The following is a 57,671-nucleotide window of genomic DNA, read 5'->3' as shown; positions in this document are numbered from 1 at the left end:
AACTGCTCAGGACTTATGCACGTTCTGTAGATAAAGGCACGATATCTCCGTTATCTGGATTCGAGAATTATCAGAAGATTTATGATGAAATCAATGAAAAAGTTGTTGGTATAAAGACTTCTGAGGGAACAGCAGTAACCAGACAGAGTAAACATTTCATGGACAGAGTAATCGGAACCATGAAAGATCCAAAAACGGGAAGATCACGATCAGGAGTTACCGTGGAAGGAATACGGGATGCGCTGGAGAATCCGGCGAAAGTATTTCCTACGAGAACGGATCCTGATTCAAGAAAAAGCCAGAAATATATTGGCAGACATGGAACAGTCTCATTAGATCCTGAGACGGGGATTCTGATTCAATGCAATCCAACAGATGCAGACTATGTAAGGAGAATAGCAAATGGAAATGCGAAGATTTGAACTAAAAAAAGAGCAGATCGAATTTCTTAAAGAAATGTATCCTGACAATGAGCTGGTTCAGAGAGTACTGAATTGTGAAAATAATGGAGTATTTGAAGTAGATGTGGATACCAAAATTGATTTTATGCTTTTTGTGGAAGATGAGTCGGTATATTGGATGGACGCAAATTATGAGCCATCAGCGAAAACATATATGCTTGAATCAATAAGGGATGATATTTATTATCAGACCAACTGATACCACCAGTCAGAAATGGCCGGTGGTCTTTTTATACCCATTTTTAAGAAAGAGAGGATCAGAAATGAAGTTTGAAGAAGCATTAAAGGCAATGAAAGCAGGAAGTAAAGCAAAATTACCGTCCTGGGGAGGATATTGGTATTGGAGTCCAGAGAAAGAAACAATCATCATGCACACAAAAGATGGACAGGAACTGGATATCCGGGAAACCCAGAGCGTTGTATATACGCTTCAGAATATTCTTTCTGATGAATGGATCATTGCAGATGAAGTAAACTGTCCGCAGTTGGGCGGAGAAGCAACATTTTCTTTCGGGGAAGCTATCAAGTACCTGAAAAGAGGGTCCAAAGTAGCTCGTAAAGGATGGAATGGTAAAAAACAGTACATTCAGCTTGCGACTGGGATTTCTTATAAGGCAGCAGATGGCGAAGTTGTAAACTGTGAGCACAATGCTATTGGCAACATGGCAGTGGCTTTTGTAGGAACATCTGGTGTGCAGATGGGATGGCTTGCATCTCAGGCAGATATGCTTGCGGAAGACTGGATTTTTGCGGAGGAGTAGAGAATGAAAAACGAAGAATTTTTAAGGCTTTGTAAGGCGAAAGTAGCTGAATATACAAACTCCCATATGGATAAGACCGATGGAAAGCAGATCACAGTACAGGATGTGTACGTGGTATGGAGTTGTAAGACATTACAGAACAGTAAAGCACTTCTGAGCACGACTGTGCCGGATGGAATGTATTATGAGCTGACATATAACGGAGATAAGCACGAGTTATACCTTGATGCTTATAAGAAGTTTCAGAACATGTGCTTTAAACTGTAATTGCGCCGGCGCAACGGAGGGGAGGTGAAGAGAATGAAAGTAAAATGCATCAAAAGATACAGCGACATCTGCTTGAAAGAAATCGTCGAGAAGGGAACTGTTCTGGAAGTAACAGAAAACAGAGGGGAACATCTGATCGGTGAGGGTGTTGCAGAGGCAGTAAGAGAAGCAGAGGCAGTAAGAGAAGCAAAGGCAGCAGCCAAAGGGAAGGAATAGGTGATCCAATTATCTCCCGGTGAGACGCAGGGTGAAGCGTCTTATTTTTTATGCCTTTTTCCGCCAGGCGTTAAAGAAGCGGATTCCACAAACTGAATGGCCCGGGCGTGGGAACGAATAGGCTGGGCAGAAAGGAAAAGACATGAGAAACAAAGTGTTCAAAGCAATGTGTAAAGTTCCGATGAACCTGCAGTTATTCGCAGAAGGCGGAGACGGTGCTGGGGCCGGTGAGGGCAATGGCGGCGGATCTGGCGAAGGTACAGGCGGTGAGGGTGGAGATAATCCTCCATCTTTTGATGACTTCCTGAAAACAGGCAGTAATCAGGCAGAATTTGACAGACGTGTCCAGAAGGCAGTCAATACGGCAGTGACAAACGCACAGGAGAAGTGGCAGGCACTGACGGATGATAAGCTTTCCGAAGCTGATAAGCTGGCCAAGATGACCAAGGAAGAAAAAGCGCAGTACATGCAGAATAAAAAAGAAAAGGAACTTTCCGACAGGGAGGCAGCAGTAACCAGAAGTGAGCTCATGGCAGAAGCAAAGAACAACCTGTCAGACGAAGGACTTCCGGTAGAGCTTGCAGAAGTACTGAATTATACAGATGCAGATGCCTGCAAGAAATCCATGGAAACCGTCAAAAAAGCGTTCCAGACTGCAGTTGAGAAAGCAGTCGATGAGAAGCTGAAAGGCGGCAAGCCTCCGAAAAAAGCACCAGAAACAAACACACAGGAAGCCCTTGAAAAGCAGGTATACAATGCGATGATGGGTATTTTTTAAAGGAGAGTGAATAAACAATGGCAATCAATACTTTAGCAACAGCAACCTTATTTATGACACAGCTTGATAAGATCGCTGTTCAGGAAGCAACCACCGGCTGGATGGATGCCAATGCCGGCCAGGTGATCTATAACGGTGGATCTGAAGTAAAGATCCCGAAAATGAGCGTTCAGGGAATGGGCGACTATGACCGTGAGGCTGGATACCAGCGCGGCTCCGTTACCCTGGAGTACGAGACCAGAAAAATGACACAGGACCGTGGCCGTCTCTTCCAGCTGGATCCGATGGATATCAACGAGGCAAACTTTATCCCGACTGCCGGTGCAGTTATGGGAGAGTTCCAGAGGACACAGGTAGTTCCGGAGATCGATGCGTACCGTATCAGCAAGCTGGCCACAGAAACACTTACTGCAGATAAAGCAGGAATGATCGGAGAATCTTATGTACCGGGAACTGCTTCTACATCTGCTCTGCGTAAGCTGAAAGAAGGGATCAAAGCGGTAAGAGAAAACTATAACGGAGCTCTTATCTGCCAGGCAACACCGGACTTTATTATGGAGCTGGAACTGGAACTTGCGGGCAAGATCACTGCAGTGACCTTCTCTAAAGGCGGAATTCAGACACAGGTTCCTTCTGTAGATGGTGTACCGCTGGTTTCCACACCTTCCAACCGTATGTACACAGCTATCAAGATCAATAACGGTAAAGATAGTGGCCAGGAAAAAGGCGGATATGAAAAAGGAACATCTGCAAAGAACCTGAACTTCTTCATCTGCCCGGTAACCACGCCGATCGCTGTCACAAAACAGGACATCATGCGTATCTTCGACCCGACAACAAACCAGAGACTGAACGCATGGCAGATGGATTACCGCCGTTTCCATGATATGTGGATTCTGGATAATAAACTGGATTCCATCTATCTGAGCATCCAGGAGGCGAAAGCATGAGGCTGATCCGTAAAAATGTAGAAAGAGAAGCGGAAGGATCTGCAGCAGAAAAGCTGATCAGTGATGGCTTCACACCGATGAAAAAAGCCACACCAGACACAGTACCGGAAGAGAAAATCGGTAAGGATATCGAGGATATGACAGTTGAAGAACTGAAAACCCTTGCAAAGGAGAAAGGACTGACCGGTGTCTCCTCCCTGGCAAAAGCGGACCTTCTGGCAATCCTGAAAGGGTGATACGATGGCATCAGCAGAAGATATCAAAAAGCTGAAGATCCTGACCGGAGAAAAGAATGAGGAACTTCTGTCTGTCCTTCTGGATGAAGCTGAAGCTTTCGTGCTGTCCTACACCAATCGCAAACAGTTAAGGACCGGGCTGGAAAAGGCAGTCCGGGATCTTGCTGTGATCGCTTTGAACCGGATGGGAACAGAGGGGGAAAAGTCCAGAAGTGAGGGTGGAGAGAGTTATACTTTTGAGGATGCGCCGAAACAGATCTACGACACGCTGAACCGGTATCGTCTGGCCAGAGTAGGAGGAAAGATTTATGAGGCTGAGAAGAAGCAGACTTGAGGAATTTTTCCATAAAAAAATGACGGTAAAGAAAGATAAGGAAGGCAGTACCAGCGAGGAATATGGTGCTGCCTCTTCTGTTACCGGAGAGAGCTGGCCGGCATCCGGAAAAGTACAGGCTGAGCAGTACGGCCAGAGATTGAATTATATCCGGAATATCCGGATACAGGGAAGCTATAAGATCCAGACGGATGAAAAAGGCCGGCTGCATTATATCCTGGAAGATGGAACGGATATAGAGGAGCGGGACGGGATTTGTCTATATGTGGCAGCAGATCAGCTTCCAGACTATCGGATCATATCCATCAAACCATATCGTTTCCTTACCATGGAGGCGGAAAAGATATGAGTGTAAATGGATTTGATGAAGTGGAGAAAGCTTTGCAGGAGGTGTCCGAGTTGGACACCCGGCAGGCAGTGGGAGAAGCGATCCAGTTTGTACGGTCAGCAGCAGTTGAGAATTGCCATGCAGATACCGGAGAACTCCGGCAGAGCATTTTTGCCGAAACCACAGAGGAAGAAAACACTGTCACAGGGATCTGCTGGACAGACAAAGCTTATGCTCCATACATAGAGTTCGGAACCGGACCGAAAGGCCAGGAGAAACATGCCGGCATCTCTCCGGAAGTAACTCCGGTTTATACTCAACAGCCATGGTGGATCCATGAAAGCCAGATAGACAGAAGAGTGGCTGAAAAGTACCGTTGGCCATATATGGACACGCCGGATGGAAGATTCTATAGATGCAGCGGAAATCCGGCCTATCCGTTCCTGTATCCGGCTATGAAGGATAACGAAGAACAGATCTTAAAGGTGCTGGGCGGAAGCCTTGCGTCAGATTTGGAGGATATATGAAGAATGTAAAAGATCAGGTGTACGCGGCACTGTGCACGGTGTCCGAAAATGTTTCAGATGCTTATCCCCGTTCCTGGGCGGAGGGCTCAACGCTCCAGTATACCGAAGAGCAGAACGATGTATACGAAGCCAGCTCCGATGCTGAAGGAATGAGAGAGGATAAAGCCCTTGTAAGATACCGGATCGATATCTGGAACAATCACAGCACTTCAGAAGCAGCTCTGCAGGTAGATGAAGCGATGAAAGTGACAGGCCTGAAACGGATCGCATGTGCAGATGTGCCGGATCCGTCAGGGATGAAGCATAAACAGATGCGCTACGAAGGGATCATTGATATGGATTCTGACAGCGTGTATTGGAGATAAGGAGGAATAGCGATGTTAGCAAATGGAGCAACATTAGGTTACAGAAAACACACAGCTGGAGAAAACTCTGCAGCTTACACAGATCTTCCAGGACTGAAAGAGATCCCGGAAGTCGGAGTGGAACTGGATAAGGAGGAAAACACCTGCCTTACAGATCCGCACAAGATGTACGAGGAAGGCATTGGAGACCTTCCGGATATGAAGTACAAATGGAAGTACGACAACAGTAAAGCCGGAAGCCCGTACAGGCTTATGAGAGATGCAGCAGACAAAAAAGAGATCTGGGATTTCCAGGAAAAAACAAAAGATGGAACAGTTACCGAGTTTACTGCACAGTTTTCCGTAAAACGTACAGGCGGTGGAGTAAATGGTGTGATCGAGTTTGAGGTGACCATGGCCGTACAGTCTGAGATCAAACAGACAGATCCGGCGTAAGGAGGAATAAAAGATGATGAATTTTGAAGGTATTCAGGATCTGGGCGGAGCTTCTGCCCAGAATGAGACACAGGCTCCAGAGGAAAAAGTAGTCAATCTGGAGGAACAGAAGAAAAAGAGACAGCCCTTTGCTTATTGGAATGTAGGCGGCAGGAGCTTCAAGATGAAACTGAAAGCTTCCGGGATCGGACGCCTGGAAAATAAGTACAGACAGAATCTCATGAATATGATCGATGATATTCCGCCGCTTTCCGTGATGCTGACGATCATCCAGGAAGCAATGTCACCGTGGGAGCATGGGATTGATTATCAGGATGTGCAGAAGCTGTATGACGCATGGATCGATGAAGGGAACAGTCAGCTGGAACTCTATCAGAAGATTTTGATCCCGCTCATGGTGGTATCGGGTTTTTTACCGGAGAAAACAGCGGCATCCCTTCTGGAGGAAATCGAGAACGCTTGATGTCAGAACAGCTCTCAGAGCTGTATCCGGTAGCTCTTGAGATGGGGATCCCGGCGGAAACATTCTGGAACCTTTCTGTAAATGAGATATTTGATACTTTGGCAAATATAAGAAGGCGGTTGCTCAGAGAAGAAAAGCAGCGGATTATGGATAATTTTATCCAGGCCCAGGCCATAGCAGTAGATATCTCAGCGTTATTTGCCAAAGATGGCAAGATAGCTCATCCCTGGGATTATTATCCGGAATTGTTTGAAAAAGAACAGAAGGCATACGAAGAAGCAGAGGAAGCCCGCCAGTGGGAAGAGTACATGGAAAAAAGAAGGGCGTACAACGCCGAATGGAACTATAGACATAATCATTAATTTGTTGAGAAAAAGAGAGGAGGTGAGACCATGGGAGACACACTTCATAAGATGCAGGTGATAATTGAAGCTACAACAAAACCATTGAAAAAAGGGATGGAAAACAGCCGGCGGGAAGTAAAGAAAAGCGTTGAAGAAATCCAGAAGGAAACTGAGAAAATAAAGAATCCGTTCAAGGGGATGGAAAGCAAGGCACTACAGCCGGTAAGGAATACTCTGAATAAGATCAGGGAAATGCTCAGCAGGAATCCTGTGAAAAATTTCCAGATCAAGGCAGGCATCAAAGTTCCAACGGAAGAGTATGCAGAATTGCAGAAAAATTTATCAAAAGCACAGCAATCATTGGAAAAACTACAAGAAAAACAGCACAAATTTGAAAACACGGGTAAATCTAAAGAGAACCAGCAATGGAAAAGCCTTGTAGTTGATATTACTCGAGCTGAAAAAAAACTCAGTGAATACAAAGATGTTGCAGCCAAAATGGAAACGTCAGGAACTGCTTTTAAACAAACCCCTACAGACGAATATCGTGAAATCAGAAATTCTGTAAAAACCTTGAATGAGGAAATAGAAAAGTATGAGAAAAAAGGTGAAAAACTTGAGGCGATGGGCGTAAAAAAAGAAAGTAAGCAATGGAGAAGTCTCATATACGATATTGACCAAGCTCGTACGCAGTTGTATGAGTATGAAGAAACGTTGGAATTGTTAGAAAAATCAGGAAAATCAACTCAGACAGTGCCAACAGAAGATTATCAAAAATTACAAAACGATATTTTAAAAGTAAATAAAGAACTTGATGCTTATCACGAAAAAGAAAATAAGCTCCAAGCTTTGGGCGTATCAAAAGAAAACCAGGAATGGAAAAGCCTTACATATGATATTGATCAAGCAAAGATAGCTGTAGAAGAGTATAAAACAAAAGCAAGACAGATGGAATCCTCAAATACAGATGTAAAGCGGCCGGTATCTCTTCCGAAACAGGCATTGAACTTTGTCAAAGGAATAGGAACAACTGTTTCGAAGGGCTGGGGAGGCTTTACAAAGCTTCTGGGAGGTGTTGGAAACGTTGCATCTTCCTTCACCGGTGTGATCCGGAAATGCTCCGGTGCTTATGCTGCACTGATCCAGAAGTTCACATCCGGAATCCCGTTTCTTAACAGGACAAAATCTTCGTTCAATGGTCTGGGAACATCCGGACGAGGCTTGACAGGTATACTGAAGACGATCGGAATGACTGCAAAATTTATGTTTGCAAGTTTTGTGATCCGTGGAGCTGTAGATGGTGCAAAGCAGGGATTTCAGAACCTTGCACAGTACAGTGGAGAAACAAACAGAAGTCTTTCTCTGCTGATGTCTTCTCTGACACAGCTCAAAAATTCACTGGCCACAGCCTTTGCACCAATCCTGAATGTTGTAGCACCAATTCTGAACAGTTTCATTCAGACGGTTATCAACGTGGTAAATTCCATAGGCCAGCTGATGGGAGCCCTCACAGGCAAAACCACCATGGTCACGGCCAAGAAAGTCAATCAGGATTATGCTGCAAGTCTTAACAGTACCTCAACGGGTCTGAAGAATAATGCAAAGAACGCAGATACGGCATCAAAAGCAGCAAAACAATATCAGCGCACTCTTCTGGGATTCGACCAGATCAACAAGCTGAACGATGATTCAGACGGCTCCGGATCAGGAGGAACAGGAAGTGGAACGGATACATCACCGCTTGGTGGCGTTAATGATATGTTCCAGACAACGGCCATCAAGAGCCGTTTCAAAGATCTCGCAAAACTGATCAAAGATTCCTGGAAGTCCGGTGATTTTACAGAACTTGGCGCCATGGTCGGCAATAAGCTCAACGAAGCACTGGAACGTATTCCGTGGGGTAAAATCCAGAATACCTGTAACAAGATTGCAAAAAGCATTGCCACTTTTCTGAATGGCTTTATTGAAGCTGCGGATTGGAAATTAGTTGGTAATACATTCTCTAAGGGACTGAACACAGCCTTTGGATTTGTAGATACCTTTGCAAAGAATTTCCACTGGAACAGTCTTGGGAAAGCTATCGGAGATGGGATCAATGGTGCTCTTGAAGGCCTTGACTGGAATCTGATCAAAGGAACCGTACATGATACCGTCTTTGGTCTGGTAAGCACACTGAATACAGCGATTGCGACAACCAATTGGAGTGTAGTTGGAAAAACAGTTGGAGAGTGCTTTAACACACGACTGGAAGCACTTTATACCACAGTTCATAACTTTAACTGGAGAGGCTTGGGCACTGCACTGGCTGATCTTGTAACCAACACGGTCAAAACCATTGATACTGGAAAAATAGGACAGACCTTATCCGATGGGATAAAAGGCTTTTTTGATTTTGCAATCTCAGCGATCGAACACATGGATTGGTGGTCCATGGGGGACACCATCTATAACAAAGCAAAAGATCTGATGGTAAACATTGACTGGAGCGGAATTGCTGACAGAGTTTTTGAAACACTTGGAGCTGCATTTGGAGGTTTTGCCGCATTTATTGGCGGTATCTTTAAAAATGCAGTTGCAGATGCAAGGAAGTATATTATAAAGCATTTCACAGAAGCTGGAAAATTCACCTGGGAAGGCTTTAAAAATGGTGTTGTGCAGTCATTTAAAGATATAGGAACCTGGATCAAGGCACACATTTTTAAACCATTCATAAACGGATTCAAAAAAGCTTTCGGAATCCATTCACCATCAACAGTCATGCGTACGCAGGGCGGATATGTTATATCTGGCCTGTTCAATGGTATGAAAGCAGGATTGCCAGCTGTACTGTCTTGGATTGCTAAACTCCCAGGGCAGACAAAAGAGAGACTTGGAAATGCCAAAACATGGCTACGTGGGAAAGGAAATGCTGCGATCACCGGTCTGAAAAATGGCTGGGAAGCTGTAAGGGAATCAACATTCCTGAGCAGAGTAAAGAAAATCGGTTCTCAATCTTTCAACGCTATCGGAGATATCAAAAGCAAAGTAACGCCGAAAGGCAGGGATATCATAAGCGGAATGAGAACCGGCCTGAATAATAACTGGAGCTCTCTGTCTGGAATATTAAGTAATATACCAGGCAAGGTGGCAAACGCAATTCCAAGCTTATACACAGTTGGCCAGAATGTTATTCAGACTTTTGCAAATGGATTTTCAAGCATCCATATCCCTATGCCACATATCGGCTGGGATTGGGAAGGTGGATCTATAAAAATCGGTAACTTCAAATTTTCATTGCCACGTTTCAATCTGAGCTGGTACGCAAATGGCGGATTCCCTGGTATGGGAGAAATGTTCGTGGCAAGAGAGTCCGGACCGGAGCTTGTCGGAAGAATGGGAAACCGTTCTGCTGTGGCAAACAATAATCAGATCATTGCCGGAATCCGGGCAGGTGTATTTGAAGCAGTTGTGAATGCTTTTGAAAGCATGCAGGGCAGAAATGATCGTGGACAGGAACTCCACATCTATCTGGAAGGCGATGCAAAGAAATTGTTTAAGGTGATCCGCCAGGAAGGAAACAACTATCAGAAACAGACCGGAAATCCGGTATTTGGATAAGGAGGCGGTAAAGTGACAGATGATATCATTATTGACGGAGTTACGATGCCGACTCCGGCCCTCGGGGGATTGACCATTAAAAAAGAAAAAGTGTGGTCAAATAATACAGGGCGTGCTGCAAACGCAGAAATGATTGGTGATGTGATTGCTATCAAGTATACACTTGAGTGTACATGGACGATGCTTAGTAGGGCTGATGTCGCAAAAATTGATGCGGCAATAAGTCCTGCTTTTTTTAGTGTAACATTTACAGATCCTGGAACAAACACAAGAACAACGAAAAAATTCTATTCAAATACACCATCTTATCCCGTATACAGTTATGTTAATGGCGTGAAAACATATAAAGGAGTAGGAGCAACACTAATTCAGAAATAGGAGGAAACAAACATGTTAAAAGGTACAAAATCAATGAATCTCAGTTACAGCTCCATCATCGATGGAAGAAGTGTGGTATACATGTCTGCACAGGTTCCGGAAACCGGAAAGAGCAACTGCACAAAGACCATTCAGGACCAGGAGATGTATGAGGCGAACAAAGCAGAATGCAGAAAAGATATGGCTGCATTTGACGAGCTCCTGTGGAAACTGGAAGATCAGGGGACGGTAGACACTGCAAAAGATACTGATACGGAGGAACAGGGAGCATGAAGATGAAGAACAGTGAGATTGTAGCATTCCTTAACACCTGTGCAGGCTTAAGAGAGAAACACCTGCCTGTCCGTCTGGCGTATGCGATTAAGAAAAACATGGTAGCAGTTCAGGAAGCGGCGACTGCATACATGGAGGAAAGAGAAGAACTTATTGCCAGATATGCGAAAAAGGACAAAAAGGGAGAATATCTTGTCAAGGATAGCTGCTATGTGTTCGAAAACAAAGATGAGTTTGAGAAGGATATGAGTGAACTTTTAGCGATTGAAACTGCAGTGAAAATCCACACGGTATCAATTGATGTAGTCGAAAAATGTGATGACGATCAAAAGTACGATCCACTGACTATGGAAGAACTGGACGTCATTGAGTTTATGATTACAGAATAAGGAGGCGGTCCTGTGTATTGGTCAACAACTGCATTTGGAACCTTGGTACAGCAGGATTCCAGAACATTTAAATGTTTACTTACCTATGGAGAAACATCCATCACAACCGTACGAAGTATCAAATTCACCGGAGGTTCTGAAGGAGACGACGATTTTTCTCTGGGTTCTACCATGTCACAGTACATAGAAGTGACAATTCCTGGCAAAGGACTGGTAGTTGAAGGAACAGAAATACTCCTTCAGATTGGTATGGACGTGAACGGAAAAACAGAATATATCCCCATGGGATATTTTACAGCAGGAAAGCCCCAAAAAGCGGATGATCAGATCACGTTCACGGCTTACGACCGTATGATGAACACAGAGCGGACGTTTTCCATGAATGGCACAACCACAAATACAGTGGCAGTACTAAAGCAGATTGCGGATATCACAGGTGTTCCTGTAGTGACATCCGGATTAACTGCGATATCCATAAAAGTGCCGAAAGGATATAGCTGCAGGGAAGTCCTTTCTTATGTGGCGCAGCTTCATGGCGCGTTTGCTGTTTGTAACCGTAGAGGTCAGATCGAGCTGCATACCTATGTGGATTCAGATTATAAGGTAAAGACGAGCCGGTACTGGGGAAAATTTGAACATAATGATTATGCTTTTGATGTTTCAAAATTTGTATGTTTTACGGGACAAGATAAAAATGGAAAAAGCATATCAATCTTTTCAGGATCCGGAGCGAGATCCGTGTCTTTTTCCAATCCGTTCATGACACAAACAGTCCTCAATAATATCCTGGCATCTTTCAAAAATTTCTCCTATATGCCAGGTACATTGAAAATGATGGGAGATCCCCGACTGGATCCTTGGGATATCCTGACCGTAGCAGATCTGTCTGGAAACACATATAAGGTTCCTATCATGAAACTGGATTGGGAATACGATGGCGGTCTTACATATTCAGTTGAAGCTGTCGGCCTGTCAGAAGAAGAAACCAATGCAGATTATAAAGGCCCACAGACAAAAGAAATGGAACGGTATTACGCACAGTTGGTAATGATTGACAGAGCGATGATTAACAAACTGGATGTGGAGACTGCAAAAATCACGTATGCATCTATTAAGGAACTGGATGTAGTTAAAGAAAATGCTGAGGAAATTAATGCTAAAAAAGCAAATATCGATCTCGCAAATGTAAATAACGCTTGGATTGAAAAAGGCGTCCTAAAGGACGGGTCCATTGGCTCAGCAGCAATCCATGAAGGCGCTGTAACGAACGCTAAGATTGCTGATGCGACGATTGAAGCAGCGAAGATCAAGTCTATCAATGCAGATTCTATTGTAGCCGGTACGATTAAGACAGAGCGCCTTATCATCACCGGTCCGGATGGTCAGGACTCTATTGTCAAAGCAATCAACATCGCAAATGGCGTATCTGAAGCAGAAGTGAATGGTCAGAAGATCCAGGCTGCTTCTATAGATGTTGTTGACCTATCTGCATTCCAGGCTAAGATTGCTCAGTTTGATATGAGTCAAAATGCCATCTATAGTGGCAAGCTGGCTATTAATGATCCAACGAGCGGTGTGTACATTTCCACCACCGGTTTTGGGCTTGGTGACGGAGCTCTTACAAGTAAGAAAGAATCTCCAATTCAGATGTATGCCGATGGTATATTTAAACTTAAAGGCAAAAATTCATCGTTGGAGTTTAATCCAGTGACGGATATATTGGACATCAATGTCAGCAATTTCCGGATTGGTTCAAAAGAAGCAGCCACAGTAGATAATACAGTCAAATCAACACTCGAACAGTTTTATTTATCCACATCCCCAACATCATTAGTTGGTGGTTCATGGAGTAATAATCCGCCCACATGGATAGAGGGTAAGTATATTTGGAGACGAAATTTCGTAACCTATGGAGATGATCGTACCGAATTCACGCCTTCTGAAAACGGAGTATGTATAACCGGTAATACCGGAGCCCAGGGCGCTCGTGGTCCACAAGGTGCCGCCGGACCCAAAGGTGAAACTGGACCGCAGGGACCGAAAGGTGCTACTGGACCTCAGGGACCACAGGGCATCCAAGGAGTGAAAGGCGCTGATGGTAAAACATATTATACATGGGTCAAATATGCTGATTCACCTACTTCTGGTATGTCCGATAATCCAAGCGGCAAGAAGTATATTGGTTTTGCGTATAATAAAACAACAGGAACTGAAAGCACGTCTTACTCAGACTATTCTTGGTCGCTGATCAAGGGTGAAAAAGGGGAAACCGGAAATACCGGAGCTCAGGGTGCTGCCGGTAACGGTATCAAGTCGATAACTTATTATTATGCCAGGACAACATCTCAGACAGCGCCTAGCGCAGGAAACATCACATCGACCACGATGCCCACCCTTGATGCTACGAATAAGTATTTATGGCAGAAAGAAGTAATCAACTATACGAATAACACGAATCAAACGACAGTGTTATTACTGGCTGTATATGGAAACACGGGCGCTCAGGGACCGAAAGGTGACAAAGGAGCTACCGGACCTCAGGGACCAACTGGGCCTAAAGGAGAGACAGGTGCTCAAGGACCACAGGGAAACCCTGGTTCTACTGGTCCTCAGGGCGTGAGCGTTACCGCCATTAAAGATCAGTGGTATAAATCAACATCAAATACTGCTCAGACCGGTGGTTCATGGTCCGATACTCAGCCCAACTGGGAGTCCGGAAAATATATCTGGACAAGATCACACATCACATTCAGCAATGGAAACACAACCACAACAAATCCCGTCTTGGCAAACGCAATCAATAACGCAAACGCCAACGCAAGTAATGCCGTATCTACAGCAAATACTGCAAACAGTACAGCAAACACAGCAAAATCAACCGCGTCCAATGCAGCGTCCACGGCAAATGCTGCCAAAAATACTGCTGATAGTGCGAATAATAAAATTGACAATCTGAAAGTTGGCGGAAGAAATCTTTGGAAAAAAACAAAAGAATATGATACTCTAAATGATACATTCTGGGTTGATAATAACAACGGCTACCAAGTTTATACGAATGTCCCTCATACTATAGTGAACGGATTTGGCGTTCAACGAATAGCTAATGCATGGGTCGATGCTAGCCAAAGAGTTACTATTAAACCCAACACGTATTATACGCTGTCTGCTTACATAAAATGGGAAGATTCCACGAAAACAAGCAACCTTAGATTTTATGATAATGCTTCTCCACAGTCAGGTAGCATACTAAACTCTCAAGTAGGCACTACCGATTACAAAAGAGTTTCAGTAACGTTCAATAGCGGAAATGCTACGATATCCACATGTCGATTTGAATGCGATACGGATACGGCCTTTTTAATATACGGATTGAAACTTGAAGAAGGTAACATTGCTACGGATTGGTCTCCAGCTCCAGAAGATGCTGAGAGTATGATTGGTAATATAAAAATCGGTGGAAGAAACTTAATTCCCGTAGGGATGATCAAAAACTGTAATGGATTATCAACATTTTCTTATGATAAAACATCAAACACCTGGACTTGTGTGGCTCCGATTGGTTCCAATTCATGGGGTCGAGGAATTTATTTCGATACTGGCGTGAAGAAAATCTACATTCCACGAGGATACACATATATAATCAGTCTGGAAGTAAATCCTGAAGTTGCCTGCATTTGGAACGCTGATATAAATAACGGTTTCGACGGAATGCCGAGTGGGACCGGTAATGACAATGATAGTGTGTCCTTGCGTAAATCTTCAGATCATTCGTTGGTAGCCAATAAATGGCAAAGAGTATGGTTCTCGTACACGCCCAGAACAGATGTTTCATATGATATATTTGACGCTTCATCGAACTGGGGTATCATTACTACAGACGCAAAATCTCCGATTAAATTCAAGATCCGAAATGTGAAAGGCGAGTTCGGAACCGTTCCGACAGACTGGACGCCTGCACCTGAAGACGTGGATAATAAAATCGACACGGCCCAGAAATCAGCAGATAATGCCAATTCTTCAGTAAATGCTTTAAATAAGATTGCGACAAAGAGTTATTCTTTTGGCGGGGCAAACGGCAAAGCGCAATGGGTTCGACTTGGAACACTCACATCCGCTGGCGATGCTTCAGTTGTCGTTATTACTCTTCAGACCGGAAACGGTTTCAACGGAATGGAAAGTCAAAATTCTCAAGCCGAGATCATCATAAAAGATGGGTGGCAGGACAAAGCAAGTACGACGGCGGCATTTGGAGCAAGCGTTACACGACAGAACACTAAAGACCTTCTGGTTAGTGTACGAGCAACTGCGTCAAATGTGTGTGAAGTCTGGACATATCTTCCATGGCTATACTGGAGTGGAAATTACACCATATCTGGTGTTTACAGCGGATGGAATCCAAATTTTACAAAACAAGACACAAAGCCAACGAATGGTGTTGAGCAGTCACTGGCATATCGAACTACGGCAGAAGATGCTTACACGTTAGCCTCTGGTCTGAAAAAAGACGTGGATATAAGTTCTGAATTTGTGAAAACATACAACGATTGGGCGTTTAAATGGAAAACAGCCACAATGGTTGACGGTGCCGAAGTTGGAACTTATCAGAAATATATCACTCTTGAAAGTGGCAATATTTTACTTGGTCATTCCAATTCCAAAAACAAATTGAAAATCACCAACGATTCCATCCAGTTCAAAGGCACCAGCGACACCGCCATAAAACCAGATTCCGACGCAACTGCCTGGATCACAGGAAAGGTATTCCATATCAATTCCGGAGAGATCGAGAGCAGCTTGAAGTTTGGAAATATTTTGATGAAACCGACTAAAAATGGAATTCAAATCGGAAATAAGGCTGAATTTGGCGAACGAGTACGAATAGGATATCCATTAAGCAGTAATATGCAATATACTTATTCAGATTGCCCGCTTGTGGTTGGAAGTAATACAAATACTATTGGGGATTATCCCTGGTTCGCAGTTGATGATGGCTATGCATTTGTTAGAAACGGAATAATAACGCCAGGGGATTTTATTATTAAATTCGGCGAATATACACTGGATCGTCCCAACGGCGGTAAGTTTAGCGGTACGTTAAGACCATATTACCGCGCTGACGACGTAATAAATATGGAGTTTTATGTAAATGGATATGTTACATCAAATAAACAGGAAGTCATATTTCTTATTCCATTATCCCGACCAATTATGTCCACCCTAGTTTCGATATCAAGCATAAATGGGCTCACGATTCGGCAAAATGGAAAATATATATATGGCTCGACTGCTTCAAAACCTATAAAACCGTCATCGTATACAGCTACAGTTATAGGAGGGCGTAACGGATTGAATGTTAGAGCTAAAATAGTAATGGGTAGTAATGAAGGTTTTACTGACAATGAAATTTCAAAAATTGTAAATAATGATACTTGCGCTATCACAGCCAGTATAAAGATAAGCTTCGATTAAAAAAGGAGAATCAAAATGGCGTTAAAAAAGAAAGTAATCCAGGACGATGGTGTAACTACTGAATATCATCGCATCCTGTATGTATCCAATACTGTAAACAGTCATTGCTCTATTTCCGTGATTTCTCTGATTTCAGAAAAAATCAGGAAGAAACAACTTGCTGGAGAGATTCAACAACCTTATCAGAAAATTGTCACCTATGAAACTGAGAAATTTAGCGATCTGAGTATCAAGGAAGCATATGAATATCTCAAAACCCTTCCGGAGTTCGAAGGAGCGGAAGATGTTTTCGAAGATAAGAATAACAGTGTTTGATTGAAAGGATAGAAAAGATTTATTTATGAAAATCAGAGCAGAGCCGCAAGGCTCTTATTTTTATACTTAAAATTGCGCCGGCGCAACCGGAGAAAGCGTGAATGATTGAAAGAAATATTTATGCAGACCTATACTATTGTCCTGCCCATAATCTTAGGGTATATCATCTGGCTTTTGAAGAACCAGAAGAAGGACCGGGATGCAAACAGTAAGGGAACTATGCTGCTTCTCCGTGTACAGTTGATCGAATATCACACAAAGTACATGAAAGAGGGCAGTATCCCTTCCTATGCGTATGAAAATTTTGACGAAATGTATCAGGCATACCATGAGCTAGGTGGGAATAGTATGGTGACAAAAATGAAACAGGAAATTGATGAATTGCATTTAAAAAAGAAGGAGAATGGACATGAACATTAATGAGATCATGCAGATTGTAACCTATGCCATGGCACTGATCGGTGGCCTGGCCTTTATTGTATCGATTATTGTGCAGGTGATCAAAGATCTTCCGGGGCTGAAAAAGATTCCCACCAGCGTGGTGGCTCTTGCGGCATCACTGGTCCTCTGCCCAGTAACACTGACAGGGTTATGTACATACTACAAGGTGGTGATTACCTGGTATTATGTATTTGCTTCTTTTATCGCTGCATTTATTGTATATCTGGTAGCAACCGGAGGATGGGAAAAAGTAAAAGGCATCTGGGACAGAACAAAATACAAGGATTCAGAGGGCGAGTGATCGTCCTCTTTTTTTAAATCTGAAAGGAGAAAATCATGAAAGAAATGGAGATTTTCAGGAACGCAGAGATTGGTTCCGTGCGTGTTGTAATGGTGAATAAAAAACCGTATTTTGTTGCCAGAGATGTAGCAGAGATCCTTGGATATAACAATCCGAGAGATGCAATAAGTAAACATGTGGATGAGGAGGATAAGGATGTAGCAAAATGCGACACCCCTGGAGGAGCACAGGATTTAACAGTAATTAATGAATCCGGTCTTTACAGCCTGATCCTTTCCAGCAAACTTCCGTCTGCAAAACGTTTCAAAAAGTGGGTTACATCAGAAGTACTGCCATCTATCCATAAACACGGCCTGTATGCAACTGACAACGTGATCGATAACATCCTGAACAATCCGGATTTTGGTATTGAACTACTGACAAAGTTAAAGGAAGAACGTGCTGCCAGGGTAGAAGCAGAGAGAAAGAACGCTATCCTCATGCACGTAAACAAAACCTACACAGTGACAGAGATCGCCAAGGAATTGGGATTAAGATCTGCAACACAGTTGAACAGGATTCTGGCAGAAAAGAAGATCCAGTACCAGGTAAATGGAACCTGGGTGATGTATTCCAGGTACAGTAATCTGGGATACGAGGAGATTAAACAGGAAGTACTGGATTCCGGAAGAGTGATCTATCACAGACGCATCACACAGATGGGCAGAGAATTTATCCTGAGTTTGTTCCGGAAAGCTGCCTGAGAGGAGAGAAGATATGCTAAAGATCATTGGAAAATCACAGGCCGGTATTGAACAGATGCGGGCTTATATCAGAAAAATAAATCCAAAGGTGTCCGATTCGGTCATCAAGATGATTCCATTATACATCACAGAAGGGGCAGCGGAAGGTGTCCGTGGTGACATTGCTTTTGCCCAGTCCTGTCTGGAAACCGGAAACTTCGCGTTCAGCGGATCGGCAGTAACACTCAGCCAGAACAATTTCTGCGGCCTTGGTGTGACCAAAACCGGTATGAGAGGCAACAGCTTCAAAACCCCGGCAGAGGGCATCCGGGCCCAGATACAGCACCTGCAGGCCTATGCTTCCACGAACCGGTTGAAGAACCGATGTGTGGATCCGCGCTATACATACGTCAACAGAGGCTGTGCAGAGTATGTCGAGCACCTTGGCATCCAGGAAAACCCCAAAGGACAGGGCTGGGCAGCTGGTCGGAATTATGGCCAGAAAATCATCAGCATTTTGAATAGCATATTATCTATCAAGACATCAAAAACAGAAAAGGAGAGTAATACCATGAATATCAACACAAGCCTTATTAGTAACAATAACAGCTATGCAGGTCAGAAACCGGCATATATCGTAATTCACAACACGGATAACTATGCCAAGGGTGCAAATGCGAAAGCGCATGCAAAAGCACAGCATGATGGCAACTTTAAGGGATATTCCGCACATGTATATGTGGATGATACAGAAGCGTATCAGGCGCTTCCGTACAACCGTGGAGCATGGCACGTGGGCGTCAACTACGGCGGTCGGCTGTTCGGTACTGTCAACAACAGAAATTCAGTAGGAATCGAGATGTGCGTCCAGGCGGGCTATAACTATGAGAAAGCTTTCCAGAATACAGTCCAGGTGTGCAAACAGCTTATGAAACAGCTGGGAATCCCGGCTGACAGAGTTGTGCAGCATTATGATGTATGCGCAAAGAACTGCCCGTCAGCGATCCGTGCAAAAGGTGACTGGAACCGGTTCAAGCAGCTGATCGGAGCTAAGACCGCCACACCGACGGTAGATAAGTACTATCGCACAAGAAAGTCCTGGGCTGATAGCAAGAGCCAGATCGGAGCATACAAGAGCCTTGAGAATGCAAAGAAAGAGTGGAAACAGGGATACACCATCTATGACTGGAACGGAAAAGCAGTGTATCCGGTACAGACTTCAAAAAAGGCAGTAGTTCTGACGGGAAAGTTTGAGACCCAGCTTCCAATCATCAGGAAAGGGAATTCCGGCGTTGCAGTTTCTGTGCTGCAGTCTGTACTTGGTGTTACTGTGGATGGCCATTTCGGAGACGATACAGAAGCATCTCTGAAAGTTTTCCAGAAAAATACAGGCGTAAAAACAAGTGGAACCTGCGGTATTGATTCCTGGAAAAAGGTGATTGAACATGTGAAGGCAAAGACAAAATAACTTCCTATTATAAAAAAGTCCGGCAGGTACCCACTGCCGGACGGATATTGTATCATCATTTATGTGCCAATGTTCTGGCAATCATGTCGTTTACTCTGAACAGAGTTTATACAGAGTGGTACCGGAATAAGGGTTATGATTTCACCATTACATCCTCCACAGCATACGACCACAAATGGATCCATGGCAGGAATATTTTTGAGAGTATAGACCGGATCGTGGATGAACTTTTTGAAAACTACCTTTCCAGACCGAATGTGCGTCAGCCGATCCTGACCCAGTACTGTGACGGACGCCAGGTGCAGTGCAGGGACCGGGGATGGATGACCCAGTGGGGAAGCAAAGCTCTGGGAGATCAGGGATATTCCGCCATTGAGATCCTGCGGAGCTTCTATGGAAACGATATGTATATCAATGTGGCGGAAGCAGTTTCCGGGATTCCCGCATCCTGGCCGGGATATGACCTGACTATCGGTGTTACCGGAGAAAAGGTACAGCAGATCCAGGAACAGCTTAATGCCATAGCAAAAGCCTATCCTGCCATCCCGTCAGTGATCGTGGATGGTATTTATGGTCCGGCTACTGCTGCATCTGTAAAAAAATTCCAGAATATATTCGGACTTCCCGCATCCGGAGTGGTGGATTATCCAACCTGGTATAAGATACAGGACATTTATGTAGCAGTGACCAGGATAGCGGAGCTGCAGTAAATATAAAAATAATAAAAATGTTCCTGGCCATTTTCGGAGTGATCTGATCGGGGCTGAGGTGTAATGCGTGAACATGATTTCAGAAAAAATATTTGACGTTTCAGAATAAACCAAGTATAATGGCTGTTTGTATCTTTGAACGTAAATTGTAAAGAGATTGCGTTTATGAGCATGTGAAAAAAGCGAAATGAGAATGTCTGTTTTACAAAAGGAGTGATGAAAATGACATTTTATCAGGAACTGCAGTTAAGCTCAACCGGATCAAAACAGCTGATCAGAAATACCACAGACAAAAAGGAGAAAAGAAGGCATATTCTGATCTATAATTTTAAAGTGTATCTTGTCATGGCATTTTGTGTGGCGGTTGTGACATTGTACAGTAAGATAACCGGCAATGACAACAGTGTTGTAGGAGTAACCGTACTGCTGGCAGTGCTGGTTTTAAGACAGGCGGATTTCGGGATCCGGACGTCCCACGGATTGTTGTCCATTGCCGGGATTTTCTGTATTCTGATCGCAGGACCGAGATTATCCAACATGGTTTCACCGGTACCGGCATTTTTTGTTAATGCGATAAGCATCCTGTTACTGATGATCCTGGGATGCCATAATGTAATTATGTATAACCATTCCACATTTGTTCTCGGATATCTGCTTCTGATGGGATATGACGTAACCGGAAAGGCGTATCTGCTTCGTGTAGAGGGGCTTTTGGCCGGAATGGTTCTCTGCATGGTAGTTTTTTATAAGAATCAGAAAAACCGCCCGTATCGCAGGACGTTTCTGGACCTGTTCCGGGAATTTGACCTGCATTCTGCAAGAGACAGGTGGTATTTAAGACTGACGCTGATCGTTTCCAGCGCTATGCTGATCATGTCTCTTTTGGGACTTCCAAGAGCAATGTGGGCCGGAATTGCTTGTATGTCCGTGTGCTTGCCGTTTACCGAGGACTGCAAGGGAAGAGCCGGAAAAAGGGGGATGTTCAATATCGTTGGATGTATTTTGTTTGCAGTGCTTTATCTGATACTTCCGGAATCTATGTATCCCTATATTGGAATGATCGGAGGAATCGGTGTGGGATATTCCGCAGGTTATGCGTGGCAGACTGCATTTAATACATTTGGGGCACTGTCCATTGCATCAGGACTGTTTGGAATGCCGGCAGCAGTGCTGCTCCGTATTGGAGCCAATGTATTTAGTTCAATTTATACTATGCTCGCAAATAAGCTTGGGGATAAGCTTGTGCAGCATATGTGGGTACGAAAGAGTGCAGAAATCTGAGATATTGCCCTGAAAAAAGTTTTGCCGTATAATGGGTAATAGCATAACAGCCTGGATATTACCGGGCCGACAGAGGAGAAGATTATGTACGAAGAAACAACAGAAAAACTGCTGGAATTTATCAGTAAAAGTCCTACAGCCTTTCAGGCGGCAGAGGAAACAAGAAGACGTTTTTTGGAGGAAGGCTTTACAGAATTGAAGGAAGAGGAGCGCTGGGAGCTGGAAAAGGGCGGAAAATATTTTGTCATGAGAAATCATTCCGCGATCATCGGATTTTCCATTCCTGTCAATGATTGCAGGAGATATCATATCATTGCAAGTCACAGTGACTCCCCGTCTTTTAAAATAAAAGAAAATCCGGAGATGTCTGTAAACGGAGCTTATGTGAAGCTGAATGTGGAGCGGTACGGAGGAATGATCCTTTCTACCTGGTTTGACCGTCCCCTTTCTGTGGCAGGTCGCATGATCGTCCACAAAAACGGAAAAATTCTGGAAAAGCTTGTAGATATTGATAGAGATCTGGTCATGATCCCGAGCCTTGCGATCCATATGAACCGAGATATTAACGGAGGCTATCATTATAATGTCCAGAAGGATATGCTTCCATTGTACAGTGGCAGTGGCGAAAAAGGAAACTTCATGCGGATGCTGGCAGAAGAGGCAGAGATCCGTCCGGAGGATATCCTGGGCCATGATCTGTTTCTCTATAACCGGATGCCCGGAACGATCTGGGGATCCAGGAATGAATTTGTTTCCAGTCCAAGATTAGATGATCTGCAGTGTGCTTTCGCTTCAATGGAAGGCTTTCTTCAGGCAGATAAGAAGAAGGTCATTGCAGTCCACTGTGTACTGGATAATGAAGAAGTGGGAAGCACTACCAGGCAGGGAGCTGCATCCACATTTCTTAAAGATGTACTGTTTCGTATCAATCTGGCCCTTGGCGGAGATCAGGAAAGTTATCTGATGGCCCTTGCAGAGAGCTTTATGATCTCTGCGGACAATGCACATGCATTACATCCGAATTATACAGACAAGGCAGATCCTGTAAACCGTCCGGTGATGAATGGTGGAATTGTGATCAAATATAATGCCAATCAGAAATATTGTACCGATGGGATTTCCACAGCAATCTTCAAGGAACTCTGCAGAGAAGCAGATGTGCCATATCAGACATTTGTGAACCGTTCTGATATTGCCGGTGGTTCCACTCTGGGAAATATTTCCAATACCCAGGCAGCCATAAATACGGTCGATATCGGTCTGCCGCAGCTGGCGATGCATTCCGCTTATGAAACAGCCGGAGTGAAAGATACGGAAAGCCTGATCCGTGCGGCAAAGGTATTTTACAGGTGATATCGGAGGACAGGAAAATGAGCAGAAAAGCAGTATTTTTTGATGCGGACGGAACAGTCTGTGATATGAAAAAAGGAGTGCCGGACAGTGCCATAGAAGCCATCCGTGCGCTGGTAGATAACGGACATGAAGCGTGGCTCTGCACAGGAAGAAGTCGTGCGTTTGTATCCTGGTATCTGGAGCAGATCCCTTTTACGGGAATGATCAGTGCCTGCGGATCCACCATTGAGAAGGACGGGAAGAGACTTTTTAATAAAGAGATGACGCCGGAGGTTGCAAAGCTTTCTGTGGAGGTTCTTAGAAAATACGGACTGATCCCGGTAATGGAAGGCGCGGATTTTATGTATTATGACAAAGAGGAGTATACCGATGAAGTGAACTGGTATGCCAGTCTGATCACAGAATCCCTGGGCGATAAATGGAGGCCTATCCGTGGAAATGAGGATTGTATGCGGATCAATAAGATCAGTGCAAAAATGACGGAGGGATGTGATGCGGAGGCAGCGTTATCCATTTTGTCAGAATACTATGATATCATCCGCCATGAAGGCAGCAGTTCGTTTGTGGGAAATACCATTGAACTGGTGCCAAAGGGCTTTAACAAGGCTGTTGGGATCGCAACTGTGATCCGCCTGTTTGATATTTCGTGGGAGAATACCGTTGTTTTTGGAGACAGCAACAATGATCTTGCCATGTTTGAATACGCTGCAATAAAGGTTGCCATGGGAAATGCTTCTCCGAAGATCAAAGAACTGGCAGATTATGTTACGTCTGATATGTTCCACTACGGCATTCGGGATGGCTTGAAATATCTGAAGCTGATCTGAGAGAATGCTTCGTTTGTTTTGTAGGCTATGAGATTGTAAGAACAGAAACATCCACATCAGAAATGATAGCTTTATGTGAATATGCTTTTATAAAAAAATGCTGTAAGAACCAGAAATCATAGTTCTTACAGCATTTTATGTTACAGATTTTTCCGGGTAGATAATATGCAGAAGCTGCAATATCAGATCAGTCCCAGACCTTTGCAGATAAACAGCCAGAGTGTCAGGGTAAAGGCACTGAATAATGTGGTAAGAAGCACGACTCCCGAAGAAAAAGAGCCCTCATGTCCCATGTTTTTTGCCATGACAAAGCAGGTAACGGTGCTGGCAGACCCCAGCATGATAATGATGGAAACCAGCTTGTCCTTTGTAAAACCGCAACGGATGGCAAGAGGAAGAAAAAGTGCTTCATAACCGACAAGTTTCATAAATGTACAGGCAACAGATGCTTTCAGCCGGGAAAAGGCTTTTCCGAAGTGCAGAGATCCGCCCATAGCCATGAGGCCAAGAGGAGTGGCGGTTTTTGCAAGATTGCCTGCCGTAGAGTCCAGGATCTTCGGAAATGGAAGACGAAGAAGGGACCAGAGTGTACCGGCTGCAATGCCGAGAATGATGGGATTGGTGACAATTCCCTTTAAAGTGCGCTTCAGAACGGTACCATCTATTTTTCCCTGACCTGGTTTAAAGACAGAGAGAACTACAACAGCCATTACATTGTAAAGAGGGACGCTGGCAATGATCATCAGTGGTGCCATACCTGCATTTCCGTAAAGGTTCTGGATAATGGCGATACCAAGGATCGCTGCGCTGCTGCGGTAGGATGCCTGGATAAACTCGCCCCGGATATCGGAAGGGTGGAGAAAACGGGACAGGAGCACGGAGATCATAATACTGAGAGATGTGATCGCAAAACAGAAAAGAACCATCTTGGGATCCCAGGCCTCATAGATATCGATTTTAGCGATGTCCTGAAACAGAAGCACAGGCAGGGGGATGACAAACACAAATTTGTTCATACGATTGACAAATGTTTCATCAAACAGTCCGATCCTCCGGAAAAAATATCCCAGGAGCAGTGTAAGAAAGATGGGCACGGTAACATTCAGACAGAAAATAAGATTGTCCATAAAAGAAAGCCTCCCTGTGGTAAAATTTCTCTGTTTATTATATCCAAACTACGAAAATTGTCAAACGAGGTATACGGGACTTGAGATTTCTGGTATGATAAAAAGTGTTGCGAAGAAAGCAGCACAGGGGTTGAGAAGGAGAAAGGAAAGAAAATGAGATACGGAAAAATACGGATCGAAGATGGCTTTTTTGTGTTTACCAGACATATGATGCTCAACAGTCTTCCGTGTAAAGATATTCTCTGGGCGTACATGCGCCGTGAGGGAACAGATAAAACCGGTGAAAAGCAGCTGATCATTAATTATCTGGTGATCATAACCAGACGTCAGAAGCGTTATAAATTTGATATGACAGAGCAGGAGGTACAGGATTGCCTTCAGCTTCTTAAAGTACTGAATCCGGATCTTGCGGTTGGTTTTCCAAAAGGAAGCAGGCTTCCGCTTCAGAATCTTCCGAATACAAGAGATCTGGGTGCATTGATGACAGTAGACGGTTCGCATATTCTTCCCAGAAAGCTTTTGCGCAGCGGAGAAATCTATCATGCTTCTGCTGCAGACAACCGGATCCTTTCAGAAGAATATAATGTAAAAACAGTGATTGATTTCAGGTCAGCTGCAGAAGTAAAGAAAAAACCGGATGATATCATGGCAGGAGTGGAGTATTATCACATTCCAATCCGGGATGAGGACAGCAGTGGAAACAGCTTTTTTGAACATGTGATGTCCTGCTATGGTGATGTAGACCGGTATATGCAGGACTGGTACCGGAATTTCGTTACGGATGAGTATTCTCTGAAGCAGTATGCACGTTTTCTAGATGTCCTGCTTCATGTAAAGAATGGAGCTGTTGTTTTTCACAGTGCCACAGGAGAAGACCGGACAGGAGTCGGAACAGCACTTTTGCTCTTTGCTTTGGGTGTACCTAAGGAAACGATACGAAGGGATTATATGCGGTCAAATCCATGTCTGGAAGATGAACTGAAATATATGCGCAGGCTTTACCGGGCAGACCGGCCGGAAAACAGCCGGAAGCTTGCAGATCTGAAAGCCTTCTATCAGGTGAAGGAGTCCTATATCAATACAGTTTTTGATGTCATCGAAAAAGAAAACGGAGGAATTGAAAGATTCCTTCGGAAAAAACTTTATCTGACACCAAAGGCATCCGAGGAGCTTAAGAAAAAATATCTGATCTGAGGATAAAAACATTTCTTATCATCCTGAAGGAATTTTGCAGGAAATTTTGATTGACAAAATTTTCGAAGTTGTTATAATGGTAAGAAAGCAAGGGTTTATTAGATTAAAGCGTTAACTGACGAAGTCGGTTTTCTATACATAAAAGTGTTGAAAGCAGGTGTATTATGGAAAAGAGAATACTATCCATCCTTGTGGATAATACCTCCGGAGTCCTTAGCCGTGTGGCTGGTCTTTTCAGCCGCCGTGGATATAATATTGACAGCATTACCGCAGGAGTGACTGCAGATCAGAGATATTCCCGTATGACAGTTGTATGTGAGGGAGATGATCAGATGCTCCAGCAGATCACTAAGCAGCTGGCGAAGCAGGAAGATGTACGGGATGTTAAGGTCCTTGAACAGGACGACAGCGTTGCCCGTGAGCTGATGCTCGTCAAGGTTGCTGTGAAGCCGGAACAGAGACAGGGAGCTCTTTCTGTTGCAGATATCTTCCGTGCCAAGGTGGTGGATGTAAGTAAGGATTCTCTTATTATGGAGATGACCGGAAGCCAGAACAAGCTGCAGGCGTTTGTGGAGCTGATGGCTGACTATGAGATCCTTGAGCTTGCAAGAACGGGAATCACAGGTCTGTCACGAGGCAGTGACGATGTCCGTTACCTGTAAATTTTTTACATATGTTTGCTAGGAGAGCAGCTACTCTCTTAACGATAAATAATTTTTATGAAGAAGATGTTGTAAACATCAGAGGAGGAAAGTAAAATGGCAAATAAGATTTTTTACCAGGAAGACTGTAATCTTGGATTATTAGATGGTAAGACAATTGCGATTATTGGATACGGAAGCCAGGGACATGCACATGCACTGAACCTTAAAGAGTCCGGATGTAATGTAATCATCGGTCTTTACAAAGGAAGCAAATCTTGGAAAAAAGCTGAGGAGCAGGGCTTCGAGGTATATACATCTGCTGAAGCAGCTAAGAAAGCAGATATCATCATGATCCTGATCAACGATGAGAAACAGGCTGCACTTTACAAGAAGGATATCGAGCCGAACCTTGAGGAAGGCAACATGCTTATGTTCGCTCATGGCTTCAACATTCATTTCGGATGCATCAAACCACCAGCATATGTTGATGTTACAATGATCGCGCCGAAAGGACCTGGACACACAGTAAGAAGCGAGTATCAGGCTGGTAAAGGTGTTCCTTGTCTGATCGCTGTAGAGCAGGATGCTACAGGTAAAGCTCAGGATATCGCACTTGCATATGCACTTGGAATCGGCGGAGCAAGAGCTGGTGTTCTTGAGACAACATTCCGTACAGAGACAGAGACAGACCTCTTCGGTGAGCAGGCTGTACTTTGCGGTGGTGTTTGCGCACTTATGCAGGCTGGTTTCGAGACACTTGTTGAAGCTGGTTATGACCCAAGAAACGCATACTTCGAGTGTATCCATGAGATGAAACTGATCGTTGACCTGATCTATCAGTCAGGATTCGCCGGAATGAGATATTCTATCTCCAATACAGCTGAGTATGGCGATTACATCACAGGACCGAAGATCATCACAGAGGATACAAAGAAAGCAATGAAGAAAGTTCTTTCCGATATCCAGGATGGTACATTTGCAAAAGAGTTCTTACTCGACATGTCCGATGCAGGTGCACAGGTACACTTCAAGGCTATGAGAAAATTAGCTTCTGAGCATCAGTCTGAGAAAGTCGGCGAGGAGATCCGTAAACTCTACAGCTGGAACGGCGAGGATAAGCTTATTAATAACTAAGCAAAATTTATTGCAGGTGCAATAAATTTTGCGCTACTCGAACGAAGCGCAGCGAAGTTTGAGTCAAAAAAGTCACACACGTAATACAGTGGTAGGAAACTTTTTTGAAATTTAAAATTCCCATCTGGTCGCAATGATCAGATGGGAATTTTTTTACATTCCTTTATTTATCCGGATGCTCTGTTTCATCATCAAAAAATGGCGCGATCAAAGCCGAATCAGCATCTTTCTGTCTGCATACAAACCCGATCTCACGCAGCGGAAAAGAAAATCCTACCGGTACTTCCACCAGCGTTCCTTTTTCCAGCTCTTTTTTTACAAAATCACGGATCACACATGCAATCCCAAGACCAATTTCCGCAAACTGGATCAGAAGATCCATAGTTGTTACTTCCAGAATATGGCTTAATTCCACATGATGTTCTTTCAGCTGAGTGTTCACGGTCTGACGTGTAATATTGTCCTCGTCCAGCATCATGAAAGTTGCTGCCTGGATCAGAGGTTCATCCGGATAGAGCTTTTTCTGATTTTCCAGATACTGCTGTGTACAGACAAAGGTATCCTGGATTTTCAAAAGAGGCTGAAAATAATATCCCCGAAGCTTCTGCGGCCGTCCGATGAGTCCCAGATCGATTTTTTCCTCATCCAGAAGCTGCAGCGTCTGATAAGTAGACTGGCAGGAAATTGTGATACGTACATGAGGAAAACGTGCAATATAGTTTTCCAGGTGGGAGAGCAGTACATATCTGGTAAGAGTAGAACTGGCGCCCAGACGCAGCTTTGGAATGTCCCGGGAACGGTTATGGCGAATGGAATTTTCTCCTTCATCCAGAAGTGAAAGAGCTTCTTTTACTTTTTCAAAAAGAAGCTCACCGTCCGGAGTCAGAGTGACACCCCGGGAACTGCGTTTAAAAAGAACGGTATCCAGATTCTGCTCCAGCTTCTGGATCGCTTTGCTGATAGCAGGCTGGCTGATATAAAGGTCCCGGGAACTGTGGGAGATACTGCCGGTACGTGCTACCGTATAAAAAATATGATAAAGAGACAGATTATCCTGCATGCAAAACCTTCCTTTCGAAAAATAGTAAGGTAATAAAGGTAATAAAAAAATCCGAAGTCATCAGACCTCGGAAATCCTTGAATTTGTTAGAAATATCGGGGCAACAGGATTTGAACCTGCGACCTCACGGCCCCCAGCCGTGCGCGCTACCAAGCTACGCCATACCCCGCAACGCATATAACTATAACATAAACGAATTGTAAATGCAACCATTTTTTGAGGAGAAAGATGGTTGTATGGATGATAATAAAGAGTGTGATCCCTTGATACTTTCATAGGCTTCACACTCTTTACATAATATGATCAGGCTGTCTGTATTGTGTTACCTGGGTCAGGTAAAATACCTCTTCCCTGAAGTACAACGACAAGAGTTTCTGTTGTGTCCTGTAAATTTTTGATATCTTTTCGGATATTCCGTTCTGCAAGCTTAACATCCAGTGAAAGGTCGTCCAGGCGTTTTCTGTTGGTATCACATTTCAGATCGATCATTTCAAGTCTGTTTTCTACCCGGTTGAAGCGGGCATCTATTTCATCAAAACGAACATCCATAGCATCAAGACGAGCGTCGATACCGTCAAAACGAACATCCATAGCATCGAGACGAGCGTCGATACCGTCGAGACGAACATCCATAGCATCGAGACGAGCGTCAATACCGTCGAGACGAGTATCCACTGCATCCAGTCTGGCGTCGATACCATCTAATCGGTTATTTATATTGCCCAGCTGGACATTGATCGGGTTTATCATACCGGCTAATAATTCCAAATCTTTCTGATCTAGCATATGCGCATCCTCCTATAAAAATTGTACCGCATATTTCTCTGTGCGGATATTGTATCATGTTTCGAGTATGAAGTCTATGAAATTATCAAAGAACAAAATGGACAGGAACAATAAGTTCTTGACTAGTATAATATATATAATAAGAAAAAACAAGACATATTTTTATATCTTTAATAATAATAGAAAATGCAGGCGAACTACCTGAAGAATAAAAAAAGGAGGCCGGGAGTTGTGCGGACTCCCGGCAAAAAAGTATGAAAAAGAAAAAGATTGTTTAGCATTTGCTATCTACAGTTAATAATATAGTAAAAAAATGTGTGCATTGTGTGAAAGGAAAATGAAGAGAATGTGAAAACTGCCGCTTAATGTTAGATTAAGCGACAGTAATTTTTTCGGATTATTCTGTTGTTTGATCCAAGATTTTGAACCATATGTAATGATAACATCCGCTTTAATGCTTGTCAAGCGATCTGAAACTGCCATAGCGGTCCAATTATGTCGCTTTTTGTGCCGTTTTATGCAGCTTTTTATGTAAGTATAATTCGTTCGGCGGAGGATGTCCTGTGAAATTATACCAGTTTATTTAATTTTTCAATAATTTCTGTAAGTTCTTCTCTGGAATATCCGCCGAAGCTTACCAGCGCACGTAATGGCATGGAGTCGGTCATGGCTTCTGTCATTTCTTCAGTGATAGCTTCGGAAACGGCTTCAGAAGAGGACTCTTCACCAACGTTCATGGCTGAGATATATTTTGCTGTCAGTTCTTTTGCTGTTTCGCTTGTTTTCGGGTTGCGGAACAGTTCGCCCAGGGTGGTGTTCATATGAACATGCATCGGAAGCTCCTGGCTGCTGTTCAGATGGATCCTGCCTTCAAGATGGATATCTCTGGAAGAGGTACCGACAAGGAGCTTATATTCGCCGCTGGCTGCGAACCAGTCGTGAAGCTCTGTATTGTACCATGCGAAGCTTCTCTTGTCCAGCTCCATGGTTACTGTTTTGGTTTCGCCTGGATTCAGGAAAACCTTTTCGAAGCCCTTGAGCTCTTTTTCCGGGCGGATTGCGGAACTGGTACAGTCTTTGACATAGAGCTGTACGACTTCTTTTCCTGCCATATTTCCTGTGTTTGTTACATCAACCAAAACGGTGATGGTGTCTTTGTCTGTAGGATTTTCATTGGAGATCTTCAGGTCGCTGCAGGCAAAGGTAGTGTAGGAGAGTCCATAGCCAAACGGATATGCTACACCCATCTCTTTTGTATCGTAGTAGCGATAGCCTACGAATACGCCTTCACGGTATTCAACCTTTTCACCGCCGCCGAAGTTCAGGTAAGATGGATTGTCGGAGAGCTTGAGCGGTATTGTCTCGGCAAGCTTGCCGCTTGGATTTACTTTTCCGTAAAGGATGTTTGCGACAGCGGTACCGCCTGCCTGACCACCGAGGTATGCTTCCAGAAGGCCTTTTATATCATTGAGCCATGGCATCTCCACGGGGGAACCGTTGTGGAGGACAATCACGGTATTCGGCTGTACTTTAAGGATCTCAGCAATGAGACGATTCTGGCATTCAGGAAGCCTCATGTGGGAACGGTCGTATCCTTCAGATTCAAAGCTGTCCGGAAGTCCGGCGAAGATCACAACCTTGTCAGCGGCGGCAGCAGTTTTGATCGCTTCAGCTGCAAGTGCGTCATCGTAGAGATTTTTGTCTGCAGGAAAACCTTCTGCATAAGTAACCTGTGCATCGGAAGGAACGGAATCCAGTGCGTTTGTGATCTTGAAGCAGTTGATATGAGAGCTTCCGCCGCCCTGGAAACGAGGCTTCTTTGCAAAACCACCGATGAAAGCAATTTTCTCGGATGCTTTCAGAGGGAGGATCTGCTCATCGTTTTTCAGAAGAACCATAGATTCTTCGGCAATGTGGCGTGCTTCTTCATGGTCTTTTTCCATGGTGAATTCCTGCGGTGCCCGGTTGTCTGCATATTCAAAAATTATGCGTAGAATGCGTTCAACAGCCTGGTCAAGAATGTCTTCCTTGAGGGAACCGTCTTTTACGGCCTGTACGATGAGGGCATCGTTGACCCCATTGGAGGAAGGCATTTCCAGCTCAAGACCTGCCTCAAGACCTTTGACGCGGTCATTGACTGCACCCCAGTCGGACATTACATAGCCCTTGAAGCCCCAGTCGCCGCGGAGAACATCTGTGAGAAGCCATTTATTCTCAGATGCGAAAGTGCCGTTGATCTGGTTGTAGGAGCACATGAAGGTGTATGGCTGAGCTTTTTTTACTGCGGTTTCGAATGCAGGGAAATAGATCTCACGTAAAGTGCGTTCATCAGCCTCGGAAGAATTGCTCATGCGGTGATATTCCTGGTTGTTTACTGCAAAGTGCTTGATAGAGGTTCCTACATGCTGGGACTGTACTCCGTTTATAAAAGCGGCTGCGATCTCACCTGCAAGATAAGGATCCTCGGAATAATATTCGAAGTTTCTTCCACAGAGAGGAGAACGTTTGATGTTTACGGCCGGTCCGAGAACTATGGATACATCGTTGGCCTGAGCTTCTTTTCCGATGGTTTTGCCCATTTCTTCCATCAGCTTGCGGTCAAAGGAGCAGGCGCTTAAAGCGGCCGGCGGGAAGCAGACGGCTTTGATGCTGTCATTCATTCCAAGATGATCGCCCTTGTCATCCTGCTTACGAAGTCCGTGAGGGCCGTCGCTGACCATTACTTCCGGGATTCCCAAGCGTTCCACATGTTTCAGATGCCAGAAATCAAGACCTGAGCACATGCCGGCTTTTTCTTCCAGTGTCATCTGGCTTACGATTTTTTTCAGATCACGTTTCATTAAAAATACCTCCGAAATGTTTTTCTTACTATGAACTATAGCATGTTTTGCTGGTAAAATATAACAAAAATTTGTTAAAAATAAAAAAATATTGCAGTTTAGCCGAATCAAGTAAGTCCCCTGCTTCAATTGCGAATATCCGCATGACCCTCACATTTTCAGGAATATAAAAACGATATGCAGGTCGATTGACAGAGCGGTGAGAGATATCTTTTTCTGGCATTTGTGGGAAGAGTGTAGTAATATAGGTAGGAATAATGACAGAGCTGCCGGACAGAAGAATGGTCGACTGTCTGGCTTATGTGAAAGGACTTATAATGAAAGACATCATATCAAGTATTATTACAAGTGTACTGACAGCTTTGTACCAGCCATTTTGGTTTTCTGTGATCCTGTCTGTGATGGTACTGTTTTTTTATCTCTTTGCCTACCATAATGAGACAGGTGGAAGGGGAATCAGGGGAGCTTTTTCCGTGTGGTGGCAGTATTTCAGAGGAAATGCTTTTTTTCGGAAGCTGTTTTTTCTGACCTTTTATACAACCATGATCTTGTTTCGCACGCTGCTGAACCGGGATATGTGGATGAATCCCCTTTCGGATGTGATGGCGAACTGGTGGATCTGGAAATATGGAGAGGATGGTACCAGATATCTCACAACTGAGTGTATTGAGAATCTGATGCTGTTCATTCCGTTCACGATCCTGCTGTTCTGGACCGCAGGAAAGAAAATATTGAAAAAAACAACATTCTTGAATATTGTGTGGACCGGACTTAAGATTACCTTTGTATTCTCACTGTCCATTGAACTTCTGCAGCTTTTCCTGAGGCTTGGGACGTTCCAGGTTTCTGATCTGACATATAATACTCTTGGAGGAGGTATTGGCGGGGCTGTGTACTGGATTGGTCATCAGCTTTCAGTCAGGCGGGGAGCCGAATAATGTCTGCCGCAGATAGCAGGAAGACAGAGAAACGGATCAGCCCGGATTGCTGTTCGAGAGTGATACTTTGAAATTTTTGTAGTTACTGTTCACTGGTAATATTCCGCGAGGTGTTTTTTGTGAGCGAAGGTCACAGAAAACCCGAGACATACCGCGCGAATTTATGCGATTAGCATAAATTCTGTGCATCGCGAAGCGTGTTGCTGAGAACGGAGTGAACAGTAACTTTTTGCACGGTGCATCGTTAAAATTTCATTGACAAATCTTCCATAACGTGTTAACCTAATACCAGTTTCAAAAAGAAAATGCATAGATGAGGAATAGTACACAAGAGAACGGAGCACAGAGAGCTGCTGGCCGGTGAGAAGCAGCGGAAGGGATTTGTGGAACTCGCCTCGGAGCATCTGCCTGAAATCTTTATATATTATATAAGAGAGTAGACGCAGACGGTGTCCGCCGTTATCCGGAGAGGATATAAGGATGTATATACATTCCGTATCTGTCAAGTGTGTGAATTTTTATTCATGAAATAAGAGTGGTACCGCGTAGGACAGCAGTTGTCTTTCGTCTCTTGCAGAATCTGCAGAGTCGGAAGATTTTTTTTATGTCTTTATATCAAAAACAGAAACCAAAGAGAAATTTTAATGGAAACAGAAAGTGGAGGAAAACAAAATGATGACACCATCCAAGTACAAACGTCAGTATTACATGCCGCCGGTGAAATGTATGAAATGGGCGGAGAAAGAATATGTGGATAAGGCCCCGATCTGGTGCTCTGTAGACCTTCGTGACGGAAATCAGGCACTTGTGATCCCGATGAGCCTGGAGCAGAAAGTGGAATTTTTCAAGCTTCTTGTAAAGATTGGTTTTAAAGAGATCGAGGTTGGATTTCCGGCTGCTTCTGAGACAGAGTATGAGTTTCTCCGTACGCTGATCGAACAGGATCTGATCCCGAAGGATGTAACGATCCAGGTGCTGACTCAGGCAAGAGAGCATATCATCCGTAAGACTTTTGAAGCTGTTAAAGGCGCCCCAAAAGCGATCGTTCATGTATACAATTCCACATCCGTATCTCAGAGAGAGCAGGTATTCAAAAAATCAAAAGAGGAGATCCTGAAGATCGCAGTAGATGGCGCTGCACTTTTGAAAAAACTGGCTGATGAGACAGAAGGCAATTTTCAGTTTGAGTACAGCCCGGAGAGCTTTACGGGAACAGAGCCGGAGTATGCACTGGAGGTGTGCAATGCGGTTCTGGATGTATGGCAGCCTACTGCAGATAACAAAGCGATCATCAATCTGCCTGTTACGGTTGAGCATTCTATGCCGCATGTGTATGCAAGTCAGGTGGAATACATGTGTGATAATCTGAAATACCGTGAAAACGTGATCGTTTCTCTTCATCCGCACAATGACCGTGGATGTGGCGTTGCAGACTCCGAGATGGGTCTTCTTGCAGGTGCTGACCGAATTGAGGGAACTTTGTTCGGAAATGGTGAGCGTACCGGTAATGTGGATATTGTAACGCTTGGTATGAATATGTATTCCCAGGGTGTGGACCCGAAGATTGATTTTTCTGATATGCCGCATATTTGTGAGGTTTATGAGAAATGTACCGGAATGCAGATCTATGAAAGAAGTCCGTACAGTGGAGCTCTTGTATTTGCTGCATTTTCCGGATCTCATCAGGATGCCATCGCAAAGGGTATGCACTGGAGAGAGAACGGAGATCTGGAGCACTGGACTGTTCCGTATCTGCCGATCGATCCGACAGATGTGGGAAGAAACTACGATGCAGATGTTATCCGTATCAACAGCCAGTCCGGAAAGGGCGGTGTAGGCTATATACTGGAGACAAAGTTTGGCCTGAACCTTCCTCCGAAAATGCGCGAGGCTATGGGCTATGCAGCCAAAGCAGTGTCCGATCACAAGCACAAAGAGCTTCATCCGGACGAGATCTTCAGTCTGTTCAAATCTACCTTCGAAAATGTGGTTGAACCATACAGCATCAATGAGGTTCATTTCCAGCAGAAGGAAGACGGCATCGTAACACGGGTTACTTCTACATTCCGTGGAAAAACCATCGTTACAGAGGCTTCCGGAAATGGTCGTCTGGATGCGGTAAGCAATGCACTGAAGAAAGCTTACGAACTGAAATACACACTGGAGACTTATCAGGAGCATGCTCTGGAGCAGAGTTCTTCCTCCAAGGCTATCGCTTATGTGGGAATCCGTAAACCGGATGGAACGCTTGCCTGGGGAGCGGGTGTTGATCAGGATATTATCCGTGCCTCTATTGATGCACTGGTAACTGCGATCAACAATCGATAAGCATCCGGTTCCGGATAGGTTTACAAAAAATGAGAAGCTGCCATAAAACGCAGCTTCTTTTTTTGCCGTGCAGATGTTATAATAGTGCGGAATGTGAAAATAACAGTGAGTAAGAGGGGTATTATGAAAAATAAGAAAAAAAACAGGATCTCATACAGCCTGTCTGCAGAGCTGAAAAACGCTCTGAAATATCTGCTGATATGGGGAATGATCCTGATCTTTTCCGCATATCTGCTTAGTGATTCGGAGATCCTCGGAAATGTAAAGCAGCAGGCAAGACCGGATACTTGGTCTATGATCGGTGCGGGAGGAAGCTTTGAAGAGGAGTTTACCTGCAAAACGAACCGTCTGTCCGGTGTGGAGCTTTTTCTTTCTACAGAGAGTGCATCGGTTGCTGGAACGTTTCAGATAACGCTGTATCAGAATGAAAGGGAGATCCAGAGCTGGCAGGCCAGCAGACTGACCATATCGTCGGGGGATACCACGTATTTCCGGCTTGACCAGAAGCTTACGGAATGTAAGGGGCAGAAATTCCGGATCGTTTTAGATGGCGCAAAAGGGGATACCGGAGTGGCTGCAGGGCTGGTGAGCCTGAAGGATGATACACAGACACTTGCCTATCGGATCATTTCCAGGCCATTTCCAAAATCACTGGTGTTTCTGGTGATTGGAGCGGCGGCAGCTGTGATGCTGGTGATCTTTGCATTTTTGAAACGCAGACAGCTCCGGGCAGAAGTGGTGTTTGCCGTTGTTTATATTTTTATGAGTATCTGTACGCTGGCGGCGGTTCCGGCCTTTAATTCGCCGGATGAGTACAGCCATTATCTGAGAAGCTATGAGGTTTCCAGAGGATATCTGACGTCGGAAGGCAACGGAGGAAACGACTTATTCTCATATGGAAGGACGTTTAACAGTGGTCTGGTTCCGGAATTTTCCGCCAAGGATCATGTATCATTATGGGATATCGGAGAGAATGCAGATCAGCGTATCGACCGGGAAAAAACACAGTTTTACGGATTTGGAAATACAGCTTTGTATGCACCTACTTCGTATCTTCCCCAGGCAGTAGGGATCCGCATTGCAGATCTGTTTACGGACCGGCCGATGGTTCTTGCCTATGCGGGAAGGATCGCCAATATGCTTATGTTTGGACTGCTCTTTTTCTTTGCCATTCGTCTGACGCCTGTTGGGAAAAATTTCCTCGTACTTCTGGGGCTGGTACCTGTGAATATCCAGTCAGCAAATTCCATGTCAGCAGATGCCCTGGCCCTGGCTCTGACGGTTGCTCTGGCTGCCTTTGTACTGGCTATGCGATATAAACAAAAAGAAGTGATGAGTAGAAGACAGCTGATATGGATGTACGTGCTGACCGGATTCCTGTGTCTTTGCAAAGTGGTTTACATGCCGTTTTGCCTGCTCCTGTTCTTGATCCCGAAAGAACGGTTTAAAAGCAGAAAAAATTACTGGTTTCATGTGGTCTGTGCAGGAGCTGTGATCCTGATCTTAAGTTTGGGCTGGCTGGTCATTGCGTCCCGATATCTCTGTGAGTCACAGCCGGGTGTGGATACAGCTGCACAGCTTGTGGGGATCCTGAAGGATCCGGCTGCCTTTGTCCTGACTTTTGTGCGGAGCCTGGATAATTTTGGTGTGACCTATCTTACAGAAATGATAGGAAGTAATCTTGGATGGCTGAACATTCCTGTCTGTGCCCTGCTGGCAATGGGATATCTTTTGATCCTGGTCCTTCAGGTTTCCGGGAATGATGATATGTCGGGAATCCGTCTGGATCTTCCGGCAAAGGGCATTCTGGGAGGAGTCAGTCTCCTGGTATTTGCGCTGATCTTTGTAACGTTATATGGACAGTGGACAGCCTATGGCTACGATAAGATCCTGGGCGTGCAGGGACGGTATTTTCTGCCGCTTCTTTTTCCGCTGATCCTTGCGCTGAAGCCCAAACGGTTTGCCGAAGGAGCCGGGGAAACACCATGGGGACTGTTTCTGGGAGCCTGGAGTATCGATCTGTGTGTTTATGCGACACTTTTCGTGCAGGCCCTGTGCCGTTTTGCATAAGGTGTCGGATCTGGTCGAGCAAAAATCCTTGACTGGTTGAAAACAAAATATTATAATCAAATCTGTAAATAACAGAAGAAAAAACTGTTCTGAAAAAGGATAAACAGGCAGATAGAAGTACGATTTCCGGAAAGTGGGTGTACAACATTGGACGGAGATGGAGACGCTATCTGCCTTTTTTTTCTGAAATGAAATACGGCATGAGTGTGGATAACTCTGCGATTTTATGTGGATTTTATGTGGAATACATGTGGATAAGGTGTGGATAAAACACAAATACCGCCGTTGAAGCGTTAAATACGGGAAAAAGCTTGACATATTCAATATTATTAAATATAATTTTCCCATACATTACAAAAATGTTACAAACATGTAAAGGAAATCGTAATGATCCGTATTTATCCGGGAAGCGATGATAATGGGGGCTGTGATGTCGCATCGGAGGATTATGGGCTGTTACAGAAAATGAAACGCAAGGAATGAGATTATGAAAGTTGAGAAAGATTTACGCGAGGCTGACGGAGTGCAGGATGAACGTAGAAATGGAAAAACCAGAGGAAATTCCGCGCGCAGTTTTGCAGTGCTGACATTATGTGCAGTTTTGGCGATGGTTATTTCTCTGGGGACAAGGACATTTGCAGAAAGTGAAGGAGGCAGGGTTTATGCAGCTTCGGATGGAGGAGAGGGCTCTCCCTATGAAGAGGTTGCTGTTCCTACCGGGATCGCAGGTGTGGTTTCAGGAGTTACGGATACACCATTATCCGGAAGCACGGTTACAAGGATCGGAAGCTCCTGTGAGCAGGTGATCGTAGGCCAGAGAGTACAGAAAGTAACCAATACTGCTGCAGATCTTAATGTAAGCTCCTCTATGGAAAACAAAGTAAATGAACTTGATGCAAGGTCGATCACACTGGCAGAAAATCCCACACTGATGTCAGATGAAGACTATGATACACTTCTGAGGATCGTGGAGGCAGAAGCAGGAAGTGAAGATATCAAGGGCCGTGTTCTGGTGGCTAACGTCATCATGAACCGTGTAAAAAGCGAAGATTTTCCGAATACGGTGACAGAGGTTGTCTGGGATAACAGTGACGGCGTTCCGCAGTTTTCACCGACCTATGATGGCAGGATCAATGAAGTTGCAGTTTCCGATGAAACAAGGGAAGCGGTCAAGCAGGCGCTGAAGGGTACGGATTATTCTGAAGGTGCACTGTTCTTTATCCAGAAATCTGCAGCAGAGGAACATAATGTGAAATGGTTTGAAAAGGACCTGAAGAGGCTCTTTAAATACGGGGTCCATGAATTTTATACATATAAATAGGAAGAACTGATGCAGTACAGAAGGAACCAACCGCCGGCAGAAACAGACCGGCGGTTTCTTTTTATCCGAAAGCTGTGAATATCTGTCTGATCACAGGGTGGGATTTGGCAAGACAGATTCTTTTTTAAAAGTGGTGGCATTTTCCATAATTCCATGCTATAATGTGATAACGTTGAAAAGAAAACGAATATCTTACAATAGAAAGGCGGAACACCAATGCAGGTATTGTACAAGAGCACCAGAGGAAAAGAGCAGGCAGTTACAGCGTCTATGGCCATACTTAAGGGCCTTTCTGAGGACGGCGGACTGTTCGTGCCTGAAAGCATTCCACAGCTGGATGTACCAATGGACAAGCTGGCACAGATGACCTACCAGGAGACAGCATATGAGGTAATGAGCCGTTTCCTTACAGATTTTACCGAGGATGAGCTTAAGAACTGTATCAACAAAGCATACGACAGCAAATTTGATACAGAAAAGATCGCGCCGCTTCATGAAGCGGATGGGGCATATTTCCTGGAACTGTTCCATGGCGCGACCATTGCATTTAAGGATATGGCACTTTCCATTCTTCCGCATCTGATGACAACTGCAGCGAAGAAGAATAATGTTAAGAATGAGATCGTGATCCTTACCGCAACATCAGGAGATACCGGTAAAGCTGCCATGGCAGGCTTTGCAGATGTGCCGGGAACGAAGATCATTGTATTTTATCCGAAGCATGGTGTCAGCCCGATCCAGGAGAAACAGATGGTAACTCAGAAGGGTGCCAACACTTATGTGGTAGGTATTACCGGTAACTTTGATGATGCCCAGACTGCAGTTAAGAAGATGTTCAATGATCATGAGCTGGCAGCAGAGCTGGATCAGGCAGGCTTCCAGTTTTCTTCTGCAAACTCTATCAACATCGGTCGTCTTGTTCCTCAGATCGTATATTATGTATATGCCTACGCATCACTGGTACGCGACGGCAGAATCAAAGACGGACAGGAGATCAATGTGGTAGTTCCTACCGGAAACTTCGGAAATATCCTTGCTGCATACTATGCGAAACAGATGGGACTTCCGATCCACAAGCTGATCTGTGCATCGAATGAGAACCGTGTTCTTTATGATTTCTTCCGCACAGGAACCTATGACAGAAAGAGAGATTTCATCCTTACGACATCTCCTTCCATGGATATCCTGATCTCCAGCAATCTGGAAAGACTGATCTATCGTCTTACCGGAGAAAATGCTGAAAAATGTGCAGAGCTTATGAAATCCTTAAGTGAGGGCGGCGAATATACCATTACTGACGATATGAAAGCACAGCTTATTGATTTTTATGGTAATTTCTGTAGTGAAGATGAGACTGCACAGGCCATCAGTGATATCTACAAAAACAGCAATTATGTAATCGATACGCATACTGCAGTTGCAGCCGGCGTATATAAGAAGTATGTAAGTGAGACAGCGGATCATCTTCCGACAGTGATCGCCTCTACTGCAAGTCCGTATAAATTCACAAGAAGTGTTATGGAAGCACTTGGTGAGGATCATAAAGATCTGGATGATTTTGGCCTTGTAGACGCATTAAGTGCGCTTTCCGGAGTACCTGTTCCACGTGCAGTTGAAGAAATCCGTACTGCCCCGGTTCTTCATGACAGGGTGGTAGATGCAGTGGATATGCCGGCAGCAGTAAAGGATATCCTTAAGATCAAATAATAATTGATAATAAAATCAGTAAGAAAATGTATTTTATGTTGAAAAAGCACAAATACTGGTTTATAATAAAAACAACGAAAACCGAATCCTGGAATGTTCGATCCCCCTTTTCTTTTTGAACCTACATTGACATTTTGGGAATCCAAAATCGCAGGTTGGATGTCAGACCTCACGTCGTGGTAGGCAGAAGACACTGTTGAGGATACCCACCTAGCATCTGCTAGGCGTCAAAAATAAGGGAACGGCATCCCGGGATTAATCGGTTAAAGACATAGAGCCGGTTAGTGGCTCTTTTTTCATATATGGGAGGAATTAAAACATGAGTGTTTCTGAAAGGAAATTTGGGGCACTTCCTACAGGAGAAGAAGTAAAAATCTATCATCTTGAGAATAAAAAAGGTGCCTATGCGGAAGTGCTTCAGTATGGTGCGATCCTGGTGAAGATATGTGTTCCGGATAAGAACGGAGATCTGAAGGATGTGGTCCTTGGATATGACGATATCCGGGGATATGAGATTAATGGATGCTTTTTCGGTGCGAGCATTGGAAGAAGTGGAAACCGTATCGAGAATTCCAGATTTTTTATTGATGATAAAGAAGTGGTTCTTGCAGAGAATGAGAATCATAACAATCTTCACAGCGGTCCGGATGGTTTTGAGAAAAAGCTGTGGGAAGTAAAAGAAATTTCCCAGGAGAAGAACAGCGTGGATTTCTTCCGCATCAGTCCGGATGGAGAGAACGGATTTCCGGGAGAATTTTCCATTGTTGTGAAATATGAATTCACAGAGGAAAACGAACTGAAGATTTTTTACAGAGGACGCTCTGATGCAGCTACCGTTGCCAATATGACCAACCATTCTTATTTTAATCTGAACGGAGAAGGCAGCGGAGATGTGCTTGATCAGGAACTATGTATTCATGCGAAGTATTTTACTCCGGTAAAAGACAGCCAGTCCATTCCTACCGGTGAATATGCACCGGTGGCGGGAACGCCGATGGATTTCAATGTTTCCAAACCGATCGGCAGAGACATTGAGGCGGATTTTGAACAGCTGAAGTTCACAGGCGGTTATGACCATAACTATGTAACCGATAATTATGCAAAGGGCAATGTCCGTTCGATCGCTACTGCATACTGTAAGGAATCCGGTATCGGTATGGAGGTTTCCTCCGACTGCCCATGTGTGCAGTTCTATGCAGGCAATTTTGTTAAGGATGAGAAGGGAAAGAACGGTCATGTTTATCATGAACGTTATGGATTCTGCCTGGAGACACAGGTGGAGCCAAATGCAGTCAATGTAGAGGATTTCCATTCTCCGATCCTGCTTCCCGGTGAAGAGTACAGCTCTGAAACGGTTTACCGTTTCTTTGTGAAATAACAGACAAACAGAAATAAAAGAGGTGCGAGAAGGCAATGCAGATACGTGTGGCAGAAGAGAAGGATGCAGCAACACTTTTGGAAATTTATTCCTACTACGTAGAAAAAACTGCGATCACATTTGAATACGAAACACCTTCCATAGAAGAGTTTACGCATCGGATCCATGATATAAAGGCGAAATATCCGTATATTGTGGCAGAAGAGAACGGAGAGATCCTGGGATATGCCTATGGTTCTGCGTTTCATCCGAGGGCTGCTTATGGCTGGTGTGCGGAAATGTCCATTTATGTGAGGCATGACCGGCGGGGCAGCGGTGCAGGAGGCAGACTCTATCGAGCCCTGGAGAGTCTTCTTGCAGAGATGGGAATTCTGAACCTGAACGCCTGCATTGCAGTTGCACCAAAAGAAGATGAATACCTGACCAGTGCCAGTGTGGATTTTCATAAGCATTTCGGCTATAAGCGTGTGGGAGAGTTCCACAGATGCGGCTATAAGTTTAACCGTTGGTATAATATGGTATGGATGGAAAAGATGATAGGTGAACATAAGAGCCTGCAGCCGGAAGTAAAGCTTTTTCCGGAAATCCAGGATAAGATCGGATTTGAACGTTTTTCCTGGTGAAAAAAGAAACCTGAGGGAGGTCAGCATGGACGAGGAAAAGAAAAATATAATCCAGCTCATGCTGGGATTTGTGCGCAGGGCAAACGGAGATCATGTTAGTGCATATGCGGCCCAGGCAGCGTATTTTCTGATCATGTCTTTTATCCCGTTTATACTGTTTCTTACAACGCTGATCCGTTATACACCCTTAAGCTATAATGTTGTCAGGGATGCCATCATCGGGTTTGTGCCCGGAAATCTGCAGACCTTTGTGCTGAGCATTGTGGTAGAAGTATACAAAAGAAGTACAGCCATCGTGCCGTTGTCTGCGCTGATGGCGCTCTGGGCGTCCGGAAAGGGAATGCAGGCGATCACCAATGGCTTAAATACCATTTATCATGTAAAGGAAACCCGAAACTGGCTGATGACCCGAATCTATTCGGTTTTTTATATGCTGTTGTTTGTGCTGGCAATCATTGTCACTCTTCTGGTCCTGGTTCTTGGTAATCGAATCCAAGTAGCTGCACAGAGAACCATTCCGATTCTCGGGAGGCTGCTGGCCAAGGTTATAGGGGCCAGGACATTGCTTGTATTTGCCGTGCTGTTTGCAGTGTTTCTGGTCCTTTATAAAGTGCTTCCAAACCGAAAGGCAACCTTTAAAAGCCAGCTTCCGGGTGCATTTATGATCGCAGTGGCATGGATGATATTTTCCTATGGATTTTCCCTGTATTTTGAATTTTTTCCGAGTTTTGGAAATATGTACGGAAGTCTGACTGCGCTGATCATGGTAATGCTGTGGCTGTATGTGTGTATGAACCTGCTTCTTTACGGGGCGGAGATCAATGCCTACTTCGAAAATGAATTCCGAAAGGCCCAGAGATCTGTAAAAACACTTCTTTCCAAGAAAGAAAATGAAAAAAACAGTTCCAAAGAATCCTGACTTTGCGCTTGACAGAAGGCAGACCTTGTGGCATAGTATTAAAAGACAGAAAAGCTGTGAAGGTGTTTATAGAGGATCATTTTCTCACAGAGAAGGGAAGTCACCGGCTGTAAGCTTCCCCGGGTTCAGATGGTTCTTGAATTTCCCACCGGAGCTTCCTCTCTGAAGTAACAGTAGGAGATGACGTAAGCTGCGCGTTAAGCAGACAAGAGGTGCCCGTGATCTTTTCATGGGAAACTGGGTGGTACCGCGGATATTCCGTCCCTTTTATGAGGGACGGTTTTTTTATTGCCCATATCTGGATCTTCGGGGTGGGCGGCGGATCATTTGATCATTTTAATTAAAGGAGAAATAGACCATGGATATGAAAGAAAGACTTCAGGAACTGGCTGAAAATGCCAGAAAACGGATCGAGGAATCCGAGGGCCTGGATAAGCTGAATGATGTGCGTGTTGCATATCTTGGAAAAAAAGGTGAGCTTACTGCAATCTTAAAAGGTATGAAGGATGTTGCTCCGGAAGAGCGTCCGAAGGTTGGACAGCTTGTCAATGAGACAAGAGCTAAGATCGAAGAACTTCTGGAAGCCTCCAAAAAGGATTTCGAGGAGAAGGTCCGTGAGGAAAAAATGAAGGCAGAAGTGATCGATGTAACACTTCCTGCAAAGAAAGCGAAGATCGGTCATCGCCATCCGAATACTATCGCTCTGGAAGAAGTTGAGCGTATTTTCATCGGAATGGGCTATGAGGTTGTGGAAGGTCCGGAGGTTGAGTATGCGGACTACAACTTTACAAAGCTGAATATTCCGGAGGATCATCCGGCAAGAGATGAGCAGGATACATTCTTTATCAATGATTCCATTCTGCTCCGTTCCCAGACATCACCGGTGCAGGCGCGTGAGATGGAAAAAGGCAAGCTTCCGATCCGTATGATCGCACCTGGCCGTGTATTCCGTTCTGACGAGGTAGATGCAACACATTCACCTTCCTTCCATCAGATCGAGGGCCTTGTTATTGATAAGAATGTTACGTTTGCAGATCTTAAGGGAACCCTTCAGGAGTTTGCAAAAGAGCTGTTCGGACCGGAGACAAAGACCAAATTCCGTCCGCATCATTTCCCGTTCACAGAGCCGAGCGCTGAGGTTGATGTTTCCTGCTTCAAATGCGGCGGAAAAGGCTGCCGTTTCTGTAAAGGTTCCGGCTGGATCGAAATCCTTGGCTGTGGTATGGTTCATCCGAATGTTCTCCGTATGTGCGGAATCGATCCGGATGAGTATACAGGATTTGCCTTTGGTGTAGGTCTGGAACGTATCGCACTTCTGAAATATGAGATCGATGATATGCGTCTTCTCTATGAGAACGACAGCAGATTCCTGAAACAGTTCTAAAACAGTGAACACGGATCATGAGTATCCGTCTGACAGTAAATATAGAAAAAAGAAGGGACAACCAAAATGAATACTTCATTATCTTGGATTAAAACATATGTGCCGGATCTGGATGTAACGGCACAGGAATATACAGATGCCATGACCTTAACAGGAACAAAGGTAGAGGGCTTTACAGAGCTGGATGCAGATCTTGATAAGATCGTGATCGGCCAGATCGATAAGATCGAGAAGCATCCGGATGCAGATAAGCTGATCATCTGCCAGGTAAATATCGGAACTGAGAGTGTGCAGATTGTAACAGGCGCTCCAAATGTAAAAGAAGGAGATAAGGTTCCGGTTGTTCTTGATGGCGGACGTGTTGCAGGCGGCCATGATGGAAAAATGACTCCCGGAGGGATCAAGATCAAAAAAGGCAAACTCCGTGGCGTTGAGTCCTTTGGTATGATGTGCTCTATCGAGGAACTTGGAAGCACCAGAGAAATGTATCCGGAAGCACCGGAATACGGAATCTATATTTTCCCTGAGGACGCAGTTGTGGGTGAGAGCGCTGTTAAGGCACTTGGCCTTGACGATGTGGTATTTGAGTATGAGATCACTTCTAACCGTGTAGACTGCTACGGTGTTCTTGGAATCGCAAGAGAGGCAGCAGCAACCTTCCAGAAGAAATTCTGCCCGCCGATTGTAGAGGTTAAGGAAAATGATGAGAAAGCTTCCGATTATGTAAAGGTTACTGTAGAGGATCCGGAGCTTTGCCCGCGTTACTGCGCAAGAGTTGTAAAAAATGTCAAGATCGGTCCGTCCCCGAAGTGGATGCAGAGATGTCTGGCTTCCAATGGAATCCGCCCGATCAACAACCTGGTTGATATCACAAACTATGTAATGGAAGAGTTTGGACAGCCAATGCATGCATATGATCTGGATACCATCGCAAATCAGGAGATCGTTGTACGCCGTGCAGGAAAAGATGAGAAATTCGTCACACTGGATGGCCAGGAGCGTATCATGGATGAGAACGTTCTGATGATCTGTGACGGTGAGAAGGCTGTCGGCATCGCAGGTATCATGGGGGGAGAGAATTCCATGATCACAGACGATGTAAAAACTGTTCTTTTTGAGGCAGCGTGCTTCGATGGAACCAGCATCCGTCTTTCATCCAAGAGGATCGGACTTCGTACAGATGCATCCGGTAAATTTGAGAAGGGTCTTGACCCGAACAATGCACAGGCTGCAATTGACCGTGCATGCCAGCTGATGGAAGAACTTGGTGCAGGTGAGGTTGTAGGCGGAATGGTTGATGTCTGCAGCGAGACAAGAGAGCCATCCAGAGTAAAATTTGAGCCTGAGAAGATCAACAAGCTTCTTGGAACCAGCCTTACAAAAGAAGAGATGATCGATTATCTTGGACGTGTAGAACTGGCTTATGATGAAAAAACAGACGAGATCGTTGCACCGACATTCCGTCAGGATATCCACTGTAACGCAGATGTTGCAGAGGAGGTTGCAAGATTCTATGGCTATGATAAGATCCCGATGACACTTCCTACAGGAGAGGCTACTACAGGTAAGCTGCCATTTAAGCTTCGTATCCAGGAGGTTGCAAGAGATATCGCAGAATACTGCGGATTCTCAGAGGGAATGTCCTATTCTTTCGAAAGCCCGAAGGTATTTGACAAGCTTTGTATTCCTGAGGACAGTGATCTTCGTAAAGTCATCACCATCAGCAATCCTCTTGGAGAGGACTACAGTATCATGCGTACAAGCACACTGAACGGTATGCTGGCATCCCTTTCCACAAACTATAACAGACGTAATAAAGATGTTCGTCTTTACGAGCTTGGAAATATCTATCTTCCGAAGTCCCTTCCGGTTACAGAGCTTCCGGATGAGCGTACCATGTTTACACTTGGAATGTACGGAAAAGGCGATTTCTTTGATATGAAGGGTGTATGCGAGGAGTTCTTCGAGAAGATCGGAATGAAGAAAAAGGTTACCTACGATCCAAACAGCGGAAAACCATTCCTTCATCCGGGAAGACAGGCTAACATGATCTATGAGGGTAAGGTAGTTGGATATTTAGGTGAAGTTCATCCGGCTGTTGCAGATAATTACTCTATCGGAGAAAAAGCATATATCGCAGTGATCGACATTCTGGATGTTCTGGAATTTGCTGGTTTCAACCACAAATATACAGGAATTGCCAAATATCCGGCTGTAACTCGTGACCTGAGCCTTGTAGTTCCCCATGCAGTTCTTGCAGGACAGATCGAGGAGATTTTTGATCAGAGAGGCGGAAATATTCTTGAGAGTTATCAGCTGTTCGATATCTACGAGGGCGCACAGATTGAGAAAGGTTTCAAATCCATGGCTTATTCTCTGGTATTCCGTGCCCATGACAAGACTCTTGGTGAAAACGAGATCTCCGCAGCAATGAAAAAGATCATGAATGGTCTTAACGGACTTGGAATCGAGCTGAGAAGCTGATGCTGATCTACATTGTAAGACATGGCCTGACTGAGTGGAATAAATTAAAAAAGCTTCAGGGTGCAGCGGATGTACCTCTTGCGAAGGAAGGGATCCTTCTTGCAGAAAAAACCGGAGAAGCTCTCCGTAATGTGAAGTTTGATATCTGTTTTACAAGTCCGCTCTCAAGGGCAAAACAGACAGCAGAATATGTTCTGGGGAAACGTGATGTTCCGATTATACCGGATAAACGGATCCAGGAGATCGATTTTGGTGTGTTGGAGGGTGATCAAGTAAGAGATGCAGATGGCAATTATATCGATCCGCAGATCGAGACTTTTTTCCGTGCTCCGGTAAATTTTAAACGACCGGAAAAGGGCGAGGATATTTTTGATGTGATCGCCAGGACAAAGGATTTCTGGGATGAAATAACATCAGATCCGACTCTTGCGGATAAAACAATTCTTGTTGCCTCTCATGGATGTGCAGTCCGTGCTCTTCTTCAGAATGTAGATCCTGATCCGGAGAATTTCTGGAGAGGCTCCGTGCCGCCAAACTGCTGTGTTAATCTTGTGGAAGTAAAGAATGGAAAGACAACGCTTCTGGAAGAAGATAGAGTTTATGCATAGAAAATAATGAGAAACGCAGAATAACTGTAATGGCTGTTCTGCGTTTCTTTTTTTGCTTGTTTTTATTGGTGGAATTTCACAGGTTATGATTGACTAATTGAGATAAAATGAGATAAAATATATAAAAGCGATGAATAATTCAGAAAAATAAAAGTTAAACTTTACTAATTATATAAAGATGCAGAATTGTGTTGGAATTATATGAAATCATTTAACCAAGTGCAGATTGCGAATATCCGCCTACGGATAGAGGATAATTACTGATAGTGATGTGATATATGGAATGGGGTGAGTATATGCAGTCATTAAATGAGACAAAAGCAGGGGAAAGCTACACGATCAAGTGGATGACCGGAATGCCGGAGACTATGGAACAGATCAGACAATATGATGTCAGTGAAGGAAAGACCGTACAGATCATAAGCAGGATACTTGGCGGAGTGATCGTAGGTGTTTGCGGACGCAGGATCCTGATCAGCGATGATGCAGCCTGCCGTATAAAAGTATAAATAAAAGTATAAAATAGAAAAAAGACGAAAGGACAATTCTTTTGGCGAAGGAATTGTCCTTTCTGGTTGTTTTAGGGAAGATGTTATGATAGTATGGGAACAAAAGAGTAACTTTTTTCAAAAATAAAGACAGGGGAGGCATATTATGGGAAAAAAGTTTATGAATACAGTGCTGTTTCTGGCAGTAACAGTGGCCGCGGCAACCCTGACTGCTTATGTTGGAAAAGGCTCCGGGAATGTGTTGCTTTATAATTTTACATTTCTGGGACTTATGCTGATCATATACGCAGTGGGGCTTTTTGCAGGTTTATATCGGATGGATAACCTGTCAAGAGCACTGAAGCATGGCGCTGGTGAGATCACAGAAGTGTTTCAGCTTCCGGGAAGAGCCAGAAAAGAAGAGATTGGGCAGCTGCGAGGGATTTTCGGTGACCGCTATCTCGACAAAAAGATGGATGATTTTGTTGACAGTATCAGCAGAACGGAAGAAGGGATCGCTGAAGTAGAGGATTTTGTGAATATTGAGGATGTAGATGTACATATCCACAAGAGACTCCTTGAGATGGCTCCGGACATTTTTACAAGCCTTGGCATCCTTGGAACATTTATCGGTCTTGTGTGGGGACTCAAAAATTTCCAGCCCACAGATTATGAAGTGATGACAAGCTCGGTATCCGCTCTTGTAGATGGCATCAAAGTTGCGTTTCTGACTTCCATTTATGGAGTTGCACTTTCTGTTGTGTACACATTTGGGATGAAAAGCGGATATTCTGCGATGTCCCAGGCGATGCAGGATTTTCTGGATCGTTTTCACGCACTGGTGCTTCCTACTGCGGAGAATGAGTCCTGGAATCTCCTTGTTTCCAGCCAGAAGACGCAGACAGAAGCCATGAAACAGATGGCGGAACAGTTTTCTGTGCAGATGGCAGATAGCTTTGAGAAAGTGATCACACCTACTTTTCAGAAGATGAATGATTCTCTGGACGTTCTTACCGCATCTGTGACAAAAGGGCAGCAGGATGCGATCCGGGAGATCCTGGATACGTTTTTAAGCGAGATGCATGGTTCCTTTCAGATGCAGTTTGAAGATTTTAATGATGCTCTGGCAGAACTTAAGAAGGTGCAGAAGGAGAATACAGAATATACATCAGAATTGTACAAGACCATGAGCAGTCAGCTGAGTGAAACTTTTACGAAGCAGGAACGTGCCATGAAGGATGCCATTAAGGAAATCGATGAGATGCAGAGCAGTTATATGAAGACTGCAGACCGTATTATCCGGGATAATCAGATGATCCAGCAGCTGCAGAAACAGGATTACGAAAAGTTTGCCCGGCATATGCATGAAAATGAAAAAGAATCCGCAGATCTTTGGAAAAACTGCAATGCATCTATGCGTCAGTATGTGGACAGTGCTGCAGAAGGGATGAAAGCAGTTGCGGATTCCAATAGGATCAGCGAGGAGCTTCTTCGTGAAGATAAGAAGATGATCGAAGATTTTGAAGCCAGAGTGAAAGAATTTACCGAGAGCCAGAAGATGGTCAATAGTGTTCTGGATGAGGTACGCAGGCTTCTTTCTGAGATCAAGACGGCAAAAAATAACCGTGATATCCATCTGATCGCCGGACAGCCCTGGGGCTATGGAAGCAATGCCGGTATCCAGGAACTTAAGGATAAGCTGACGGGTCTGGAGGATCTTCTGGAAGGACAGGGTGCAAGACAGGAAGCGCTGCTGGATGAGATCGAGCGCAGTATCCGTGAGGCAACGAAGGCAGCACAGAAAAGCCGTTTTGGTTTATTTAAATAAGAGAGGAATTGTCAATGCGCAAAAAAAGAAAGCCGGAGGAGCATGGGTTTAATGTCTGGCGTTCTTATTCGGATATGATGGCAGGAGTTTTGCTGCTTTTTGTTCTGATCATGTGTGTGACACTTTTTCAGGCACAGAAGAGCTATCAGGACAGTCTGAAGGAACGGGATGAAAAAATCACTCTTCAGGAAAAATATACAGAAGAGCTTCTGGAAAAACAGAATGCGCTGGATGAGCAGGCAGGAACATTAAAGAGCCAGGATGAGCAGATCAAGTCCAAGGACAAGCAGATCAAATCTCAGGATGAAGAATTGTCTTCTCTGGCGGAGAAGCTTGCCAAACAGCAGGAAACGCTTGAGGCGCAGCAGAAAAAGCTGGCCTCTCAGAAAAAGAAGCTTTCCAGCCAACAGGATACACTGAAAGAGCAGCAGTCTGCGCTGGATGAAAAAACAGAGCTTCTGGAAGAACAGCAGGAGAAGATCGACAAGATCATCGGCGTGAAAGCTGAGGTTGTGGAAGCTTTGCAGAAGGAATTTGAGAAAAAGAACCTCAATGTGGATATTGATCCACAGACAGGTGCGCTGACGCTGAATGCCAATGTTATGTTTGATTATGATCAGGCAGAGCTTACCGATTCCGGTAAGATGACATTGTCTATGGTACTGCCGACATATTGTAAGGTATTGCTGGATGATTCCTATAAGAAATATCTTGGCGAGATCATTATTGATGGTTATACGGATACAGACGGAGATTACAGTTATAACCTGGAGCTGTCACAGAAGAGGTCTCTGGCGGTAGCGCAGTATCTTTTGGATATTAAGAGTGATTTTCTGAAGGATTCACAGGTTCAGGAACTGAAGGATTGTCTGACAGTGAATGGGCATTCCATGTCAGATCCGGTTTTGGATGCAGAAGGAAATGTAGATAAGGATGCGTCCAGACGTGTAGAGGTAAAATTCCGTTTGAAGGATGAAGAGATGATCCAGGAACTGAATAAGATCATGCAGGGAGATTCTGCAGAGTCCGACAGTACTGCTCAGAAAAAAGAAAAGAATCAGAAAGAAAATCAGGATAATAAGCAGTAATAAAATATGGCTGTTTTATATTTTTTAAGGAGGATTGGGTATGAAAAGAAAACTGGCATTGATGCTGACAATGACGCTTCTGGCTGGCAGCCTGGATTCGGGAATGCTGGTCAGTGCAGCTGATTTTTCAGCAGAAGAGAGTGTGGAACAGGCAGTGGAAGAGGAACCGCAGCCAACCGAGGAAAACGGTGCTGAGGAATTGACGGATGCAGAGGAGGAGCTGCCATCTGATGAGGCAGCTGCTTCTGAGACAGAGCAGGTTGATGATCCCGGAGAAGATGGATCAGAAATGACAGAGTCCGGTGTGAATGAAGCGGATATTTCTACGGAACTGGAAACAGAACCGGAAACAGATCCGGAATTGGAAGAGGAACCGGAAAGTCTGGCAGAAGATCCTGGATCTGCGGAAGTGGAAGAAGCTCAGCTTGAGGATGGCAGTGAAGATACATTATCTGGAGGTGCGGATAATGCAGGATTTGAATGGAACGGACTGCGATGTATTTCTAACGAAAAAGGTGAGGTTACGATCAAAGCGGTCATTAACGATGACCATTATGATAAGAATAACAATAAGATAAAAAGTGACAGATGCGCTTATGTGAATGGAAACATTCCATCTTCGATCAATGGCAAGCCGGTTGTCCGAATCGATACCGGAGCATTTTCAGACTGTATTAATATGACAAGTCTGAATATTCCGGATTCTGTAAAAGAGATCGGACGAGGAGCTTTTTCCGGTTGTACATCCCTTTCTTCCATCTGCATTCCTGATAATGGGGTGGTGGTAGAAGCAGGTGCATTCGAGCGATGTACAAGTCTTACCCGTATCCATATCCCTGCATCGATGGTCACACATGGTTATGTGGGTGAGAGTCCGGCGTATCCGGGAATTTTTGCGGGAGATGCAGGTCTGACGACGGTCACCTTTGGAAAAGGGATCACAAAGATTGCCAAAGGCTTGTTTTTGCAGTGTTCCGGTGTGAGAAAGATCGTTGTTCCGGATACTGTAAAAAATATCGAGGCATATGCGTTTCGGAGTTGTTCTGCACTTACGGAAGTGATTCTTCCGGAAGGCCTGGAAAATATTTATAATGGAGCGTTTTCCTACAGTAAGAGTTTGACTTCCGTGAAGCTTCCATCTACGCTGAAATTTCTGGATGTAGGAGCTTTCGGAGATTGTACAGGTCTTACGACGATCAACATCCCACCAAAAATGAAGACCCATGATACCACAGCGGCGAACCGGCAGTGGCCAGGTCCTTTTTATGGCTGTAAAAATCTGAAAAATGTGACTTTGGACAACGGAATGGAGGAAGTTCCAAGAGGGATTTTTTATGCACCCTCCGGTGATATAGGGCTGGAGGAAATTGTGATTCCGGATAGTGTGAAATGGATCGGGTACAGTGCGTTTTTTGGCTGTAAAAATCTCAAAAAGGTGACTCTTTCCAAAAAGCTGGAGGGTATTGATTCAGAAGCTTTTCAGAACTGCAAAAATATGAAATTATCAGAACGCGACCTTCCGAAAACGCTGAAAACGATCCGTGATAATGTTTTTGCTAACTGTACAAGCCTGGAAAATGTTGTACTTCCAGATTCCCTGGAGTATCTTGGGATAAGTGTATTCTATAACTGCCAGAGCCTGACAGAAGTGAATATTCCGGCTGGTGTGGAGACAAATGGAGCTACAGGAAATTACTATGATATGGGCGGCCCTTTTGCAGATTGCGTGAATCTGAAAAAGGTAACCTTTGGAAAAGGAATCAAGAAAATCCCACAGGGACTGTTTTACCGATGTACGGGGATCGAATCCATAGAGATTCCTTCAACGGTTACAGAAGTTGATTATATTGCATTCGGAAGATGTGTAAATCTGCAGAAAGTTGTGATCAACAGCGGACTTAAAGTTTTGTGGAAAGAGGCGTTTTACAAGTGTGAGAAGCTGGAAAACCTTACATTACCTTCCTCTGTGGAGGATATCAAGGAGTATGTTTTTAAGGATTGTAAATCACTGAAATGGGTTATGATCCCGCCAAGTGTAAAAACAATGGCGTGGTATAATGATATCACATATTTGAATGAAGATACGATTTTTGTTAATGTTTCATCTGACTTTGCAATAAAAGGTTCTACGGGTTCTTTTGCGGAAGCTTACGCGAAAAAATTCTCCATACCGTTCGTTTCAGTGGGAGTCACAGAGAAAACAACCTTTAAGGTCACATTTGATAAAAATGCGAAGGATGCGAAGCTTGCGTCAAAGTATAAGAAAAAGACGGTTACAAATAAATGTGCGTACGGAAAACTTCCGACGCCGTCCAGAAAGAATTATTATTTTCTGGGGTGGTATACAACACCGAAGGAAGGCGGAAAAAGGGTTACTGCAGGTACAAAGGTCAATTTGAAACGCGATCAGAAGCTTTATGCTCACTGGGCAAAGGCGGATTTGACGAAGGCAAAGATTTCTGTAGGAAACTGTACCTGGAATGGAAAACCGAAAACACCGAAGGTTACAGTGAAGTTCTATGGACAGACTTTAAAAGAGAAAACGCATTATACGGTTTCTTATCCTTCCAAAAAGAATATAGAACCTGGTAAAGTGATCGTCACGATCAAGGGTAAGGGCGTTTTTGCAAAATCCAAAAGTAAAAAGGCAAGCTTTAATATTGTAAAGGCAAAACAGACAATCAAGACAAAGAATGTCATTTTTAATGTGACAGAGACTGGAAAAACAAAGAATTTAAGTGTTTCTGCAAGGGAAAATCCAAAGATTAGTCTGTCCAGTGATTTTTCAGGAATTACAATAGTTAAAGGGAAAAAGCAGGTAACGTTGAAAAAACCAGGCGTTGCAACTATTACAGTACGAGCAGCGGAAACAAAACATTATAAAGCAGCATCTCAAAAAATGAAGGTTGTTTTGCAGGGGCGTCAGAATATTAAGCTTGTTTCCAAGGCTTTAAAGAATGATGGAAAGAACAGTTATACGATATCCAGTGATAACTTCAATCAGCCGATCAAGATATCAGTTCTCGGAGGAGCAAAATATTCCTGCGCAGTATCAAATTCCGGAAAAACAGCGGCGTGGTATGAAAGCGGCAAAGGTCTGATGGTGAGAGGCCAGGGCAAAGTTGTTGTGACGGTTACTACGAAGACAAGTGCAGATCAGGTATACCTGGCTTCTAAGAGAGTATTTACGATCAATCTGACAGGAAAAGTCCAGAATAGTGATTGGGTATTTAAACAGGATAGTGATGGAAAAGTGATCCTGATGAAATATACCGGAAAGGCTGTGAATGTTACAGTTCCTACGACGATCACGATCGGAATGAAAATGGTTCGGGTAAAAGGACTTGGGGACAGTGTTTTTGAAGGACAGAAGATCCAGAAGGTTGTGATCGCAGAAGAGGGTGTTCTTACTATTGGTAAAAAGGCGTTTAAGAATTGTACTGCACTGAAATCGGTTTCTCTTAACCGTAAGACCGTATCTATTGGTGCGGAGGCTTTTTCCGGCTGTAAATCGTTGACTTCTATTGATCTGCCGGATGGTCTGAAAGAGATTTCCGCAAGTCTGATGAAGGGGTGTAGCTCGCTTTCAGGTTCTGTCTATATTTCGAAAAATGCCAAGAAGATCGGTAGCAGTGCATTTAATGGCTGTGCTAAGATCCGTACGGTAATGGTGTATTCCAATGTGACCAGTGTTGAGGCAAATGCATTCAGAGGCTGCAATAATATTAATAAGGTTTATTATGCGGGGCCGAAATATAAATGGGCTCAGATTAAAATCGCAGGTGGCAATGAGAAACTGACAGCGAATGTGGTCTTTAATGCAGGTGGTGGTGTTGATTCCAGCGTGGATACGAAGCTTTCAACGGATGATCTTTTCAGAAAGTATCCGGAGTTTCTGAACAATACCGGTTTTGACAAGGTTACAGGTGATCTTCAGGGTGAGATGTTTGATGCGTTAAGTGCGGATACCAGTGCTACTTCGGGCTTTGGCACTTCAACATATTGGGCTACGGTTAAATCCAATATGCTGAACGGATTTGCGGATTCGATGTGTAATCTGTTTAATAAGGCGTATGGGACGGATTTTTCAGATGATAAACTGAAACAGAGTCTGGCTATGGAGCTTATTGTGGAAACTGCGGAGAGTTCTATGCTGACATATGGTAACGATACTCTGGCAGAGGCTTATGATATCATTCATAATACAAAAGATCTTTCGGATCACTTCTTTGAAAATGGTGACACGAAATATCAGCTGGCTATGAAGCTGGAGGGTGTGACGCAGTATAGCAGAACTGAGCTTAATGATATGCTTGATTGGTTTTACAAGAAAAACGATAAAGGGGTTTCCAGGTGGGATACCATTGATAAAACTTTTAACAGTGCAGATGCTATTATGAGTGCAGGGGATTATCTGATGAATTTTCTGACGTTGGTTACGGTTGGACGGGATTGTCTTGACAGACTGAGTTATCGGCTGCAGGCGGATTCTTCTTTGAAGAGGGGAATCGATCTTTTGAAGCAGTATTATGACCAGCCGCTGAAAACTCTGATGGTGGATTATGCGTCAGACAGGTGTATGAAGAAAGTGAAGAAGATGTTGACGAAGTCATTGACGAAGGTTCTGGATACAGTATGGACTCATAAGGGGTATACTGGCAGCTGTTATGTTGAGCTCGCGGAGCTGATCTTTAACGTTACCGGTACAATGATCCCTGGACCGACGATCGAGGGTTATAAGCAGGCATGGGTTTCGGTGTCAAATACGATGACTTTGAGAAATTCTGCTATGCAGCTTCGGAATGAGATCATTCAGGCGAAGAATAATGGTGGAGCTTCGAATCAGCAGATCGGGGATTATCAGCTACTGATGAGGACTTATCTGACTTGCCTGAAGAAGTCCGGGGGATATGTGGCGTCAGTTGTGAGGAATCCGTATGTTATGCAGGGGCATTTGGCTCGTTATGATAGTGCGTTGAATTATGAAGCTTATATTTCGGGATGTAAGTCTAATGCAGTGTATGGGAAGTGATTGAGGTTTAACTGGATCAATTAAGTCCTTTGCGGGGCTGCGAAAAGCGATAAGCTGTGGAGCAGTTATTCGGTTATGAGCAAGTAGCGAAGTGGATTGTGAATATCCGCTTGACATTTGTTCTTTTTGCTCTGGTGTCTGGCAGTGTTGTATTTGCTGGGCACCGGGGCTTTTTATTTTGTTGGAGGTATAGAGGGACGCCAGAGGAAGGTGGAATTGGTCTGTGAGGGATGCAGTCGGGGGGGGAGGTTTTGTGGTGTGGATGGAGAGGGGGACGCCAGAGGAAGGTGGCATCGGACTGGGCGTCCTGTCCTGAAATGTCAGACCGGTACAGAATATTCCTATAAGTATCGAAGAATACAGGAACTAGATCGGCCCAGTGTATCACCATAAATATCGAAGAATACAGGGACCAGATCGGCCTAGCGTAGCACCATAAATATCGAAGAATACAGGGACCAGATCGGCACAGCGTACCACTATAAGTACCGAAGAATCTCAGAACCAGATCGCAGATCGGCCCAGCGTACCATCATAAGTACCGAAGAATACAGAAACCAGATCGGCACAACGTTCCATTCTGAGTACCGCAGCATACAGACAAAAGTCAACAACGCAGCACACACAACAACGCAGAACTCCTTCCGTGCCCAAGAGGGTGGGGGTGCAGGGGGAGGGCCTTCGGGCTACGGAACTCTGAG

General features: G+C 44.3%; 50 protein-coding genes, 1 tRNA gene, 1 other RNA gene, 2 pseudogenes and 2 other annotated features (1 of these 56 running past the window's edge). Of the genes and pseudogenes, 49 read left to right on the top strand and 5 right to left on the bottom strand.

Translation table 11 applies throughout. From position 1 onward, the window contains the following. From ABCM67_RS06410 to ABCM67_RS06265, 30 genes and pseudogenes are all read left to right on the top strand, one after another. Positions 1-422, top strand: partial view of a minor capsid protein gene (locus tag ABCM67_RS06410; protein ID WP_342992634.1) — the end only. The gene continues 1,171 nt to the left of window position 1, outside the view; 422 of the gene's 1,593 nt are visible here — the last part of the coding sequence; its start codon lies beyond the left edge, outside the window; the stop codon is at positions 420-422. Beyond that, complete coding sequence (locus tag ABCM67_RS06405; protein ID WP_227588774.1) at positions 403-660, top strand: hypothetical protein; 258 nt, start codon at positions 403-405, stop codon at positions 658-660. The genes ABCM67_RS06410 and ABCM67_RS06405 overlap by 20 nt, the downstream gene beginning before the upstream one ends. A 64-nt stretch (positions 661-724) precedes the next feature. Then, entirely contained in the window at positions 725-1,222 is a 498-nt protein-coding gene (locus tag ABCM67_RS06400) for a DUF2829 domain-containing protein (RefSeq protein ID WP_092070789.1), read from the top strand. Positions 1,223-1,225: 3 nt separating this feature from the next. Further along, positions 1,226-1,489: a DUF6275 family protein gene (locus ABCM67_RS06395; protein ID WP_092070786.1), complete on the top strand. Its 264-nt coding sequence runs from the start codon at positions 1,226-1,228 to the stop codon at positions 1,487-1,489. Between the two features lie 33 nt (positions 1,490-1,522). Beyond that, on the top strand, positions 1,523-1,705 hold the full coding sequence (locus tag ABCM67_RS06390; protein ID WP_342992633.1) for a hypothetical protein: 183 nt from the start codon (positions 1,523-1,525) through the stop codon (positions 1,703-1,705). A 142-nt stretch (positions 1,706-1,847) separates the two neighbouring features. Further along, a complete protein-coding gene (locus tag ABCM67_RS06385; RefSeq protein ID WP_342992632.1) occupies positions 1,848-2,483 on the top strand; it encodes a DUF4355 domain-containing protein in 636 nt (211 codons plus the stop codon). Between the two features lie 17 nt (positions 2,484-2,500). Further along, entirely contained in the window at positions 2,501-3,433 is a 933-nt protein-coding gene (locus ABCM67_RS06380) for a hypothetical protein (RefSeq protein WP_342992631.1), read from the top strand. After that, positions 3,430-3,669, top strand: coding sequence for a Rho termination factor N-terminal domain-containing protein (locus ABCM67_RS06375; protein ID WP_092070777.1), 240 nt, complete (start codon positions 3,430-3,432; stop codon positions 3,667-3,669). Before ABCM67_RS06380 ends, ABCM67_RS06375 begins: the two co-directional genes overlap by 4 nt. 4 nt (positions 3,670-3,673) lie before the next feature. Then, positions 3,674-4,003 carry a phage head-tail connector protein gene (locus ABCM67_RS06370; RefSeq protein WP_279031065.1) on the top strand — a complete coding sequence of 110 codons (330 nt, stop codon included), beginning with the start codon at positions 3,674-3,676 and terminating at the stop codon, positions 4,001-4,003. Then, positions 3,978-4,352 carry a hypothetical protein gene (locus ABCM67_RS06365; protein WP_342992630.1) on the top strand — a complete coding sequence of 125 codons (375 nt, stop codon included), beginning with the start codon at positions 3,978-3,980 and terminating at the stop codon, positions 4,350-4,352. Before ABCM67_RS06370 ends, ABCM67_RS06365 begins: the two co-directional genes overlap by 26 nt. Then, a complete protein-coding gene (locus ABCM67_RS06360; RefSeq protein ID WP_342992629.1) occupies positions 4,349-4,858 on the top strand; it encodes an HK97-gp10 family putative phage morphogenesis protein in 510 nt (169 codons plus the stop codon). Before ABCM67_RS06365 ends, ABCM67_RS06360 begins: the two co-directional genes overlap by 4 nt. After that, a complete protein-coding gene (locus ABCM67_RS06355) occupies positions 4,855-5,223 on the top strand; it encodes a hypothetical protein (protein WP_092070768.1) in 369 nt (122 codons plus the stop codon). The genes ABCM67_RS06360 and ABCM67_RS06355 overlap by 4 nt, the downstream gene beginning before the upstream one ends. A gap of 12 nt (positions 5,224-5,235) precedes the next feature. Then, complete coding sequence (locus ABCM67_RS06350) at positions 5,236-5,658, top strand: phage tail protein (protein ID WP_092070766.1); 423 nt, start codon at positions 5,236-5,238, stop codon at positions 5,656-5,658. 13 nt (positions 5,659-5,671) lie between these two features. Continuing rightward, a complete protein-coding gene (locus ABCM67_RS06345) occupies positions 5,672-6,121 on the top strand; it encodes a DUF6096 family protein (protein ID WP_288162023.1) in 450 nt (149 codons plus the stop codon). Continuing rightward, positions 6,118-6,483: a hypothetical protein gene (locus ABCM67_RS06340; RefSeq protein ID WP_342992627.1), complete on the top strand. Its 366-nt coding sequence runs from the start codon at positions 6,118-6,120 to the stop codon at positions 6,481-6,483. Before ABCM67_RS06345 ends, ABCM67_RS06340 begins: the two co-directional genes overlap by 4 nt. Positions 6,484-6,513: 30 nt before the next feature. Beyond that, entirely contained in the window at positions 6,514-10,062 is a 3,549-nt protein-coding gene (locus ABCM67_RS06335) for a hypothetical protein (RefSeq protein WP_342992626.1), read from the top strand. A gap of 12 nt (positions 10,063-10,074) precedes the next feature. After that, positions 10,075-10,440, top strand: coding sequence for a hypothetical protein (locus ABCM67_RS06330; protein WP_118625571.1), 366 nt, complete (start codon positions 10,075-10,077; stop codon positions 10,438-10,440). 12 nt (positions 10,441-10,452) lie between these two features. Continuing rightward, a complete protein-coding gene (locus ABCM67_RS06325) occupies positions 10,453-10,713 on the top strand; it encodes a hypothetical protein (protein WP_342992625.1) in 261 nt (86 codons plus the stop codon). After that, on the top strand, positions 10,710-11,102 hold the full coding sequence (locus tag ABCM67_RS06320) for a hypothetical protein (RefSeq protein WP_342992624.1): 393 nt from the start codon (positions 10,710-10,712) through the stop codon (positions 11,100-11,102). Before ABCM67_RS06325 ends, ABCM67_RS06320 begins: the two co-directional genes overlap by 4 nt. 12 nt (positions 11,103-11,114) lie before the next feature. Further along, positions 11,115-16,571 carry an alanine-zipper protein gene (locus ABCM67_RS06315; protein WP_342992623.1) on the top strand — a complete coding sequence of 1,819 codons (5,457 nt, stop codon included), beginning with the start codon at positions 11,115-11,117 and terminating at the stop codon, positions 16,569-16,571. 15 nt (positions 16,572-16,586) lie between these two features. Beyond that, a complete protein-coding gene (locus ABCM67_RS06310; protein ID WP_270486429.1) occupies positions 16,587-16,886 on the top strand; it encodes a hypothetical protein in 300 nt (99 codons plus the stop codon). Between the two features lie 105 nt (positions 16,887-16,991). Beyond that, a complete protein-coding gene (locus ABCM67_RS06305; RefSeq protein WP_342992622.1) occupies positions 16,992-17,306 on the top strand; it encodes a hypothetical protein in 315 nt (104 codons plus the stop codon). Continuing rightward, positions 17,296-17,628, top strand: a complete 333-nt coding sequence (locus tag ABCM67_RS06300; protein WP_342992621.1) for a ribonuclease — start codon at positions 17,296-17,298, stop codon at positions 17,626-17,628. The genes ABCM67_RS06305 and ABCM67_RS06300 overlap by 11 nt, the downstream gene beginning before the upstream one ends. A gap of 35 nt (positions 17,629-17,663) precedes the next feature. Further along, positions 17,664-18,371, top strand: coding sequence for a phage antirepressor (locus ABCM67_RS06295; protein WP_342992620.1), 708 nt, complete (start codon positions 17,664-17,666; stop codon positions 18,369-18,371). A 19-nt stretch (positions 18,372-18,390) separates the two neighbouring features. After that, positions 18,391-18,882: pseudogene (locus tag ABCM67_RS06290) on the top strand (glucosaminidase domain-containing protein); the annotation flags it as partial. A gap of 39 nt (positions 18,883-18,921) precedes the next feature. Continuing rightward, positions 18,922-19,818 (top strand): N-acetylmuramoyl-L-alanine amidase, encoded by an 897-nt coding sequence (locus tag ABCM67_RS06285; protein ID WP_342992675.1) that lies wholly within the window; start codon positions 18,922-18,924, stop codon positions 19,816-19,818. Between the two features lie 65 nt (positions 19,819-19,883). Continuing rightward, positions 19,884-20,528: pseudogene (locus ABCM67_RS06280) on the top strand (peptidoglycan-binding domain-containing protein); the annotation flags it as partial. Between the two features lie 222 nt (positions 20,529-20,750). After that, positions 20,751-21,809 carry an FUSC family protein gene (locus tag ABCM67_RS06275; RefSeq protein ID WP_342992619.1) on the top strand — a complete coding sequence of 353 codons (1,059 nt, stop codon included), beginning with the start codon at positions 20,751-20,753 and terminating at the stop codon, positions 21,807-21,809. A gap of 84 nt (positions 21,810-21,893) precedes the next feature. Continuing rightward, positions 21,894-23,162 carry a M18 family aminopeptidase gene (locus ABCM67_RS06270; protein WP_022426517.1) on the top strand — a complete coding sequence of 423 codons (1,269 nt, stop codon included), beginning with the start codon at positions 21,894-21,896 and terminating at the stop codon, positions 23,160-23,162. A gap of 17 nt (positions 23,163-23,179) precedes the next feature. Next, positions 23,180-23,989, top strand: coding sequence for a Cof-type HAD-IIB family hydrolase (locus ABCM67_RS06265; RefSeq protein WP_022426518.1), 810 nt, complete (start codon positions 23,180-23,182; stop codon positions 23,987-23,989). 182 nt (positions 23,990-24,171) lie between these two features. Here the strand turns inward: ABCM67_RS06265 and ABCM67_RS06260 are convergent, their stop codons facing one another. Then, a complete protein-coding gene (locus tag ABCM67_RS06260; protein ID WP_021652936.1) occupies positions 24,172-25,116 on the bottom strand; it encodes an AEC family transporter in 945 nt (314 codons plus the stop codon). A gap of 153 nt (positions 25,117-25,269) precedes the next feature. On the opposite strand from ABCM67_RS06260, the gene ABCM67_RS06255 reads away from it, so the two are divergent. The 3 genes from ABCM67_RS06255 to ilvC all read left to right on the top strand — a co-directional run bounded on the left by ABCM67_RS06255 (position 25,270) and on the right by ilvC (position 28,088). Beyond that, positions 25,270-26,310 carry a tyrosine-protein phosphatase gene (locus ABCM67_RS06255; protein ID WP_021652934.1) on the top strand — a complete coding sequence of 347 codons (1,041 nt, stop codon included), beginning with the start codon at positions 25,270-25,272 and terminating at the stop codon, positions 26,308-26,310. A gap of 164 nt (positions 26,311-26,474) precedes the next feature. Further along, positions 26,475-26,972, top strand: coding sequence for an acetolactate synthase small subunit (gene ilvN, locus ABCM67_RS06250; protein ID WP_021652933.1), 498 nt, complete (start codon positions 26,475-26,477; stop codon positions 26,970-26,972). 96 nt (positions 26,973-27,068) lie between these two features. Beyond that, positions 27,069-28,088 carry a ketol-acid reductoisomerase gene (gene ilvC, locus ABCM67_RS06245; protein WP_059086364.1) on the top strand — a complete coding sequence of 340 codons (1,020 nt, stop codon included), beginning with the start codon at positions 27,069-27,071 and terminating at the stop codon, positions 28,086-28,088. Between the two features lie 163 nt (positions 28,089-28,251). Here the strand turns inward: ilvC and ABCM67_RS06240 are convergent, their stop codons facing one another. The 4 genes from ABCM67_RS06240 to ABCM67_RS06225 all read right to left on the bottom strand — a co-directional run bounded on the left by ABCM67_RS06240 (position 28,252) and on the right by ABCM67_RS06225 (position 32,774). Continuing rightward, complete coding sequence (locus ABCM67_RS06240; RefSeq protein WP_147603967.1) at positions 28,252-29,148, bottom strand: LysR family transcriptional regulator; 897 nt, start codon at positions 29,146-29,148, stop codon at positions 28,252-28,254. 95 nt (positions 29,149-29,243) lie between these two features. Then, a tRNA-Pro gene (locus tag ABCM67_RS06235) sits at positions 29,244-29,317 on the bottom strand. A gap of 134 nt (positions 29,318-29,451) precedes the next feature. After that, positions 29,452-29,934 (bottom strand): hypothetical protein, encoded by a 483-nt coding sequence (locus tag ABCM67_RS06230; protein WP_114002949.1) that lies wholly within the window; start codon positions 29,932-29,934, stop codon positions 29,452-29,454. Between the two features lie 569 nt (positions 29,935-30,503). Then, positions 30,504-32,774 carry a glycoside hydrolase family 3 C-terminal domain-containing protein gene (locus tag ABCM67_RS06225; protein WP_147603969.1) on the bottom strand — a complete coding sequence of 757 codons (2,271 nt, stop codon included), beginning with the start codon at positions 32,772-32,774 and terminating at the stop codon, positions 30,504-30,506. A 257-nt stretch (positions 32,775-33,031) separates the two neighbouring features. On the opposite strand from ABCM67_RS06225, the gene ABCM67_RS06220 reads away from it, so the two are divergent. The 16 genes from ABCM67_RS06220 (at position 33,032) to ABCM67_RS06145 (ending at position 56,970) form a co-directional block, all read left to right on the top strand. Continuing rightward, positions 33,032-33,712, top strand: a complete 681-nt coding sequence (locus ABCM67_RS06220) for a VanZ family protein (protein ID WP_227589151.1) — start codon at positions 33,032-33,034, stop codon at positions 33,710-33,712. 301 nt (positions 33,713-34,013) lie between these two features. After that, positions 34,014-34,287 (top strand) — a binding site (T-box leader). Between the two features lie 97 nt (positions 34,288-34,384). Continuing rightward, a complete protein-coding gene (locus ABCM67_RS06215) occupies positions 34,385-36,040 on the top strand; it encodes a 2-isopropylmalate synthase (RefSeq protein ID WP_173740882.1) in 1,656 nt (551 codons plus the stop codon). Between the two features lie 123 nt (positions 36,041-36,163). Beyond that, positions 36,164-38,110, top strand: a complete 1,947-nt coding sequence (locus tag ABCM67_RS06210) for a DUF2142 domain-containing protein (RefSeq protein ID WP_147603971.1) — start codon at positions 36,164-36,166, stop codon at positions 38,108-38,110. Between the two features lie 487 nt (positions 38,111-38,597). Further along, positions 38,598-39,431, top strand: a complete 834-nt coding sequence (locus ABCM67_RS06205; protein WP_147603973.1) for a cell wall hydrolase — start codon at positions 38,598-38,600, stop codon at positions 39,429-39,431. A 216-nt stretch (positions 39,432-39,647) separates the two neighbouring features. After that, on the top strand, positions 39,648-41,138 hold the full coding sequence (gene thrC, locus ABCM67_RS06200) for a threonine synthase (RefSeq protein WP_147603975.1): 1,491 nt from the start codon (positions 39,648-39,650) through the stop codon (positions 41,136-41,138). Positions 41,139-41,220: 82 nt separating this feature from the next. Next, a non-coding RNA gene (gene ssrS, locus ABCM67_RS06195) (6S RNA) lies at positions 41,221-41,398 on the top strand. A gap of 59 nt (positions 41,399-41,457) precedes the next feature. Further along, positions 41,458-42,516 (top strand): aldose epimerase family protein, encoded by a 1,059-nt coding sequence (locus ABCM67_RS06190; RefSeq protein ID WP_147603977.1) that lies wholly within the window; start codon positions 41,458-41,460, stop codon positions 42,514-42,516. 35 nt (positions 42,517-42,551) lie between these two features. Continuing rightward, positions 42,552-43,139 carry a GNAT family N-acetyltransferase gene (locus ABCM67_RS06185; protein ID WP_129975315.1) on the top strand — a complete coding sequence of 196 codons (588 nt, stop codon included), beginning with the start codon at positions 42,552-42,554 and terminating at the stop codon, positions 43,137-43,139. 25 nt (positions 43,140-43,164) lie between these two features. Continuing rightward, positions 43,165-44,058, top strand: coding sequence for a YihY/virulence factor BrkB family protein (locus ABCM67_RS06180; RefSeq protein WP_059086355.1), 894 nt, complete (start codon positions 43,165-43,167; stop codon positions 44,056-44,058). 47 nt (positions 44,059-44,105) lie between these two features. Then, positions 44,106-44,327 (top strand) — a binding site (T-box leader). 95 nt (positions 44,328-44,422) lie between these two features. After that, positions 44,423-45,442 (top strand): phenylalanine--tRNA ligase subunit alpha, encoded by a 1,020-nt coding sequence (gene pheS / locus ABCM67_RS06175; protein ID WP_044962388.1) that lies wholly within the window; start codon positions 44,423-44,425, stop codon positions 45,440-45,442. A gap of 66 nt (positions 45,443-45,508) precedes the next feature. Continuing rightward, entirely contained in the window at positions 45,509-47,926 is a 2,418-nt protein-coding gene (gene pheT, locus ABCM67_RS06170) for a phenylalanine--tRNA ligase subunit beta (RefSeq protein WP_015526758.1), read from the top strand. Then, positions 47,926-48,534, top strand: coding sequence for a histidine phosphatase family protein (locus ABCM67_RS06165; RefSeq protein ID WP_022427216.1), 609 nt, complete (start codon positions 47,926-47,928; stop codon positions 48,532-48,534). The genes pheT and ABCM67_RS06165 overlap by 1 nt, the downstream gene beginning before the upstream one ends. Positions 48,535-48,830: 296 nt before the next feature. Further along, positions 48,831-49,043, top strand: coding sequence for a ferrous iron transport protein A (locus ABCM67_RS06160; protein WP_044962386.1), 213 nt, complete (start codon positions 48,831-48,833; stop codon positions 49,041-49,043). Positions 49,044-49,188: 145 nt separating this feature from the next. Then, the gene (locus tag ABCM67_RS06155) at positions 49,189-50,850 is read left to right on the top strand and encodes a MotA/TolQ/ExbB proton channel family protein (RefSeq protein WP_021652917.1); all 1,662 of its coding nucleotides are present in this window, start codon (positions 49,189-49,191) and stop codon (positions 50,848-50,850) included. A gap of 14 nt (positions 50,851-50,864) precedes the next feature. After that, positions 50,865-51,938 (top strand): OmpA family protein, encoded by a 1,074-nt coding sequence (locus tag ABCM67_RS06150; RefSeq protein WP_147603980.1) that lies wholly within the window; start codon positions 50,865-50,867, stop codon positions 51,936-51,938. 40 nt (positions 51,939-51,978) lie between these two features. After that, on the top strand, positions 51,979-56,970 hold the full coding sequence (locus tag ABCM67_RS06145; protein ID WP_147603982.1) for a leucine-rich repeat protein: 4,992 nt from the start codon (positions 51,979-51,981) through the stop codon (positions 56,968-56,970). The last annotated feature ends 701 nt before the right edge of the window (positions 56,971-57,671 follow it).

The organism is Blautia sp. 2227st1_G12_2227SCRN_220401, from assembly GCF_039062885.1.
GTDB classification, from domain to species: Bacteria; Bacillota; Clostridia; order Lachnospirales; family Lachnospiraceae; genus Blautia_A; species Blautia_A fusiformis.
The sequence above is the reverse complement of the archived record's forward strand: the minus strand, read 5'-3'. Positions and strand labels throughout refer to the sequence as shown.

Coding starts and splice junctions, on each gene's coding strand:
- pheS (WP_044962388.1), top strand. CDS start 44,423: ATGAAAGAAAGACTTCAGGAACTGGCTGAAAATGCCAGAAAACGGATC.
- pheT (WP_015526758.1), top strand. CDS start 45,509: ATGAATACTTCATTATCTTGGATTAAAACATATGTGCCGGATCTGGAT.
- ilvC (WP_059086364.1), top strand. CDS start 27,069: ATGGCAAATAAGATTTTTTACCAGGAAGACTGTAATCTTGGATTATTA.
- ABCM67_RS06145 (WP_147603982.1), top strand. CDS start 51,979: ATGAAAAGAAAACTGGCATTGATGCTGACAATGACGCTTCTGGCTGGC.
- ABCM67_RS06375 (WP_092070777.1), top strand. CDS start 3,430: ATGAGGCTGATCCGTAAAAATGTAGAAAGAGAAGCGGAAGGATCTGCA.
- ABCM67_RS06350 (WP_092070766.1), top strand. CDS start 5,236: ATGTTAGCAAATGGAGCAACATTAGGTTACAGAAAACACACAGCTGGA.
- ABCM67_RS06190 (WP_147603977.1), top strand. CDS start 41,458: ATGAGTGTTTCTGAAAGGAAATTTGGGGCACTTCCTACAGGAGAAGAA.
- ABCM67_RS06255 (WP_021652934.1), top strand. CDS start 25,270: ATGAGATACGGAAAAATACGGATCGAAGATGGCTTTTTTGTGTTTACC.
- ABCM67_RS06380 (WP_342992631.1), top strand. CDS start 2,501: ATGGCAATCAATACTTTAGCAACAGCAACCTTATTTATGACACAGCTT.
- ABCM67_RS06185 (WP_129975315.1), top strand. CDS start 42,552: ATGCAGATACGTGTGGCAGAAGAGAAGGATGCAGCAACACTTTTGGAA.
- ABCM67_RS06165 (WP_022427216.1), top strand. CDS start 47,926: ATGCTGATCTACATTGTAAGACATGGCCTGACTGAGTGGAATAAATTA.
- ABCM67_RS06385 (WP_342992632.1), top strand. CDS start 1,848: ATGAGAAACAAAGTGTTCAAAGCAATGTGTAAAGTTCCGATGAACCTG.
- ABCM67_RS06310 (WP_270486429.1), top strand. CDS start 16,587: ATGGCGTTAAAAAAGAAAGTAATCCAGGACGATGGTGTAACTACTGAA.
- ABCM67_RS06150 (WP_147603980.1), top strand. CDS start 50,865: ATGCGCAAAAAAAGAAAGCCGGAGGAGCATGGGTTTAATGTCTGGCGT.
- ABCM67_RS06400 (WP_092070789.1), top strand. CDS start 725: ATGAAGTTTGAAGAAGCATTAAAGGCAATGAAAGCAGGAAGTAAAGCA.
- ABCM67_RS06325 (WP_342992625.1), top strand. CDS start 10,453: ATGTTAAAAGGTACAAAATCAATGAATCTCAGTTACAGCTCCATCATC.
- ilvN (WP_021652933.1), top strand. CDS start 26,475: ATGGAAAAGAGAATACTATCCATCCTTGTGGATAATACCTCCGGAGTC.
- ABCM67_RS06230 (WP_114002949.1), bottom strand. CDS start 29,934: ATGCTAGATCAGAAAGATTTGGAATTATTAGCCGGTATGATAAACCCG.
- ABCM67_RS06295 (WP_342992620.1), top strand. CDS start 17,664: ATGAAAGAAATGGAGATTTTCAGGAACGCAGAGATTGGTTCCGTGCGT.
- ABCM67_RS06390 (WP_342992633.1), top strand. CDS start 1,523: ATGAAAGTAAAATGCATCAAAAGATACAGCGACATCTGCTTGAAAGAA.
- ABCM67_RS06220 (WP_227589151.1), top strand. CDS start 33,032: ATGACAGAGCTGCCGGACAGAAGAATGGTCGACTGTCTGGCTTATGTG.
- ABCM67_RS06320 (WP_342992624.1), top strand. CDS start 10,710: ATGAAGATGAAGAACAGTGAGATTGTAGCATTCCTTAACACCTGTGCA.
- ABCM67_RS06205 (WP_147603973.1), top strand. CDS start 38,598: ATGAAAGTTGAGAAAGATTTACGCGAGGCTGACGGAGTGCAGGATGAA.
- ABCM67_RS06360 (WP_342992629.1), top strand. CDS start 4,349: ATGAGTGTAAATGGATTTGATGAAGTGGAGAAAGCTTTGCAGGAGGTG.
- ABCM67_RS06260 (WP_021652936.1), bottom strand. CDS start 25,116: ATGGACAATCTTATTTTCTGTCTGAATGTTACCGTGCCCATCTTTCTT.
- ABCM67_RS06355 (WP_092070768.1), top strand. CDS start 4,855: ATGAAGAATGTAAAAGATCAGGTGTACGCGGCACTGTGCACGGTGTCC.
- thrC (WP_147603975.1), top strand. CDS start 39,648: ATGCAGGTATTGTACAAGAGCACCAGAGGAAAAGAGCAGGCAGTTACA.
- ABCM67_RS06155 (WP_021652917.1), top strand. CDS start 49,189: ATGGGAAAAAAGTTTATGAATACAGTGCTGTTTCTGGCAGTAACAGTG.
- ABCM67_RS06270 (WP_022426517.1), top strand. CDS start 21,894: ATGTACGAAGAAACAACAGAAAAACTGCTGGAATTTATCAGTAAAAGT.
- ABCM67_RS06405 (WP_227588774.1), top strand. CDS start 403: ATGGAAATGCGAAGATTTGAACTAAAAAAAGAGCAGATCGAATTTCTT.
- ABCM67_RS06225 (WP_147603969.1), bottom strand. CDS start 32,774: ATGAAACGTGATCTGAAAAAAATCGTAAGCCAGATGACACTGGAAGAA.
- ABCM67_RS06300 (WP_342992621.1), top strand. CDS start 17,296: ATGAACATTAATGAGATCATGCAGATTGTAACCTATGCCATGGCACTG.
- ABCM67_RS06215 (WP_173740882.1), top strand. CDS start 34,385: ATGATGACACCATCCAAGTACAAACGTCAGTATTACATGCCGCCGGTG.
- ABCM67_RS06365 (WP_342992630.1), top strand. CDS start 3,978: ATGAGGCTGAGAAGAAGCAGACTTGAGGAATTTTTCCATAAAAAAATG.
- ABCM67_RS06345 (WP_288162023.1), top strand. CDS start 5,672: ATGATGAATTTTGAAGGTATTCAGGATCTGGGCGGAGCTTCTGCCCAG.
- ABCM67_RS06210 (WP_147603971.1), top strand. CDS start 36,164: ATGAAAAATAAGAAAAAAAACAGGATCTCATACAGCCTGTCTGCAGAG.
- ABCM67_RS06265 (WP_022426518.1), top strand. CDS start 23,180: ATGAGCAGAAAAGCAGTATTTTTTGATGCGGACGGAACAGTCTGTGAT.
- ABCM67_RS06160 (WP_044962386.1), top strand. CDS start 48,831: ATGCAGTCATTAAATGAGACAAAAGCAGGGGAAAGCTACACGATCAAG.
- ABCM67_RS06395 (WP_092070786.1), top strand. CDS start 1,226: ATGAAAAACGAAGAATTTTTAAGGCTTTGTAAGGCGAAAGTAGCTGAA.
- ABCM67_RS06370 (WP_279031065.1), top strand. CDS start 3,674: ATGGCATCAGCAGAAGATATCAAAAAGCTGAAGATCCTGACCGGAGAA.
- ABCM67_RS06275 (WP_342992619.1), top strand. CDS start 20,751: ATGACATTTTATCAGGAACTGCAGTTAAGCTCAACCGGATCAAAACAG.
- ABCM67_RS06285 (WP_342992675.1), top strand. CDS start 18,922: ATGAATATCAACACAAGCCTTATTAGTAACAATAACAGCTATGCAGGT.
- ABCM67_RS06335 (WP_342992626.1), top strand. CDS start 6,514: ATGGGAGACACACTTCATAAGATGCAGGTGATAATTGAAGCTACAACA.
- ABCM67_RS06240 (WP_147603967.1), bottom strand. CDS start 29,148: ATGCAGGATAATCTGTCTCTTTATCATATTTTTTATACGGTAGCACGT.
- ABCM67_RS06180 (WP_059086355.1), top strand. CDS start 43,165: ATGGACGAGGAAAAGAAAAATATAATCCAGCTCATGCTGGGATTTGTG.